At 61.8% G+C, this 47,982-nt stretch carries 43 protein-coding genes, 2 tRNA genes and 2 pseudogenes; 19 read left to right on the top strand and 28 right to left on the bottom strand.

The genetic code is table 11. The features are described from left to right. Positions 1-530: 530 nt before the first annotated feature. Positions 531-1,979: an NADP-dependent phosphogluconate dehydrogenase gene (gene gndA, locus KIH79_RS08125; protein ID WP_219058921.1), complete on the bottom strand. Its 1,449-nt coding sequence runs from the start codon at positions 1,977-1,979 to the stop codon at positions 531-533. 301 nt (positions 1,980-2,280) lie between these two features. On the opposite strand from gndA, the gene KIH79_RS08120 reads away from it, so the two are divergent. Then, on the top strand, positions 2,281-3,348 hold the full coding sequence (locus KIH79_RS08120; RefSeq protein WP_219058920.1) for a bile acid:sodium symporter family protein: 1,068 nt from the start codon (positions 2,281-2,283) through the stop codon (positions 3,346-3,348). Between the two features lie 229 nt (positions 3,349-3,577). On the opposite strand, the gene KIH79_RS08115 is transcribed toward KIH79_RS08120, so the two are convergent. Together KIH79_RS08115 and KIH79_RS08110 are read right to left on the bottom strand one after the other, a co-directional pair. Further along, entirely contained in the window at positions 3,578-4,744 is a 1,167-nt protein-coding gene (locus KIH79_RS08115; protein ID WP_219058924.1) for a pyridoxal phosphate-dependent aminotransferase, read from the bottom strand. Positions 4,745-5,062: 318 nt separating this feature from the next. Continuing rightward, positions 5,063-5,512, bottom strand: a pseudogene (locus KIH79_RS08110) (very short patch repair endonuclease); the annotation flags it as partial. A 186-nt stretch (positions 5,513-5,698) separates the two neighbouring features. Here KIH79_RS08110 and KIH79_RS08105 point away from each other — a divergent pair. Continuing rightward, on the top strand, positions 5,699-6,811 hold the full coding sequence (locus tag KIH79_RS08105; RefSeq protein ID WP_219058918.1) for a Gfo/Idh/MocA family protein: 1,113 nt from the start codon (positions 5,699-5,701) through the stop codon (positions 6,809-6,811). Between the two features lie 82 nt (positions 6,812-6,893). Here KIH79_RS08105 and KIH79_RS08100 read toward each other — a convergent pair whose 3' ends face one another. The 4 genes from KIH79_RS08100 to KIH79_RS08085 form a co-directional block, all read right to left on the bottom strand. Next, entirely contained in the window at positions 6,894-8,282 is a 1,389-nt protein-coding gene (locus KIH79_RS08100) for an FAD-dependent oxidoreductase (protein WP_219058917.1), read from the bottom strand. Positions 8,283-8,570: 288 nt separating this feature from the next. After that, positions 8,571-8,646 (bottom strand) — tRNA-Phe (locus KIH79_RS08095). A gap of 49 nt (positions 8,647-8,695) precedes the next feature. Then, positions 8,696-8,769: transfer RNA gene (locus KIH79_RS08090), tRNA-Asp, on the bottom strand. A 190-nt stretch (positions 8,770-8,959) separates the two neighbouring features. Then, complete coding sequence (locus tag KIH79_RS08085; RefSeq protein ID WP_219058916.1) at positions 8,960-9,859, bottom strand: DUF4190 domain-containing protein; 900 nt, start codon at positions 9,857-9,859, stop codon at positions 8,960-8,962. A gap of 563 nt (positions 9,860-10,422) precedes the next feature. On the opposite strand from KIH79_RS08085, the gene KIH79_RS08080 reads away from it, so the two are divergent. The 3 genes from KIH79_RS08080 to KIH79_RS12890 all read left to right on the top strand — a co-directional run bounded on the left by KIH79_RS08080 (position 10,423) and on the right by KIH79_RS12890 (position 13,198). Then, positions 10,423-11,667: a tyrosine-type recombinase/integrase gene (locus KIH79_RS08080; protein ID WP_094667163.1), complete on the top strand. Its 1,245-nt coding sequence runs from the start codon at positions 10,423-10,425 to the stop codon at positions 11,665-11,667. 317 nt (positions 11,668-11,984) lie between these two features. Further along, positions 11,985-12,464 (top strand): hypothetical protein, encoded by a 480-nt coding sequence (locus KIH79_RS08075; protein ID WP_236023719.1) that lies wholly within the window; start codon positions 11,985-11,987, stop codon positions 12,462-12,464. Beyond that, positions 12,461-13,198 carry a hypothetical protein gene (locus KIH79_RS12890; RefSeq protein WP_223847562.1) on the top strand — a complete coding sequence of 246 codons (738 nt, stop codon included), beginning with the start codon at positions 12,461-12,463 and terminating at the stop codon, positions 13,196-13,198. Before KIH79_RS08075 ends, KIH79_RS12890 begins: the two co-directional genes overlap by 4 nt. A gap of 50 nt (positions 13,199-13,248) precedes the next feature. On the opposite strand, the gene KIH79_RS08065 is transcribed toward KIH79_RS12890, so the two are convergent. The 4 genes from KIH79_RS08065 to KIH79_RS08050 form a co-directional block, all read right to left on the bottom strand. Beyond that, positions 13,249-13,923 carry an ABC transporter ATP-binding protein gene (locus KIH79_RS08065; RefSeq protein WP_219058915.1) on the bottom strand — a complete coding sequence of 225 codons (675 nt, stop codon included), beginning with the start codon at positions 13,921-13,923 and terminating at the stop codon, positions 13,249-13,251. A gap of 14 nt (positions 13,924-13,937) precedes the next feature. After that, a complete protein-coding gene (locus KIH79_RS08060) occupies positions 13,938-15,008 on the bottom strand; it encodes a hypothetical protein (protein WP_219058914.1) in 1,071 nt (356 codons plus the stop codon). Beyond that, positions 15,005-15,892 (bottom strand): FtsX-like permease family protein, encoded by an 888-nt coding sequence (locus KIH79_RS08055; RefSeq protein ID WP_094667166.1) that lies wholly within the window; start codon positions 15,890-15,892, stop codon positions 15,005-15,007. The genes KIH79_RS08060 and KIH79_RS08055 overlap by 4 nt, the downstream gene beginning before the upstream one ends. Positions 15,893-16,081: 189 nt before the next feature. Beyond that, on the bottom strand, positions 16,082-16,459 hold the full coding sequence (locus KIH79_RS08050; RefSeq protein ID WP_094667167.1) for a hypothetical protein: 378 nt from the start codon (positions 16,457-16,459) through the stop codon (positions 16,082-16,084). Between the two features lie 384 nt (positions 16,460-16,843). Between KIH79_RS08050 and KIH79_RS08045 the strand changes: the two genes are divergently transcribed. Further along, positions 16,844-18,121: a tyrosine-type recombinase/integrase gene (locus tag KIH79_RS08045; protein WP_094667168.1), complete on the top strand. Its 1,278-nt coding sequence runs from the start codon at positions 16,844-16,846 to the stop codon at positions 18,119-18,121. A gap of 123 nt (positions 18,122-18,244) precedes the next feature. Here KIH79_RS08045 and KIH79_RS08040 read toward each other — a convergent pair whose 3' ends face one another. The 6 genes from KIH79_RS08040 to KIH79_RS08015 form a co-directional block, all read right to left on the bottom strand. Beyond that, positions 18,245-20,266: a beta-N-acetylhexosaminidase gene (locus tag KIH79_RS08040; RefSeq protein ID WP_219058913.1), complete on the bottom strand. Its 2,022-nt coding sequence runs from the start codon at positions 20,264-20,266 to the stop codon at positions 18,245-18,247. Positions 20,267-20,398: 132 nt separating this feature from the next. After that, positions 20,399-21,271, bottom strand: coding sequence for a carbohydrate ABC transporter permease (locus tag KIH79_RS08035; protein ID WP_109056370.1), 873 nt, complete (start codon positions 21,269-21,271; stop codon positions 20,399-20,401). Positions 21,272-21,273: 2 nt separating this feature from the next. Continuing rightward, on the bottom strand, positions 21,274-22,209 hold the full coding sequence (locus KIH79_RS08030) for a carbohydrate ABC transporter permease (protein WP_170114959.1): 936 nt from the start codon (positions 22,207-22,209) through the stop codon (positions 21,274-21,276). A gap of 10 nt (positions 22,210-22,219) precedes the next feature. Then, the gene (locus KIH79_RS08025) at positions 22,220-23,530 is read right to left on the bottom strand and encodes a sugar ABC transporter substrate-binding protein (protein WP_219058912.1); all 1,311 of its coding nucleotides are present in this window, start codon (positions 23,528-23,530) and stop codon (positions 22,220-22,222) included. A 396-nt stretch (positions 23,531-23,926) separates the two neighbouring features. Then, on the bottom strand, positions 23,927-24,856 hold the full coding sequence (locus tag KIH79_RS08020) for an ROK family protein (protein WP_236023718.1): 930 nt from the start codon (positions 24,854-24,856) through the stop codon (positions 23,927-23,929). A gap of 130 nt (positions 24,857-24,986) precedes the next feature. Then, a complete protein-coding gene (locus KIH79_RS08015; RefSeq protein WP_219058911.1) occupies positions 24,987-26,105 on the bottom strand; it encodes an ROK family protein in 1,119 nt (372 codons plus the stop codon). A gap of 233 nt (positions 26,106-26,338) precedes the next feature. On the opposite strand from KIH79_RS08015, the gene KIH79_RS08010 reads away from it, so the two are divergent. Continuing rightward, the gene (locus tag KIH79_RS08010; protein WP_219058910.1) at positions 26,339-27,664 is read left to right on the top strand and encodes an ABC transporter substrate-binding protein; all 1,326 of its coding nucleotides are present in this window, start codon (positions 26,339-26,341) and stop codon (positions 27,662-27,664) included. Between the two features lie 39 nt (positions 27,665-27,703). On the opposite strand, the gene KIH79_RS13230 is transcribed toward KIH79_RS08010, so the two are convergent. From KIH79_RS13230 to KIH79_RS07975, 7 genes are all read right to left on the bottom strand, one after another. Further along, positions 27,704-28,201, bottom strand: coding sequence for a lasso peptide biosynthesis B2 protein (locus tag KIH79_RS13230; RefSeq protein WP_219058909.1), 498 nt, complete (start codon positions 28,199-28,201; stop codon positions 27,704-27,706). Next, entirely contained in the window at positions 28,198-28,470 is a 273-nt protein-coding gene (locus KIH79_RS08000; RefSeq protein WP_055427646.1) for a PqqD family protein, read from the bottom strand. Before KIH79_RS08000 ends, KIH79_RS13230 begins: the two co-directional genes overlap by 4 nt. Continuing rightward, a complete protein-coding gene (locus KIH79_RS07995; protein WP_219058908.1) occupies positions 28,457-30,046 on the bottom strand; it encodes an asparagine synthase-related protein in 1,590 nt (529 codons plus the stop codon). The genes KIH79_RS08000 and KIH79_RS07995 overlap by 14 nt, the downstream gene beginning before the upstream one ends. A gap of 54 nt (positions 30,047-30,100) precedes the next feature. Continuing rightward, positions 30,101-30,229: a lasso RiPP family leader peptide-containing protein gene (locus KIH79_RS07990; protein ID WP_014484606.1), complete on the bottom strand. Its 129-nt coding sequence runs from the start codon at positions 30,227-30,229 to the stop codon at positions 30,101-30,103. Between the two features lie 172 nt (positions 30,230-30,401). Further along, positions 30,402-31,085 (bottom strand): ATP-binding cassette domain-containing protein, encoded by a 684-nt coding sequence (locus KIH79_RS07985; RefSeq protein ID WP_219058907.1) that lies wholly within the window; start codon positions 31,083-31,085, stop codon positions 30,402-30,404. A 245-nt stretch (positions 31,086-31,330) separates the two neighbouring features. Continuing rightward, positions 31,331-32,038 (bottom strand): response regulator transcription factor, encoded by a 708-nt coding sequence (locus KIH79_RS07980; RefSeq protein ID WP_163194584.1) that lies wholly within the window; start codon positions 32,036-32,038, stop codon positions 31,331-31,333. Between the two features lie 16 nt (positions 32,039-32,054). Next, positions 32,055-33,380 carry a sensor histidine kinase gene (locus tag KIH79_RS07975; protein WP_219058906.1) on the bottom strand — a complete coding sequence of 442 codons (1,326 nt, stop codon included), beginning with the start codon at positions 33,378-33,380 and terminating at the stop codon, positions 32,055-32,057. A 519-nt stretch (positions 33,381-33,899) separates the two neighbouring features. On the opposite strand from KIH79_RS07975, the gene KIH79_RS07970 reads away from it, so the two are divergent. Together KIH79_RS07970 and KIH79_RS07965 are read left to right on the top strand one after the other, a co-directional pair. Next, a complete protein-coding gene (locus KIH79_RS07970; protein WP_214314268.1) occupies positions 33,900-34,517 on the top strand; it encodes a DUF4192 family protein in 618 nt (205 codons plus the stop codon). A gap of 88 nt (positions 34,518-34,605) precedes the next feature. Then, the gene (locus KIH79_RS07965; protein WP_219058905.1) at positions 34,606-36,168 is read left to right on the top strand and encodes a ParB/RepB/Spo0J family partition protein; all 1,563 of its coding nucleotides are present in this window, start codon (positions 34,606-34,608) and stop codon (positions 36,166-36,168) included. Between the two features lie 114 nt (positions 36,169-36,282). Here the strand turns inward: KIH79_RS07965 and KIH79_RS07960 are convergent, their stop codons facing one another. Together KIH79_RS07960 and KIH79_RS07955 are read right to left on the bottom strand one after the other, a co-directional pair. Then, complete coding sequence (locus tag KIH79_RS07960) at positions 36,283-36,615, bottom strand: hypothetical protein (RefSeq protein ID WP_125981157.1); 333 nt, start codon at positions 36,613-36,615, stop codon at positions 36,283-36,285. Between the two features lie 28 nt (positions 36,616-36,643). Further along, entirely contained in the window at positions 36,644-37,150 is a 507-nt protein-coding gene (locus KIH79_RS07955) for a hypothetical protein (protein ID WP_055427652.1), read from the bottom strand. A gap of 288 nt (positions 37,151-37,438) precedes the next feature. On the opposite strand from KIH79_RS07955, the gene KIH79_RS07950 reads away from it, so the two are divergent. Genes KIH79_RS07950 through KIH79_RS07910 form a run of 9 tightly spaced genes read left to right on the top strand, consistent with a single transcriptional unit; the run spans position 37,439 to position 45,845 of the window. After that, a complete protein-coding gene (locus KIH79_RS07950) occupies positions 37,439-37,843 on the top strand; it encodes a MobC family plasmid mobilization relaxosome protein (RefSeq protein WP_055427653.1) in 405 nt (134 codons plus the stop codon). Continuing rightward, on the top strand, positions 37,834-39,285 hold the full coding sequence (locus tag KIH79_RS07945; RefSeq protein WP_219058904.1) for a relaxase/mobilization nuclease domain-containing protein: 1,452 nt from the start codon (positions 37,834-37,836) through the stop codon (positions 39,283-39,285). Before KIH79_RS07950 ends, KIH79_RS07945 begins: the two co-directional genes overlap by 10 nt. Before the next feature lie 51 nt (positions 39,286-39,336). Further along, a complete protein-coding gene (locus KIH79_RS07940) occupies positions 39,337-40,239 on the top strand; it encodes a PcfB family protein (RefSeq protein ID WP_219058903.1) in 903 nt (300 codons plus the stop codon). Positions 40,240-40,278: 39 nt separating this feature from the next. After that, the gene (locus KIH79_RS12885; protein WP_236023717.1) at positions 40,279-41,277 is read left to right on the top strand and encodes a hypothetical protein; all 999 of its coding nucleotides are present in this window, start codon (positions 40,279-40,281) and stop codon (positions 41,275-41,277) included. After that, positions 41,277-42,734, top strand: coding sequence for an antirestriction protein ArdA (locus KIH79_RS07930; protein ID WP_219058902.1), 1,458 nt, complete (start codon positions 41,277-41,279; stop codon positions 42,732-42,734). The genes KIH79_RS12885 and KIH79_RS07930 overlap by 1 nt, the downstream gene beginning before the upstream one ends. A gap of 18 nt (positions 42,735-42,752) precedes the next feature. Continuing rightward, positions 42,753-43,466: a hypothetical protein gene (locus KIH79_RS07925; RefSeq protein WP_219058901.1), complete on the top strand. Its 714-nt coding sequence runs from the start codon at positions 42,753-42,755 to the stop codon at positions 43,464-43,466. After that, a complete protein-coding gene (locus tag KIH79_RS07920; RefSeq protein WP_219058900.1) occupies positions 43,463-43,771 on the top strand; it encodes a hypothetical protein in 309 nt (102 codons plus the stop codon). The genes KIH79_RS07925 and KIH79_RS07920 overlap by 4 nt, the downstream gene beginning before the upstream one ends. Further along, complete coding sequence (locus tag KIH79_RS07915) at positions 43,768-44,181, top strand: hypothetical protein (RefSeq protein WP_219058899.1); 414 nt, start codon at positions 43,768-43,770, stop codon at positions 44,179-44,181. The genes KIH79_RS07920 and KIH79_RS07915 overlap by 4 nt, the downstream gene beginning before the upstream one ends. After that, complete coding sequence (locus tag KIH79_RS07910) at positions 44,178-45,845, top strand: VirD4-like conjugal transfer protein, CD1115 family (RefSeq protein ID WP_219058898.1); 1,668 nt, start codon at positions 44,178-44,180, stop codon at positions 45,843-45,845. Before KIH79_RS07915 ends, KIH79_RS07910 begins: the two co-directional genes overlap by 4 nt. Positions 45,846-45,932: 87 nt before the next feature. Here the strand turns inward: KIH79_RS07910 and KIH79_RS07905 are convergent. Both KIH79_RS07905 and KIH79_RS07900 read right to left on the bottom strand, forming a co-directional pair. Continuing rightward, a pseudogene (locus KIH79_RS07905) lies at positions 45,933-46,789 on the bottom strand (transposase). A gap of 602 nt (positions 46,790-47,391) precedes the next feature. Beyond that, positions 47,392-47,664 carry a hypothetical protein gene (locus tag KIH79_RS07900; RefSeq protein ID WP_152600621.1) on the bottom strand — a complete coding sequence of 91 codons (273 nt, stop codon included), beginning with the start codon at positions 47,662-47,664 and terminating at the stop codon, positions 47,392-47,394. 79 nt (positions 47,665-47,743) lie between these two features. On the opposite strand from KIH79_RS07900, the gene KIH79_RS07895 reads away from it, so the two are divergent. Continuing rightward, positions 47,744-47,982: hypothetical protein (locus tag KIH79_RS07895; protein ID WP_219058897.1), on the top strand; the 239-nt coding region annotated here is incomplete at its 3' end.

Here is a 47,982-nt window from a genome sequence, read left to right as displayed (position 1 = left end):
CAGCCACGGCATCGCCACCGTCATCGACCCGACCACCGGTGAAATCCTCGCCGAACAAACCTTCGACATCACCCGCGACTACCAACGCCGTACACGCACACCAACCGTCAACCATGCCCCAACACACATGTAAACCATGCCCCAAGAGACCCTGTCAACCATGCCCCAAGACATATGTCAACCATGTCCCAAGACAATACAGGGCCCATTTTCGCCTGTTCGCGTACCGTCTATGCCCACGATCGTCGTTTATGTCCACGATGGGGGACTCATCTGGGGTTTGTCCGGGACCCATCTGGGATCCTTCCCCATCTGGGTTGGGCTCCCTTCCGATTCTCCGGGAAAAACAATCCATCGGACCGTCCCCTCGTCCTGAAATCACAAAGTGATTTCAGGACGACCCGGCTCGCCTCCGGCCCTGCAATCAAGGACCTCGCTCCGCTTGGACTCAACGCTGCCTTCGCTCGCCTATCGGCTCGCTCAGGCCGAACCTTGAGGACAGCCCACTGGGCTGTCCTCCCGTAAGGAAATCACAGAGTGATTTCCTTACGACTAGGTTCGGCCCACAACGTATGGAACGTGCCCGGCTCGTCGACGCGCTGGTAGGTGTGGGCGCCGAAGAAGTCGCGCTGGCCCTGGATGAGGGCGGCGGGCAGGCGCTTGGAGCGCAGGCCGTCGAAGTAGGACAGCGAGGAGGAGAACACCGGCACCGGGATGCCGAAGGTGACCGCGCGGGCCACGACGCGGCGCCACGAGCGCTCGGCCGTCTCGATCGCGTCCTTGAAGTACGGGGCGAACAGCAGGGAGACGTCGGCCTCGCCGGACTCAAACGCGTCGGAGATGCGGTTGAGGAACTTCGCGCGGATGATGCAGCCGCCGCGCCAGATGCGGGCCACGGCCGCCAGATCGATGTTCCAGTTGTATTCCTTCGCGGCGGCGGTGATCTCGTTGAAGCCCTGCGCGTAGGCGACGATCTTGGACGCGTACAGCGCCTCGCGGATGTCGTTGATGAACGCCTGACGCTCCTCGAGCGGCATCTCGACCGAACCGTTCGGCCCCTCGAAGTTCTGGCGCTGGGCCTCCTCGCGCAGCTCGCCCTGCGAGGACAGGCCACGGGCGAACACGGCCTCGCCGATGCCGGTGACCGGCACGGCCAGCTCGAGCGCCGTCTGCACGGTCCACGTGCCGGTGCCCTTCATGCCCGCGTGGTCCACGATCACGTCGACGAGCGGTTTGCCGGTCTTCTTGTCGACCTCGTGCAGCACCTCGGAGGTGATCTCGATCAGGTAGGAGTCCAGCTCGGTCTTGTTCCACTCCTCGAACACGTCGCCGATCTCGCCCGGCTCCATGCCGAGGCCGCGGCGCATCAGATCGTAGCTTTCGGCGATCAGCTGCATGTCGGAGTACTCGATGCCGTTGTGCACCATCTTGACGAAGTGGCCGGCGCCGTCCGAACCGATGTGCGTCACGCACGGCTCGCCCTCCGCCTTCGCGGAAATGGACTCGAGGATCGGCTTGAGGGTCTTCCACGACTCCTCGGTGCCGCCGGGCATCATGGACGGACCGAGCAGCGCGCCCTCCTCGCCGCCGGAGACGCCGCAGCCGACGAAGTGCAGGCCGCGGGCGCGGATCGCCTTCTCGCGCTTGATCGTGTCCTTGAAGTAGGAGTTGCCGGCGTCGACGATGATGTCGCCCGGCTCCATGAGATCGGCGAGATCGTTGATCATCTCGTCGGTCGGCGCGCCGGCCTTGACCATGATGATCGCGGTGCGCGGCTTGCTCAGCGAGTCGACGAACTCCTTGAGCGTCTTGGCCGGGAAGAACTGGCCCTCGTCACCGTGCTCGGCGATGAGCTTCTCGGTGCGCGAATAGTGGCGGTTGAACACGGCGACCTTGTTGCCGTGACGGGCGAGGTTGCGCGACAGGCTGGCGCCCATGGCGGCAAGACCGACGACTCCGACGTTTGCTTCAGCGGACATAACATTCCTTCCGAATAATGGCATACATATCCGCTCTTCAGTTTATAACCCCGCCCTCCCCTACGCCACGAGCCGTATCCGATAGCGGAATCGGCACGCAATCGACGCGGCGATCAACGGCAGCGTTTCCAATCGTCGTCAACGGCGTTAACGGTCACAACGTGAGACAGCATTGCTCGTATCCGGACGACGCTTCCTAGCATGTCGGGTAATCCGCAAAGCGGAATCCAAGCATCCGGCCCGGGCAGCAACCGCTCCGGATCAGACAAGCAGACAACACAAGCAAGAGAGAAGCATTCCCGTGGAAAACGTGAAGAAATTCGCCGATTGGCTGACCAAGTGGTTCACGCTGATCGTGATCGTGTGGGCCATCTTCAACTATTTCGTGCCGCAGACCTCGATCTGGGGCAAGGCGTACACCGGCTACCTGCTGGGCATCGTGCTGTTCGGCATGGGCCTGACGCTGACGCTTGACGACTTCAAGCGCATTCTCACCCAGCCGCTCATGGTGGTCGTCGGCACGGTCGCGCACTTCGTCATCATGCCGCTCATCGCCGTGCTGCTGTGCTGGATCTTCCATCTCGACGGCCCGCTGGCCGTCGGCGTGATCCTCGTCGGCTGCTGCCCGTCCGGCACCTCCTCGAACGTGATGAGCTACCTGTCGCGCGGCGACGTGGCGCTCGACGTGTCCATCGGCATTCTGTCGACCCTGTGCGCGCCGTTCATGATCCCGCTGCTCATGCAGTGGCTCGCCTCGCAGTACGTGGCCGTGCCGGTCGCCTCGCTGTTCCTCAACGCCGTCAAGGTCGTGCTCTTCCCGATCGCGCTCGGCGTGATCTGCCACATGATCTTCGGCAAGAAGATAGAAAAGGTGACGGTCGCGCTGCCGATCGTCTCCCAGGTCGCCATCCTGCTCATCATCGGCGTGGTCGTCGCCGCCAACGGCCCGAAGCTGTTCGTGGCCTCCTCGCTCATGGCCATCCCGGTCGTCATCCTGCACAACCTGTGCGGCTACGCGCTGGGCTTCGGCTTCTCCAAGCTCATGTACAAGGTGTATCCGAAGGGCTTCCGCTACGCGCAGCAGAAGGCCATCACCTTCGAGGTGGGCATGCAGGACTCCGCTCTGGGCGCGACCCTGGCACTGACCTCCTTCGCGTCCAACCCGATCGCGGCCGTGCCGTCCACGTTCTTCTCCGTGTGGCACAACATCTCCGGCTCCATCCTCTCCAGCTGGTGGCGCAACCACGATGACCGCCACGAGATCCACTGGGATTCCGACAACGGCGAGAAGGGTTCCGCCAAGAACGCGGACGCGTCCAGCGAGCACGCGTTCGATGCCGACAAGAAGGCCAAGGCCGCGGCCAAGTGATCTGATCCGCCGCATCGGCTTGCGCGTCTGCCAGTCGATTGATGGCCGGCGGACGACATACGTATAAGGCCGTAACCGAGACTGCATCCGTGCAGGATTCGGTTACGGCCTTTTGCGTGCCTCGTCACGAGCCGGAACCATGGTCCGATCACGCGGCTTGGCCGAACACAACGATGCGTGGCGGAAAAGGCTCGCTGGGCGGAGCCTTTTCCGCCACGCACTCCCATCGTCACAGCGTCTTGACGAACTCGCCCAGCCGGCGCAGGCCCTCGGCGAGCGCCTCGCGCGACGCGGCGTACGACAGGCGCACGTGCGTGTCGGCCGTGGCCGGCCCAAAGTCGCGTCCCGGCGTCAATGCCACGTGCGCTTCGTTCAGCGCACGTTCGCAGAACGTCCACGCGTCCAATCCGGTCGAGGAGACGTTGAAGTACGCGTAGAACGCGCCGTTCGGCTCCACTTCGAGCGGCAGACCGATCGCGCGCAGCCCGTCGACCACGATGCGCCGGCGCGCGAGCAGTTCCTGCCGCCGCTCCTCGCACACGGCAAGGCTTTCGGGCGTGAAGCACGCGACGGCCGCGTGCTGGGTGGGCGTGTGCGCACACAGATAGAAGTTGGTGGCCAGATCGTCCACCGCCTCGATCGTGTATTCGGGAATCACCGCCCAGCCGAGCCTCCAGCCGGTCATGCCGAAGAACTTGGAGAAACTGTTGCATACGATCGCGTCCGGGTCGGCAAGCAGCACCGAGCGCACTTCGCTGCCGTCCGCCTCGCGGTCGGCCAGATCGAGGTACGTTTCGTCGACGATGCGCCACGCGCCGCGTTCGCGCGCCAGATCGCACACGGCCTTGAGCGTGTCGAACTCGATCGTCGTGCCGGTCGGGTTCGACGGCGACGTGATCATCACGGCCTTGGTGCGCTCGCTCCACGCGCCGTCGACCAGTTCGGGAGTCAGGTGGAAGCGGGTCGCCGCGCTGGTCGGCACGTCCACGACGGCGCCGCCGAACGAGCGCACCAGTTCGCGGTTGCACGGATACGACGGATCGGCGATGATCACCTCGTCGCCCGGGTCGACGGTGAGCGCGGTCGCCAGCAGCAGCGCGGCCGAGCCGCCCGACGTGATCACGATGCGCTTCGGGTCGACGTCGACGCCGTGCTTGGTACGGTAGAAGTCGGCGATCGCGCGGCGCAGCTCGGGCAGGCCGAACGCGGCGGTGTACGGCAGCGGACGGCCGTCGTACTGTTCGCGCATTGCCTCGCGCACGGCCGGCGGCGCGCCGAAATCAGGCTCGCCCAGACTCAGCTTGACCACGTCGATGCCGTTCGCGATCATGTTGTCGGCCTTTTCGCCGAACACCATCGCGCGGAACGGCTGGGCTTCGCGGGCGCGCAGCGACATTCTCGCCGTCATGCGCGCGGCCGTCGTCATATCAGTCATGCTCATCATCTTCCTCTCGCCATCGTTCTGGCCGTCGCGAACGCGGCGCACGTCAGTACCGTCGGTGACCGTCACCGGCACCACCCTCGACGCAACCGTTCGCAGTGTCCTTGTCCGATCCCGATTCTACCGCCGGCAGTCCGTCCGCTCCCCCGCCGTTCCATCGTTGCGGCTTGACTCAGCATCGTCGTCGGCATCGTTCCCAGCAACATCCCCCGCACTGGTCGCCTCCGCGCCGTCATCGACTGTGTCAACTTCGTCCGCACCGGCATCGGCACGCGCGTCCTCCGTCCCTCCGACGATCTCGCGGTACAGCCGCTCAAGCCGCGCCTCGCGCGTCGCCTTGGCCAGTTCGCACTCCCACACGACGATCACCCGCCATCCTGCCGCACGCAGTTCGGCATGCTGCCGGATGTCGCGGTCGTGGTTGCGCGCCAGCTTCGCGCTCCAGAACTCGACGTTCGACTTCGGCATGGAATGTTTCGCACAGCCGTCGTGCATGTGCCAGAAGCAGCCATTGACGAATACGACTGCATGGTATTTCGGCAGCACCACGTCCGGATGCCCCGGATAGCGCCTGTCGTTCTTGCGGAAGCGCAGTCCGCGGCGGAACAGGTAGCTGCGCACGAGCACCTCGATCTTCGTGTTCTTGGACCGGATGCGCGACATGGTGTAGCTGCGGGTGCCGCGCGCGTACTTTTCCTGCCGAACCGGCTTTCCTGCGACCATGTGACACCATTATCGGCATGGCGGAGACGCCCCACGCCGGTGCGGTGCCCATCCCGCAGCAAGCTCCGCCGCGGAATTTAGAATGAGAGGGTTGTCGCACCGATATGCGACGGCCCGTCGGCGATCCGTCGACGATCCGTCGACGACCGTCGGGGAACGATCAAGAAACGATCAAGGAGGAACATGATGGGCAGGCTCAACGGAAGGCGCGCCGAAGCGCGGGAACAGGGTCTGAAGGTGAACGTGGCGATTCTCGGCGCGGGCCGGATCGCCATCCACATGGCCGAAACGCTCACGAACATGGCGGCGGACGAACGATACGCCGATCTGATCGCCCCGTATGCGGTCGCCGCGCGAGATGCCGACCGCGCGGCCGCGTTCGCCGCGCAACACGGGTTCCCCGTCTCGTACGGCTCGTACGAGGAGCTGCTGGCCGATCCGAACGTGGATCTGGTGTACATCGCCACACCCCACAGTCTGCACGCCGAGCAGGGCATCGCGTGCCTTGAGGCCGGCAAGAACATTCTGGTCGAGAAATCGTTCACGGCGAACGCCGCGCAGGCGCGCGACCTGCTCGCCGCGGCCGATCGCACCGGCCTGCTGTGCACGGAGGCGATCTGGACGCGCTACATGCCGTCGCGCGCGATGATCGACGGGATCGTCGCGTCCGGCCGCATCGGCGAAGTGCGCGCGATCAACGCGAACCTGTGTTATCCGGTGAGCGGCAAGGCGCGCATGACCGATCCGGCACTGGCCGGCGGCGCGCTGCTCGACGTCGGCGTGTATCCGCTCAACTTCATCGACATGGTGATGGGCGGCCACGGCGAGACGCCGATTACCCGCATCGACACGTCGATGATGCCGTATGAAACCGGCGTGGACGCGCAGAATGCGACGACGCTGTACTATGCCGGCGGCGCGAACGGCGGCGACGGTGCGAACGGCGAGGCTGCGTCCGTCACGTCCAACACGCCCGGCGTCATGGCCACGGCCGTCTCGTCGATGCTGTGCGCGTCGGACCGCGACGGCGTGATCTGGGGCACGGACGGCTACATCGTGTGCCGCAATATCAACAACGTCGAGGCGATTGACGTGTATGGCGCGGACCATGCGCTCGCCGAGCACATCGACGTGCCGGCGCAACTGACCGGCTACGAGTACGAGGTCGCCGCGGCCGCGAACGCGATTCTGGACGGCCGCGGCGAATGCGCGGAGATGCCCCACGCGGACACGCTGCGCATCATGGAGCTCATGGACGCGCTGCGCGCCCGCTGGGGCCTGCGCTACCCGTTCGAGTGAGTCCGCGACCCCGCCCGCGCGGCAACGGGCGTTTCGCGACGCGGCACGTCACTGCATTACCGCGTCAGGCTCTTCCGTCGTGTCAGCTTTCGGCCACCGCCTGAATCGCGACCGCGCCGACGAAGTTGACCGGCTGGCTGAAGTTCGGCTGGAAGAACAGGTCCGCGCCGGCCAGATCGTCGATCGTGAACCCGGCCTGAATCGCCACGGACACGACGTTCGCGGCCTGCGAGATGTCGTGCTTGGACAGGAACTGCGCGCCGAGGATGCGCCGCGTGTTCGGATCCCACACGAGCGTGGCCGTCACCGGCGTGGTGGTGAGCATGAAGTCCGGGCGGTAGTCCTGCACGAGCGTGGTGGAGCGCGCGGTCAGGCCGCGGCGTTCCGCGCCGCCCAGCGTGAGTCCGGTCGCGGACATGGCCAGATCGTACAGCTGCACTGCGCTGGTCGCCTGTGTGCCAAGGTAGCGCTTGGTCGGCGCGACGATGTTCTCGCCGACGAGCAGGCCCTGGCGCACGGCGTTCGTGGCGAGCGGAATGTAGTCGTCCTTGCCGGTCGGATTGTAGTGCACGGTCGCGCTGTCGCCGGCCGCGAACACGTCGTTGAGCACCGTGCCGTCCGACAGCGAGGCGCGCATGTAGTCGTCCACGATGATCGCGCCGTTGCCGATCGTGGCGAGCTGGTCGGCGAACAGCGCGGTGTTCGGGCGGAATCCCGCGCCGAGGATCGCCACGTCGGCCGTGTACTCGCCCCGCTCGGTGACGACGGTCACGCCGGAACCGTCCACGCTGTCCGAACCGACGGCCGGGCGGAACGCGACGACCTTCTGCCCGAGCGCAAGCGTCACGCCGTGATCGGCGAACGCCTGCTCGACCTGATCGCTGATCGCGGCGTCGAAGTTGTTCGCGAGCACGCGCGGCAGGGCGTCGACCAGCGTGGTCGTGACGCCGATGTCGCTGAACTGTTCGGCCAGTTCCGCGCCGATGTAGCCGGCGCCGATCACGACCGCGCTTTTCGCGCTCTTGGCGCGCTCCTTGATCGCGAGCGCATGTCCCCAGTTCTTGCACAGCATGACCGTGCCGTTTTCGAGCGCCGAGTCGAGACCGTCGATCGGCGGGATCACGGGTGCGGAACCGGTGGTGACGACCAGTTTGTCGAACGTGTAGTCCGTGGTTTCGCCGGTTTCGAGATCTTTGGCGGTGAGCGTCTTGCCGGTGACGTCGACGCCCAGCACATCGTGGCGCATGTGCATGGTCGCGCCGGCTTCGGCGAGCGCGGCGGGCGACGAGTAGAACATGCGCTTGGGATCGGAGACGTGGTCGCCGACCCACAGCGCGATGCCGCACGAGAGGAACGACAGCGAATCGTTGCGCTCGAAGACGTGCACGGTCCAGTCGGGATGATGCTGGAGGATGGACGTGGCGGCGAACGTGCCGGCATGCGTGCAGCCGACGATGGCGACGGTGGTCATGGGAAGCGCTCCTTTGCTTCGGTTCAGGCGGTTGAGGCGACATTGTCAATCCACCATTGTGCCATTGATCCGCGGATGGCCATGCACGCGGCGAGTTTACGGCGCTTCGGCGTGTCACCACGGCGCACCGAAGCGGCAGTACTCCCCGCCTTGCCCCTTTGCTATTAAATGTGCAGAGTAAATGCAGACTGTGATGGGTTAATGATGGGTTGCGGTGTTTATGATGGGTTACACCAGAATGCAAGAAACCCCGCAGGCCTTGGAATCCTTGGCCTGCGGGGTTATCCGTGGTGGCTCCGAGCGGCATCGATCCGCTGACCTAACGATTTTCAGTCGTTCGCTCTACCAACTGAGCTACAGAGCCAGAGAACAGTTGAAAAAGCCCGGAAAACCGGGCAGATTCACCATTCCAGCGACCCCGGCCGGACTTGAACCGGTGACCTCCGCCGTGACAGGGCGGCGCTCTAACCAACTGAGCTACGGGGCCGTGTTGTTCTCGCTTGCGTGAGGCAACGAGTAGATATATTACATGATCTCAGCCTCCGCGCAAATTACGGCGTGTCGCGCTATTTTCCAACGGTTTGAGCACTTACAGCCGTACAAGCCCGGCCGGAATCATCAGTCAATTCTCCCCATCCCCATTCGTCCGTTCATCGTCGCGCCCGCATCCGGCACGATCAGCACGTCCACGCCGCAGCAGGCACGTCAATCAGTTCGATCGCATCCCCGCCGCTCGCACCGAACGACGCACGATGATCGCCAACGTTCCCATTCTCAAGGTCAGGACGTTTGCCGTACTTGCGCAGGTAGTCTTCCATGTAATCGTCCAGATCGTCCCACGCGTAGCACCGACCGTCCAGCTCGGCCGCACAGTCGGTCGTCACGTCGCCGTAGCCACCGTTGTCATCGGCATAGCCGTAGCCGTCGCGGTCGTAGTTGGTGACGGCGTAATCCATGACCTGACCGAACGCGATCACCGCGATCACGATGACGATCGTCAGCAGCATGGTGTTGATCGCGCCGACCACGGTACCGGCGATGGCCAGCCCGCGGCCTTTTTCGCGGCTCCTGTTGATCTGCACGAGCGCGATGATCGACAGTACGAGACCGACTGGCGGGAACGGAAACGCCAGCACGAACCCGACGATGCTCAGAATGTTCCAGCGCTCGTACGACGGTTCGTCATACGCCGGATACCAGCCTTGCGCCGGTTGAGTATACGGCGACTGCTCATATTGCGGCGACTGGCCGTATGACTGCCCGTATTGTTGCCCGTATTGCGGTGTCTGGCTATACGCCTGACCATATGCCGGCTGCCCGAACGACTGACGTCCGTATTGCGATTGCGTATTCTGCGACTGACTGTATTGCCGCGGACCATAGGGCTGCCGTTCATGCGACGACATTCCCGGCTGCTGCCCGAACGATTGCGCTCCATATGCCGGCTGCTGCCCGAACGACTGAGGTGACTGGGATAGCGCCGGCGTCTGCGCATAGCCGTTCGAAGAGCCATTATTGTCGGAGCTGTCGGTTCCATTGCCGTACGGCGTCTGCGGCGATGCATTGTTCTCACTCATGGTTTCAGCTTAGACTCCCGTAGCCCCCACGTTTCTTAACCCACCAAGTTCTTATAGCCCCAATTCCTGCCACAACCCTCATTGCGTTTGAATCAAATACAGGTACCAAACGGGTACCAAAACGCGGGCCAGATGCCTGTGCCCGAGAAACGAAGAAGCGCCAAAACCTGAGGTTTCGGCGCTTCTTGTTTAGTACCCCCAGAGAGGGGGATACGGCCCAGCGTCGTACAGGTCCATCTCCACCACTCCGGGGGCAAATAAATTTACCTTCATTACTTACAAAATCAATCATAGCAACGGTTCCCGCTTTCTTCCAATAGACACGCAAGCAGTGTTGCTCCTTATCGTCATCTTCATGCGGCTGATGGTCGAAACGACCTGTGACGAGTGATCGAATCAGCCTAAACCTCAATGATTGCAAGGCCTAAGGCACTAGAGGTGCATTTTTAGGTGCAATGGCTCACTGAGAGCGTATTCGGCCACTTGGTGGCATTTTTGGTGGCATTTTTCCGAGGCCGTTATGCCATGCCATCGATCTTGGATTCAGCACAAGGAGCATCATCATGTCCGCAAGGACGAAGAAGGACAGTATGGGGCCGTCGCCGGGACGGCGGAGCAGGTTCGGCACCGTGACGCCGCGCTACGATACCGCAGGCAATCTCGTCGCCTGGCAGGTGCGGTACCCGGACCCGAAACGACCGGGCAAGAAGGTCCAGCGTCAGTTCAAGCCGGACATGGAGCACGAGGCGCACCAGTGGCTCGAAGAGGAACGGCATCTGGTGGAACTGGATCGCAAGAACATCCAGGAATGGGTCCATCCGTCAGAACGCCGCCGCAGGAAGCGCGCGAACCTGATCTCGTTCGAGGATTACGTGACCCGGTGGGCGGAAGGATACCGGCTGCCGAACGGCGAGAGGATAGCCGGCGGCACGCGCCGGAACCTGTATCTCGACATCGCGCACTTCATGCCGGGCTTCAAGGGCAAGCTCCTGACCGAGATCACGCCGAAGGACATCAAACGCTGGTACGACGCGCCGCACCCTGAGGGGCAATGGGCGTTCCGCCGCTCATGCATGCGCCTGAAGGCGGCGTTCGCCAGCGCCACGAAGATGAGTATGGACGGCTCCCCGCCGCTGATCCGCGACAACCCGTTCATCCTGCCCATACCACCCGCGCCACGATCCGCCAGGGAGGACGTTCCACCGGTCACGCCGCTGGAACTCAAGCTGATCGCGGAGAACATGCCCGACTACACGAGACTGGCGGTGATACTCGCCACGCTCGTCGGAGGCCTCCGTTGCGGCGAGCTGTGCGGCCTGCAGATCAAGGACATCGACCTGAAGGCCAAACGCCTGACCGTGCGACATTCCGTCAACAGGGGCTATGCGGATCGCGGTTCGACACGCATCGCCAGGACCAAGACCGACTCCAGCCGGCGCACCGTGCCCATCCCCGACGGGCTCGTGCCCCTGATTCACGACCACCTGCTCAGGCACTGCGAATGGACGGACCCGGAAGCCATGGTCTTCCGCCCCAGACGAGCCTCGGTGATGAGCCAGACCACTTTGGAGGCCCAGTTCCGCAAAGCCAGGGAGAAAGCCGGCCGCCCCGACCTGACCTTCCAATCCCTGAGGGCGAGTCACGCGACACTGCTCATGCTCAAGGGCGGCACCCTGCGGGAAGTCATGGACGAACTCGGTCACGTCAGCGAGAAGGTCGCCATCAAGCACTACCAGCGCATCGTCGCCCGACACCGCAACCAGATCGTCAACCAACTCGCCGAAGACTTCATCAAAGCAGCGCAATGACCACATGCAGACGAATACGGATTGAGACGCCCTGTTGCCCTGTGTATACAGAACTATTCCCAATCTGGAATAGTTCTGTATACAATAGGAATATGGCTATCAGAACGAATCGGACGCTGCTCACACGGCGGGAAGCCGCCCGTAGACTCGGAGTGAGCGAGCGACGGGTCAGCGCGCTTCGCGCTGCTGGCCGGCTTGAATCTCTTTCCGTGGGAGGCGGCTCGCTGATTACGGAGGATTCCGTACGTCGCCAAGCACAGTGGCAGGGTGCGGATGGGCGTCCTTATTCACCAGACATGGCGTTCGGGGCGCTATACATGCTCAGCGGGCTCGACGCGCCATGGCTGGGCCGACAGCAGCGATACCGGCTCAGGGGATACCTGAGGCAGATGGATGCGGAGAATCTGACCCGTCTCGCGCGCAGGCGTGCGACGACGGTCGAATACTGGTGCAGGGACTCCAACCTCGACAAGGTCGAAACCCTCATCCGTCCCTCCGCCGCCACCGGAGCATTGGCCGCCTCGTTCCAATTGACCGCCACAGACGTGGTGGAAGGCTACGTCACCGCCGATGCTCTGAACGACGCCATTCGGCAATGCCGGTTGAAGCAAGGCGCGACTCCGGTCCGGGTACGGCTCCACGTCGCCGACGATCTTCCCGCCGGCGAGGGGCCGATGCCTCTCGGCGTATGCGCGGCCGACCTGGCTGAATCCAACGACCCGAGAGAACGCCGCGCCGGCATGGAAACCCTTCAACAGCTGATCGACGAATATCATCGCAAGGAGCACCAGGCATGATTCCGACAATCCGCATCCCCAACACGGGCCATCCGTGGAATACCGTGTACGCGGTAGCCGCGGCGAACATCCCGGAATCATGGCTGCTTACGGGCGGGCTCATGGTCCAGCTGCACGCCATCATGGGCGGATTGACAGCACGACCCACCACCGACGCCGACCTGCTCGCCGACCTCATGGCGGATCGACGCGGCATCGCCAGACTGCGCGGCATTCTCACCTCTCGCGGGTTCGAGACGCAGCCGGGCACGCTGACCGGATACACGACCCGCATGATCGCGCCGAACGGCGACGTCGTGGACCTGCTGGTCGCCGATCACCTTCCCAAGTTCCTTGGGGCTGACGCGACCATCGCCGGCACACCGGTGCTATCCATGCCGGGCGGCGCGCAGGCAGTGGAACGCAGCATGCAGGTCCAACTCATCGATGACAAGGACGGCGCCGAAGTCGTGGTTCGCATCCCGGACCTGCTCGGCGCGCTGATACTCAAGAGCGCGGCCTACAGCGCCGACCACGCCGGCTACGGTGACCGTCACCTCTATGATGCAGCCATGCTCGCATCCCTCATCCCGGATCCCGATGCGGAGCTCGCACGCTTGCACAGCGGCACCGACCGCAAACGCATCAGACTCCTGCACGACAAGCTCATCGAGGATTCCCCGTACTGGGACAACCTCGATGAATCACACCGTCAAGACGGGCTCGACACTATTGAAACGCTCTCCACATGGTAATTGTCGGCAATTCCTTTTCTTGCAGATCCAGTTGTACCTTGCGAAAACCTTCAGATGAACGCGCCGTCTCGCATGGTGAGGGTGGTGTCGCATTGGGCTGCGACTCGTGGGTCGTGGGTGGCGAGGACGAGTGTGGCGCCTTGTTTGCATTGCGCGAGGAGCATGGTCATGATGGTGTCGGCGGTGTGCGTGTCGAGTGCCGCGGTGGGTTCGTCGGCGATGATGATGGCGGGGTGCATCACGGTCGCCCTGGCGATGGCGATGCGTTGCCTTTCGCCGCCGGACAGTTGCCCGGGCATGCGTCGCGCCTTGCTGGCGAGGCCGACCTGTTCCAGTGCGGCCGTGGCGCGTTGCCGGCGTTCGGCGCGTCCGATCCTGGGTTTCGCGTATTCCATGGGGATGGCGACGTTGGCCCATGCCGGTTCGTCTTCGAGGATCGCGTAGTCCTGCGGGATGAAGCCGAACATGCGGTTGCGCCATGCGGACCGGTCCTTGTCGTTTTCCGGCGCCGGGCGTCCTTGCAGGAGCAGGGAGCCGGAGGTGGGTTTCATGGACAGTCCGATCATGCGCAGCAGGGTGGATTTGCCGCATCCGGACGGTCCCATGATGGCGATCGACTCCCCGGCCGAGGCGTGCAGGGATATGTCGTGCACGGCGAGGAGCTGCGCCTGCCCGTCCGTGTATCGTTTGGTCAGGTTTCTGGCGTCTATGGTCGTCTGTGGCATGGTCGGTGCTTCTTTCATTGGATGTGTGTGGTTGCGCGTCGTGCGGCGATCGTCCAGACCAGGGCCGCCATGGCGAGGATGACGGCGATCATCGTCCGGGATGCGGTGGCCACCGGTTCCCCTATCAGCTGGAAGCATGCCAGCACCACGGCGGCGGGCAGCAGCATGATGAGGATGAGTCCGGCGACGCGGATCGCCTCGTCCGCGGCGGTGGCGCCGTAGAGCCGGCGGACGAGCATCGCCGGCCGCTCCCGTGCGAGGGTCACGGACAATGATTGGATGATCACGATGACGGTGAGCGCGAGGAAGGCGGACAGTCCGAGCAGGTACATCAGCGCGCGCACGATGAGATCCCTGTCGCGTTGGGGCTGCTCCGTGTTCAGCCGGTGCGGCACGAGTATCAGGCCGGCGTCGCGGCTTCCCGTGATGAAACCGTCGAGCTGGGTTCGGGATGGGTTGAACATGACCGTTTTGGTCACCGCCTCTTCGAGTTCGATGTCGTTGAGCCGGTTCAGCGAACTCGGGTTGAGTCGGATGACGATGGTCCGGTCCAGGTTGATGCCGGCGGTGTTCGGGTCGAATATGGCCGCCGAGGCCGGCAGCGTGCCGGTTACCCTGACGTCGGTGCCGGCGATATGCACACTGTCGGGCGCCTGCGCCCGGTCCACCCGGTAGCCGATGGACGCGCAGGGCGCGTGGGAGCACAGGCCCAGACGGGGGAACACGTCATCGACGTTGCCCATCAGGACGATGGCCGGTATGCCGTTGGCGAAATCGGGATCGTCGATCTCGACGTTGTTGACGATCGCGGTGTACGCCCTGCCCTGCTCCAGCATGTCCCGCAAACTATCCGTCACCTTGGGGTCCGTCTTGCTCGGGGACTGCAGGAGGTATTGCGGGGAGAACGTGACCGCGTCGACGGCCCGCAGACGAGCCTCGCCGCTGATCACGCTGGATTCGGTCAGCACATCGCTGAGCGTCATCGTGAACACGCTTCCCGCGAAGACGACGAGCAGCGTGATGCCGAGAATCGATCCCCATCGCCTCAATCCCATGCGGACGCCGGTCATCAGTTCATGGATCATCGTTCCACCTCGTCATTCGATCGTATGCCGAGCCATTCAGCCAACGCCGTCACAAGCGCCGTCAGGACCGTGCCGCTGATAAAAGCTGCGGCGAACGCGGCCGCCGGGCCGATGCCGGTCCTGCCCGACACCACGGTGATGAGCACGGCGCTCAACACCGTTCCTGCCAGCACGCCGGCCACGATCGGGACAACGGCCTCACGCACCCGGCCCGCCCACACCTGCCTGCCAGTGGCGCCGAACAGCCGTCTGACATGCAGGTCGGCCTTCCTCGCCGTCTCCATCGTCATGACGCACACGCAGGCGCAGACCAACGCCAGTACCAGAAACAGCAAGGTGATGCCCACGAAGGAATCACCGGCAAGGGACGACCACAACGACTGCGCCTGCGGTTGGGTCACGTCCATGCCGCAGCGCGCGAACAGGTCCGAGATCTCCCGGAGCCGCTGCGGGTCGCTCGTGTTCACATACACGCTGCCGGGAAACAAGGGAACCGCCCCCAACGGGAGCACATACTGCAGGTTGCCGCCGACGTTCGCCCCCGGAACCCTGACGACACCGCCGACGGAAAACCCGGCGGGCAATAGCGGTGCATCCCCATGCTCACGCCATTGCCCGGCCGAGAACGACGACTCGATCACACAGGCCACGCGACTGTTCATGTTCCGGCATTCTTGCGGAAGCGCATCGGCCCATCCGATGGAGGCCCCCGACGACTGGAACACGATCGCCGGCCAACCGTCCCCCACGGAACCCTCCAACAGGGAAATACCGTGACCGGAAAGATACTCGGCCAGATCACGCGTCGCCTCAAGATTCTTTCCGTCGTCGTGCCCGGCATCCGCCGACGCGGTCAGCACCAGTTGCGTCTTCGCGTCGAACATGCCCCATTGCGATCCACGCCAATCAAGAACGCTCCAGTACACAGCCCAGGCAAGAAACGAAGACAACATCCCCAACAGCAACGATATTGCGCAAATGGATGTAGAAAAAAACTTTAGATGACGGGTAATTTTTAGCATTCCGTATCTTTCCAATCACGGTATTTCTAGATGGGTGCAATAAGAAATGCGTCAGAAGTATTCAACACCCCAGTAATAGTGCGTGACGTACTTATCGCCCCACAATACGGAATCCCAGACGGAGTCCGTCCTGCTTCGAACCTGAGTGTCTCCTGAATAGGAAGCGGCTGATGTATACAGTCGTCCGGTATCCAAGCTGGGGCCGGCCTGTCGGGTGAAACGCTGATATCCGCGACGCGCGTGACGCCCGCCATCATTATAGGAAGCCTGAATCTGTACGTAGCCATTCACCTTGATGCCGCCAATGCTGCTTTCCCATGTGCGTCCATAATTCGGACCGCCGGCAAAAGCGGTAGAAGGCAATGCGATGCCAGCGATACCCAGAATTGCCGCAAGGACAATTGCCGTAAATTTCTTTCGAACAATCATGATTACTCCTTTGTTGGAAATTTGGAATGTGTAAAGACATGCGTAAAAAAACTAGATGATAATTACTTTCCTTTCTGCTAGATGCCGAAGTCTTATGGCTTCGTCTTGCAAGATCCAGTCTTCTACCCCAGCGAGATAGAAACAATCAGAGAAGGAGTTATTGACATCTAGAGATGACTCGCAATACGTCAATCGGAGAAGGGGAAAGCTACAACTAGCTGCTTCTATAGCCAACCTAATACTGATTATGTTTGTTTTTGTCATCTCAAGATGACAAAAACAAACAACGGCTCTTTCAGCATATTCACTTACACTGTTCCTTGGTTTCAATCTCCCCACAAGGCGCACGCAGGGTGCGCCTTTTCGCGATCGAGGGAGATCAATATGCCGAAAATCAGGCATTCCCATGGAAACCATCCGCAGAAGCCGCCGCGAAGCAAGTGGGGAACCGTGCTGGCCCGTTATGACAGAACCGGCATGCTAATCGCATGGCAGGTTCGATATCCGAATCCATTAGAACCCGGCAAACGCGTCCAACGCCAGTTCAAGCCGGATCAGGAGCTCGAAGCCCGTAGATGGCTGGAAGCCGAAAAGTACCTTGTCAGCCTCCATCGTAACGGCATCGCCGAATGGGTTCATCCAACAGAACGAAGCCGACGAAAAGCCGTCGTGGAAAAGAGCCAGACACAACGCAATATGTTGTTCCGCGACTATGTGATGCGATGGGCCGAGGAATACCGGCTGCCCGACGGCAATGGCATCGCCGGTGGCACGCGTCGCAATCTTTATCTGGACATTGGCCATTTTCTGCCAAGTCTTGGAGACCTGCCGCTTAACGAGATCACTCCGTCCATCATCAAGGCTTGGTATGATGCGCCTCACCCGGAAGGCCGGTGGGCATTCCGACGCTCATGCATGCGGCTGAAGGCGGTACTTGAGTCAGCCACACGTGGCGGATTGGATGGTTCGGAGCCATTGCTGTCCTTCAATCCCTTCATATTCCATATTCCGCCAGCGCCACAGCCCGCCCGCATCAACGTGCCGCCGGTGACTCCTTCCGAATTGATCCTGCTGGCGAATGCCATGCCCGATTACACCAGACTGTCCGTATTCCTCTCGACTTTAGTGGGTGGTCTGCGATGTGGCGAACTATGTGGGCTGCAGGTGCAAGACATCGATCTGAACAGGCAGATACTTCACGTCCGGCATTCCGTGAATCGCGGTGACGCTGACAGAGGGGATCTCCAATTCGGTAAGACGAAAACGGAATCCAGCATCAGGAACGTACACATCCCGGATACGCTGATTTCTCTTATTCGACAGCACCTTTCTGATTACTGCGATCTGACCCGACCGGATTCGCCGGTGTTCGTGCCCAAACGTGCAAGAATCATGTCCCAGACAACGCTGGACGGCCAGTTCGCCAAAGCCCGGTTGAAAGCAGGACGCCCTGATCTGACATTCCAAGCATTACGAGCCAGCCATGCAACATTACTCATGATTCAGGGTGGAACGTTGCGGGAAGTCATGAATCAATTGGGACACGTCAGTGAGAAGGTTGCCATCCGGTACTACCAGCTCACCGTCGCCTCACATCAGAGTCAAGTGGTTGACGAGCTTGCCGAATCATTTATGAGCGGTATCCAGCGGCGTGAATTCTAGACCAAAGTGATGCACCATCGCGATACGTGACTCACCTTCGTATAGGAAATGCCGTGAGGGATCTGAATCTGGTCCCTCACGGCATTTCGGTATCTGACTGGTCGAAGTCTCACAATCGCAGCATCAGACGGATTGGAAGCGCAGATAGTCCGTTAACTCCCACACCGTATCTTGCAGCCGACGGAGTTCGGAGTCTCGGCTGAGAGTACGCCATTGCGCCGCATACGCCTCCATCCAGATCTCCAATGCTTCGGCAATGTTCGCCGCTTCGTCATGCTGAATCGCCTCACCCGATTGCACAGTGCCAATGACCCCGGTCTCGGACGCGAGTCGGAGGCCAACTCGGTTCAGAAGTCGCTGCCCCTCGATGGCTACGCGAAATGCAGCGGCATCCCCGTTGGTCCAAGGTCCTGAGGTCGCGGCGATTGCGGAGATTCGACGGGCACTGGTCTGTAGAAGGTGATCTGCGGTTTCGCCGAGCGTGACGTGATGTTTCAGATAGCGGAACAGCATCCGTCGGGATTCCGCAAGTGACGGTGCCCGGCTTCCGTCCTGAAGGGCGCGGACCACGTCGTCCGGTCGTTCGTCTTCCGGCAGCAGTCCTGGGATGGTTTGCAGGACCCCGGTGTTGACGCCGCCCCGTCCGTCATCAAGTTCCAGCCATGTGATCAGATGGTTCCATTCGAAGCTGGCCGCATGACTGGCATGGGTGAGGATATCAAGCAGTTCGCCGCTGGCGTCGCGGTATTCGAGTCGGGAGATGCGGCGGAGCATGTCGGCCTCGTCGGGGATGCGTCCGGGGTTCCATGCCTCCTGCGCGCCGATGATCATTCCGGGGATGGCCATGCGCGGGTCGTTGACGTGGCCGAGGTCGCCCCAGTCGGTGACGAGCATGCCCTGCGCGCCGTATTGCGTGCCGTAGCGGGCCATGCGGGTGATGTTGTTCCAGGCGTCGTCGATGCGCGGCAGGAGCGCGTTCCAGCACCATACGGCGGGGCATACGATCTGCGTGGCGCCGGATCGGGCGACGGTGCGGATCTTCTCGTCGGTGACTTGCGGGTCGTACTGCCAGTTGAGCAGGGTGACGGTTTCGGGAAGTCTATTCAGGATTTCGGGGTGTTCGAGGGCGATGTCGCCCCACATCATCGGCTGCTTGCCTTGGGTTTCGAGGTGGCGGCACAGGCGGGTGACGTAGTCGGCGTACATGGCGGCGACCCCGACCTTCTCAGCGAGGGTTTTGGAGCGGCCTTTGCCGAGGTCGAAGGTCTCGTCGGCGCAGATGTTGAATTTGTCCGAGCGGAACAATTGCAGGTAGTCGTCGATGAGCTTCGTGGACAGGGTGAAGGCGCGGTCGTCGCTGATGTTCAACGTGTGGTGGCGCATGCGGTCGATGAACCCGAACGGCTCGTCGGCGCTCTCGGGGAATTCGCCGAGGTCGCGCAGGCTTTGCGTGCGCAGGGCCATGTAGAGGTGGCCGAACGTGGAGACGGACGGCACGAGCTCCAGCCCGCGTTCGGCGCAGTAGTCGTCGAATTCGAGGATGTCGCGCGGGGCGAGAGGGCTGGCGCCGCGCCAGGTCTCGCTCATCCCGTCGAAGCGGAAGGTGTGTTCGACGTAGAGCTGGAGCTGGTTGTACTTGTAGAGGCAGAGTTTGTCGGCCCAGGTCTTGAGCCAGTCGAGGGTGGGGACGCGCCCGCGGGTGACGTCGAGATAGTAGCCGCGCGTTTCGAAGGCGGGCTGGTCCTCGATGTGCAGGCAGGGCAGGGCGGCGCCGCATTGGCGGATGAGCTGGCGCAGGGTCTGCACGCCGTTGCGCACGCCCTCGAAGTCCGCGCCCGTGACGGTCACGCCGTCCTTGGCGATGTCGAGCGTGTACGCGCCGGACGGACGCGCATGGAGATCGTCCGGCGTCGTCAATGTGATGAATCCAGGCCAACGGTCACCCGTGGCGATGTCCCATTCCAATCCCGTAACCGCACGAATGTCGTCGGCAAGTTGTGTTGCGAGTACCTGCCGTTCGTCTCCGAACGCACGTGGCTCGTTGACTCGGCCGCACATCGGCAGCAGTGAGACGCCCGCCTTGTGTTGTACGGTCTGCGGCTTGGGAATGATGGTCCATCCCTTCAGGGTTGCTTGATCGCTCATGGAAGTCCTTTCTCAGTGGTTCACCTTTGATTGCGGTATATTGCGTTTTGGGTTCCGAGATGACGCGCGGCGCCGGAACCACTCGCGGAAATGGTCCCGGCGCCGCACGCATTGTTCATCGCTCCGTTTGTGTTATTTGACGGCTCCAGTGGTGACGCCCTTCATGATGTTGCGTTGAATGATCATGAAGAAGATCACGACGGGCAGGGAGAAGATGACGGATGCGGCCATCTGTCCGCCGAAGTCGGTGCCCATGGTGGGCGTGGAGAACGAGGAGAGCCATACGGGCAGCGTGTACTTGGACTGGTCCTTCATGAACGTGTAGGCGGTCATGTAGTCGTTCCAGGCGTTGATGAACGCGAACACGGACGTGGACACGATGCCGGGCGCGGCCAGGGGGAAGGTGATCTTCCACAGGATCTGCCAGTCGTTGGCTCCCTCGACGGCCGCGGACTCGAAGATGTCCTTCGGGATGTTCAGGAAGAAGCCGCGCATGTTCCAGATCGCGAACGGCAGGACCATGGCGATGTACGCGAGGATCAGGCCGCTGTACTTGTTGAGCAGGCCGAACTGGTTGAAGATGATGAACTGCGGGATGATGCCGCCCGAGGTCATCTGGATGGCCAGCACGAACACCATGATCGCCTTGCGGCCGCGGAACCGGTAGAGGGTCAGGGCCGCGCACGCGAAGAACGCGAGGACGATCGACAGGACGATCGACACGGCGGTCACGATCACGCTGTTCTTCAGGTTCGTCAGAAACGAGGTCTGGGTGACGGCCACCATGAAGTTGTCGATCGACAGCTTCGCGGGCCAGAACACGGGAGTGGCGGTCATGATCTGGTTGCGCGGCTTGATCGACGTGACGAACATCCAGTAGACCGGGAAGATCCACACGATGCAGAACGCGACGGCCAATACGATCGTGCCGATGCGGCGCAGCTCGGCCGATGCGCTGCGCTTGGCGCGCGGCGCGATGCCGTGGTTTGCGGTTGCCCTATTCATGGTCACAGGTCCTCCCCGGATTTGAGCAGGTAGCGGATGTACACGCTCGTCAGGGCGAGCAGGATGAGCGTGACCAGCACGCTCGCGGCGGCGCCGGTGCCGATGTCGAACGACACGAACGCCTTCTTGTAGGTGAAGATGCCGATCGTCGCGGTCGTCTCGCGGGGTCCTCCCTGGGAGACGAGCCAGATCTGGTTGAACACGTTGAAGTCCCAGATCACCGACAGCATCGTGATGACCATCAGGCTCGGCTTGATCAGCGGCACGGTGATCTGCCAGTAGCAGCGCAGCTTCGAACAGCCGTCCAATTGGGCCGCCTCAAGGCAGGACTTGTCCACCTGCGTGGTCGCCGCGTACAGGTTGATCGCGATGTACGGGACGGCCTGCCAGACGACCAGCAGCCAGATCTCCAGGAACGCGAGCCACGTGTTGTCGGTCCACGACAGGTTCGTCACGTCGCCGAACAGCCGGGTCTGGGTCAGCAGCCAGTTGACCACGCCGTACCCCGGCTGGAACAGCCACTTCCACACCACCGACGAGGCGACGTTCGGCATGGCCCATGCGAAGATCAGCACGAACGTGACCAGCCAGCGCATCACCGGCCCCAGCTTGGTCATCAGCTGGGCCACGCCCATGCCGATCAGCACGCTGCCGGCCACGAGGGCGGCCGCGAACCCGAACGTGCGGGCCAGCGACTTGTAGAACTCCGGGTCGGCCAGCACGTTCTCGTACTGGTCGAACCCGACGATGTTGAACGAGCCCGTGAACAGGGTCTTCTGGTTGAAGTCCGTGAACGACGTGAAGACCAGGAAGACCAACGGCACCACGACCAGCGCGACGATGATCACGCCGGCGGGCGTCAGCAGCCACAGGGGCGTCAGATTGCGACGCCGCTTCACCACGGGGACGGCGGCAGCCGTCGATTGCGCATTGCTCATCACGCTTCCCCTACTTCTTCGCGTACAGGGAGTCCGCATGCTCGTCGAACGACTTGGCCGCGGCCTTGGCCGTGGTCGCGCCGGTGGCGATGTCGCCGAAGCAGTTCAGGGAGCTGTCGTTCTCGATGGTCAGCCATTGCGGGGACGCCGGTGTGGCCTTGGTGTCCTTCGCCGATTCGAAGAAGCCGGTCAGGTAGGACGGGAAGTCCGCGGACTTCATGACCTCGTCGAGGCCTTCGACGTAGTTGGGCATCCATCCGTCCTTGGCGAACACGTAGTCCTTCTGGATCTCGGGGCTCGCGGCGATCTTGATCCACTTGAGCGCCAGCTCCTGACGCTTGCTCTTCTGCGCAACGCCCCACACCGAACCGGCCATCATCGCCGGCTGGAGCTTGCCGCTGGCGCCGGGCATGGGGAACGATCCCAGATCGTCGGTCGTGAGGTCGGGGTTGTACTGCTGGATGGTGCGGATGCCGGCGCTGTTGTTCAGGATCGCACCGGTCTTGCCTTCGGCCAGCAGCTGGCTGAAGTCGGGGTTGCCGGTGTCCAGCGAGCGGGATGCCTCGGAGGACCACTTGTGCTGGAATTCCAGCCATTGGTCGATGCCCTTGAGTGACTTGTCGCTCGACAGGGTGCTCTTCCAGGTTCCGTCCGACTGCTGTTCGGCGAAGTCGCCGCCGGCATCCCAGATCCACCGTGCCGCCGACTTCCAGTCACGCCCCGGCATATAGAACGGGGAGAAGTCCTTGTCGGTGTTCGCGTCCCGGAGCTTCTGGAGATCGGTCTCAAGCTCCTCGTACGTGCTCGGAGGATTGTCGATTCCGGCCGCGGACCACATCTTCTTGTTGTAGATCACGGCGCCGGCGGCTCCCAGCGCGGGGATGCCATACAGTCTGCCGTCGATGGTGGCGGGCTCCTCAAGGCCGGACAGCCAGGTGTGCCCCTGCCTCATGTCGTCGGCCTTGTCCGTCAGATCCAAAAGGCCGCCGCTCACGGCGAACCCTGCGACCTGCGTGTTGCCCAGATCGATCACGTCCGGCGGCGTGTCCGTGAACAGCGCGGTCGTCACCTTCGTATTGATATCGGCCCACACCTGGGTCTGCACATCGACCTTGACGCCCGTCTCCTTGGTGAACCGCTCGTTGATCGCCTTGATGGTGTCCTCGCTCTGGTCGCCCTGCATGATCCACACCGTCAGCTTGCCACCTGCGGACGCATCCTGCTGCGAGCCGCCGGACGGGGCTCCCATCGAGCATCCCGACAGGGTGAGCGCCGACGCGGCCGCCAAGGCGATGGCCGCTGAAATCCTCTTCGTTCTCATGATGGTTTCCTTTTCCTGGAATGCCTGCCCGACGCCGTCGTTCGGAGGAATGGCGCGACGTGCCGCTGCGCACGACGGTCCCGGGTCCGTATCCGCCCGCGCTGCCATGCGCGGGCGATGCCGCTACGGACGCCGTTGCCGACGTCCGTAGCGATACCGAGGAACATGACGCCACACCACTTCTGGGCATCGCGCCGCAGCAAGACCGGATATTTTGTTAGCAAGCCTTGCGTAATTCCTGTAGTTGGTTTCAACCTCCTTGAAAGCCAAGGATATGACGCCTTAACCTTTTTTGCAAGTCAGTCGAACAAAATAATGGATGTGGTGCACCCCGTCTGTCGGAGTTTAAGGAATCTGGTTTCGGCGCGCCGATGGTCCGTCGGCACCGGGGTCTGGTCAGCAGGCGATGAGGGACGCTCCGAGCGCGCCAATCGGAATCGACGCATCGGCGAGCCGCAGGCGTTCCGTCAGCCGCAGACCCGCGATGAATCCGCTGGAGGCCTCCCTGTTGCACAGTTCCCCGCGCAGCGCATCAAGCAACGGGAACCCGGCGCGGGAAACACCGCCTCCGATGACGATGACCGAAGGATCCGCGGCCTGGGCGACGATCTGCACGACGTCGGCGAGGGCATGCAGCGCGATGCCGAGAACCCGTTCCGCTTCGTCATCGCCGCCGTCGGCCTTCGCGAGGATGTCGGGCAGCGGAGGATCCGCAACGGGCCACATGCGCCGCAGACCCCCTCCCGAGCATGCGGCCTCCAGACATCCGCGCTGACCGCATTTGCACGCCATGCGGTTGGGGTCCACCGGCAGGTGGCCGATCTCCCCGAGGGCGCCAGTGTCGCCGCGTTCGACGAGACCGGCGCGAACGAAGCCGGCCGCCAGCCCCGTCCCCAGGTTGACGAACGCCATCCTGCCGTGCCTGAGCCGGTCGGGCAGCGTCCCATAGGCCCCCAGCGCCGCGGCGTTCACATCGTTGTCCACCCACACGGGAAGCCCCAGCATGCCGGATGCACGGCCTCCCAGCTCCAGGTTCTCAATTCCGAGATTGACCACATTCTCCACACGCCCGGTGTCGCGGTGCACCAGTCCGGGGATGCCGATGCCCACGGATCTCACCTCATCGAACCGCATTCCGGCCACCTGCCGCACGATGGCGACCACATCCTCCACGACCTCGTCGCCGCCTTTCCGGGCTGCCCTGCGCGCGGATGCGAGAACCGTGCCGGCCGCATCGGTCAGCACCGCCTCGATCTTCGTTCCTCCGACATCCACGCCGACGCGCAGGTTCTCTGTTTCCGGCATACCACTGGCATTCATCGTCATGACGATCTCCGTTCCCGAGGGCGGACTCCTGTTTCGTCCGCCCGCCATTATGTTCGGAATCCTTACATATTGGATCCGGGAAGCGATGATACACCACGCCACGCGCGCCCGGCGGCGGGGCGCACGTCCGTCAGGACGAGGCGGCCGCCGCGGACAGCCCGCGCCTGCCCACGATCTCGCGCAGCACGGAGACCGCCTGCCCGCGCAGGGTGGCGTCATCGCCGAGCTCGCACCGGCGCACCCGCATCTTGCTCTGATAGTCGTTCCGGGACAGGGCGTTGACGGTTTCGCTGCATGCGCCGAGCAGCGTCTCTCCGACGATATCGGGAGGCCCATAGACGGCGATGTCATGCAGGTTCAGCAGGCTCGCCGGCATCGCCAGCGCGCCGCCGAGCCTCGCGCCGGCCGCGGCCAAAATGTCCGCACGTCGATTCGGATCCCTGCGAATGCGGTCGCGCAACGCGATGGCGGAGACATAGGTCTCCAGACAGCCGCGCTTGCCGCAGGTGCACGCCGGGCCGGCAGGGTCGATCACGACATGGCCGATCTCGCCGGCCGCATGGTCGTCGCCCTCCACGAACTCGTCGTTGAGCAGCACCGAGGCGCCGACGCCCCGGGTGGTCTGCACGAGCAGGCAGTTGGGATTGCCATGGCCGAGGAACCGGTCGGCCAGCAGGGCCGCATTGGCGTCGTTGTCCACGCGAACGGGCAGAGAGAACTCGCCTTCGAGCAGGTCGCGAAGTTCCACGTTGTCCCAGCCGAGATTGGAACTGGAAATCACTCTCCCCGAACCGGAGACCACGCCGGGTACGGCGACGCCGATGCCCACGAGCCCCGAACCGGCAAGCCGGATCATCTGCCCCGCAAGTGAAAGCACGTCGTCAAGATCGACCCGATCCCCGTCATCAAGCACCCGCTCGCGCCGCTCGACGATCCTGGCCCGCAGGTCCATCACGGCACCGGTCATCACGTACGGACGCGACAGGTCGATGCACACCAGACGAAGCACGTCCGTGTCGATGGCCAGCAGGGTGCCCGGCTTGCCGCGGCCGTCGCGCCTTCCCGAACCAAGCTCCCGCAGCAGGCCGTCGTCGATCATCTCGCCGGTCACATCCGTGGCGGTGGCGCGCGAGAGCCCCGTCTCCTTGCATAGGTCGGCGCGCGACAGCTGCCGGTCGGGGAACAGCAGCCGGAACAACAGTCTGCGGTTGTTGGCCCTTGCGTCGCTGGGATTGGATTTAGCGTACATGGGAGCCCTCCTCGGGTGAGACGATTGCGGAAATGCGGAATCACATTATCGGGACGGACATCCCGGCGTCATCCTCGAACGGCTTTCAGGATAACACCCATCAGGGGACTGACAATATGGAAACCCCGCAACTTTGACAAGTTTCCCATCTCTGTGCATAATCATGTTCGACATCCAAACAAAATAGTTGCGGCATATGGCCAAAGACGGTCAGGCACGGAAAGAAGACCATCATGAACAACACCACTCGCGCAGCCGTAGCCACGGCCGCCATCGGAGCGCTGCTCATCCCTCTCGCGGGATGCGGCAACACGGCCGCAAGCTCGGGCAAGACCGAACTGACGGTATGGTCGTGGGACACGAGCATCGACCGGGCCGCCGAGGCCTTCATGAAGGCCAACCCCGACATCACGGTGAAGGTGAGCAACGTCGGCAGCACCGAGGAGACCTACACCGCGCTCAACAACGCGGCACAGGCCGGCAACGGACTGCCCGACGTCACCCTGATCGAGTACCTCGCCATCCCGCAGTTCGTGCACTCCGGCACGCTCATGGACCTGAGCAAGGTCTACGACACCGCCAAGCTCAAGGACACGTTCACCCCTGGCACTTGGAGCTCCGTGAACATCAACGGCGGCCTGTACGCGATGCCCGCCGACTCGGGCCCGATGGCCTACTTCTACAACAAGGACGTGTTCTACCAGGCCGGCGTCAACGAACCGCCGACCACGTGGGACGAGTTCTACGAGGACGCGAAGAAGATCCGCGCCACCGGCTCCTACATCACCTCCGACTCCGGCGACGCGGGCCTGTTCAACGCGATGATGTGGGCCATGGGCGGCCACGCCTACACGCTCGACGGCGAGAAGCTGACCATCGACATCACCGGCGACAAGGGCGCCCAGCGGTTCATGGACCTCTGGCAGAAGATGCGCGACGAGGACCTCATCGACGTCCACACGAAGACCTGGACCGACGACTGGATGAAGTCCCTCGGCGACAGCTCCGTCGCCAGCCTCATCAGCGGCGCGTGGATGGCCAACAACCTCCTGCAGGGCGTGCCGCAGGCCACCGGCAAGTTCCGCGTCGCCCTCCTGCCCACCGTTGACGGCACGCCCATCAACGGCGAATACGGCGGCAGCGGCCTGGCCATCGCCAAGGACGTCGCGGACGGCAAGCTCGAGGCGGCCAAGAAGTTCGTCGAATACGTCACCACCAACGACGAGGGCATCGACGCCCGCGTGTCCAACGGCAGCTTCCCCGCCACCACCAAGACCCTCAACCAGGAGGACTTCCTCGCCAAGATCACGCTCAGGAACGCCGACGGCAGCGACAACGAGTTCTTCGGCGGCCAGAAGTACAACGAGGTCTTCTCCCAGGCCGCCAAGGACGTCACCGGCAAGTGGGAGTTCCTGCCCTTCGAGCCCTACGCCCGCTCCATCTACACGGACGATATGGGACCGTTCTTCTCCGGCAAGACCGATCTGAAGACGGCCGCCGCCAAGTGGCAGAAGGCCATGAAGGACTACGCCGAAGATCAAGGTTTCATCGTCCGCTGAGATTTCTGGACTTCAAGAAACGGATGATGTCACTGACACTTATCTCGTTCGTTCGATATTCCTCCCGTAATTTAATGGAGGAATATCATAATTGGGCGTTCCGGTCGCATGATTCGCTTCTTTCCGTATGGCACTAGTTCTGGTGATGGTGTACTGTTTGACGGAATCAGGTTCGCCGATGGGTGTGCCGTTGACTTCGACCCAGGCGTGTGCGCGAAAGGGACGATCGGTGAATCCGGTGCACCATGTGACGGATCGGTGAGATATGCGGCATGCCGCCGCCGTGGAGAGCGACCGAAGCAGACAACCCTGCTGGCTGCGGCATCTGCGGCTTACCGCACATACGGCGTTGCGGTAACGCTTCGCCATGTCGGCATCGGCTGGCGGATACCGTTCGGACCACGTTTCAAGCCGACGGCAAAACTCTCCGATTCGTTGTCGTTCCATCCGTCTTCCGATAATGATGGCAATCAGCGCCACCAGGCGGTCGTGAAAGTTGACTCGTGTGATTGCTTCCGGCTGCAGAGGGATGCTCATAAACGCACGTGCTTCCCCATATCGGCGAGAAATCGTTCCGTATCCCGGACGATGATTTGTCTGTCAGCCCGATATTCTTCGGCGATTTCATTCGTGCAATCCTCAACGGTTTTGCCGTGCATCAGACCGTCGAGGATGATTCGGCCTATTTCGTTGATCTGCAGGTATTCGCCGGTGTCGTTGACGAATACGATTGCCCCTCCCTCTTTGGGATACAGGGATATCTGGTCCTTCAGGCTGGTGTTCGCCATCGTGTCATCGGTTTGCATGTCTTAGCCACCTTTCCACTGCCGCGACTCGTTGCATTTCGAACAGAAACGTGATGTCAGGCATCGGCATGGAAGCTCGACGCCGTATGGCTGGCATATCGATCAATCCTTCTTCGTCCAGCTCTCCACCGGTGATTGAGTTGAGCAGCGAGTCCTTCGAGCGTTGCCAGGCCAGATACAGTGAATATGAGTGATCGCCTTTGACGGGACGCCGGAATATCGTTTCGGGGACTATGCCTTTGAGTGCCCGGTACAATACGGCTTTGTGTAGATTTCCTTCGGTGCGTGCACTGATTGGGGCACATAGCGCATAGTCCGCGATCCCATGGTCCAGGTAAGGGGAGCGGAACGTTATGTCGTCAGAGGCGAACGTCCGATTAACCTGATTGAGCATTCGTGCCTGCATTGACAGAGAATAGAGCGCCTGATGACGGCTTCGGTCGGGGCTCAATGGCCGAATTTCGGCGTGTTTGAATTGTGATTCAATGGCGCTATATAGGATATCCCTGGCTTTTGTGGTCAGGAATTCGGGAATGAGTATGACATCGTGCCATCCACAAGGCGAGGAGCGATGGTTATGACCTTGTTCCGCGTCCAGGAACGATGACCGTAATTCCTCATACAGATCGGTGTTATCGGTCAGATCGAGAATTGCCTGATGGGGTGGGATTCGGTAATCGGCGCTGTATTGTCTTCGGATGTCTCGTAGTCGCAGTGGGTGTTCCCGCAGGCAGCTCCAAGATGAGGATGGCATAGATGCGAACAGCTCGTCTCCTCCGAAACCTGTGACATGGATACGGCTTGTGCCTGCCTCCATTTCGGAGATTCGGCTGAGATAGCCTTCGATATCGCTCCAGTAGATCGGTTCTTCAGGTATCTCGTTGTTGGGGTATTCGGCTGCGGGTTCGAATGATCTGTTTCCATCCACGACTCGGCCGACTTTGATGAGTGGCATCCGAACGTCCTCGGAGATTCGCTCGGCCCATTGGGAATCCTGATTCATTGGATCGTCGGGTGTTTCATGATACAGGGGCATACGAACCCCCTCGCTGGCGAAGATGTATGTGATGGCGGCGGAATCCACTCCTCCGGACACATCGGCGGATAGTGGTGCCTCATTGCGCCACTCATCCGCGATCGTCAGGAAACTGCTCCTTAGCGATGCCAGAATTGCGCCGTTTGAAACATGTTTTATGGGTGAAGGTTCCGCTCTCGTATATCGCGGCCTATTGGATTTGTCGAGGTGCAGTATGGTTGCGACAGGTATGGAATGTACGTTCCTCCATGGGGATTTGTCCCCTCGTAGGCTGTCAGGGAGCGAAGGCAGCAGATCCATGACAATGCGTTCTAGGTCAAGATCGGCGTTCGTGATACTTGCAAGTCGGGAGGCGCTGTCCGACAGGAGCACTTCATCTTCGGCGACGATCCAGAACATGCGATCGCCACTCAGCAGAGGAACTTGGACACATGTTCCCTCGTCATTGATGCTGATGGAGGCGGGAAGCTTCGAACAGTCCGTCGGCTTCCCGCCGCGGACAATCACGGTACAGTTTGGGTTCTTATACGTAAACGGCATCACGTTTCCCTATCCTGATACAGCTAGGGATCATCAATATATGCAGGGTTTCGGTCAGTTCGATCCCCAAGGGAACGGGGCCTTGGCACCGCCAACATCGACATAGTTGCCGAACCATACGCCATTGGTTGCTTCCTTGAATGATGCGATGACCTCAACGGCAGGAGGCACATAATCCTTCATCTTCGTTCTCCTCGTGTTCTGGATATGGAACCGGATTGCATGCCGGTGCATGCCATTCCAGTTAACATGATTTGGATAGTACATCCAAGAATGTGTTTGGTGTTTGTCATCTTCGGATGACAAACACCAAACACATGGATCTATGGGGAATCGGACGATCTGCTGGCGTTTTTCAGCCTTCCTTCCAGAGTTGGCCGCGGGAACCCTCTTTTACCACGGTGCCTTTATCCAGTACCACAACATCATCGGTAATCGGCTTCAGCTTGCCGTCCGGGTCGGATGCGATGAGCACCGCAACGCCACGATTCGCCTGCTTCCGTATCTGCTCGCAGAGCCAATTCGCGCCCGATCGATCGAGTGCCTGGAGCGGTTCATCTACAATCAGGGCTTTGGGATTGGGAAGCAGAGCTATGGCGAATCGCATTTTGAGGACATCTATTGGAGCGAGATTGTGGAGCTTGACGGTGAGAAGATTCTGCAGTTCGGTCATGTGAATGATCCCGTCAAGAAGCGGACCAGGCGTTCCGGCCCAGAGCGCCTTCCAACGAAGATAGGTTCCGGCCGAGTAATATGGGGACAGTGAAATGGCTTCGGGCATTGCATTCACAACGTTTTTTGGTATACGGGATGTGCCATAGGGTTTGCCGCAGACTGATATGCACCCGGAATCCGGGATATCCAGCCCCAACAGCATTCGGAGAACAGTTGTTTTGCCGGCGTCATGTGGCCCCATCAGAACGGTGACTCGACCTGCATAGGCGGTAAATGAGATCCCATGCAATTCGCGACCGGCATGATTGAATGAGACGTTCTCAAACGCGATGATGGGTGAAGCCGAATCGGGCAGCTGGCACATCGTTTTCCTTTCTTCGATTGACCCGAGCCGTAATAATCGAAGTCCCCCCCCCTAACGGTTTTTGAATACTGCCCTATCTTAGGGGATGGTAAAAAGTGACGTGATATATGCTGGGTTTGTTCCGTTCGCTTGAGCGGCGGACATAAACAGTTAACCAGTTCGCTCTTTTCTCCAATAAAAGGATTGTGGTGTTTGTCATCTGAAGATGACAAACACCACAATCCTTGAGATGAATATCATGATTTTTATGCTGGTTTGCCGCCTGCTATTTGGTCCAGCCCCGATTGATACCAGGCTATGGCGATTTGGACTCGGTCCCGCATGTGCATTCTGGCCAATATACGGCTTACCGTGCGTCGCACCGATGTCGTTTCGATGAATAGGCGCTCCGCGATTTCCTGATTGGACAAGCCGGCCGCCACGAGTTCCGCAACTTCACGTTCCCGCTTGGAAAGTCCATCGAATAGGCTTCGCAGCAACTTGATGCGGGTGTTGTCCGATATGGGCCGAACCCCGCGATTGAGCACCTCACCGGTGATTCTCGGTGTCAATACCGCATCTCCGTTATGCACGGCGTGTACGGCGTCACGTAGCTGTTTCGGGGTCGCGTCCTTGAGCAGGAATCCGGATGCCCCACGCGCCAATCCGTCGAAGGCGTAATCGTCCTCATCGTATGTGGTCAAAATCAGTATCCGGATTTGGGGAAATTGCTCCTTGATGATGCCTGTTGCCTCTATGCCGTCCATGACGGGCATGCGTACATCCATCAGAATCACGTCAGGCAGGTGCTGCGGTGATTGCCGTAGGAACTCGATTGCTTGGGCGCCGTCCACGGCCTGTGAGCTGACGATGATGTTTGGATCGTTGCTCAGCATCATCATGAAACCGGTGCGTGCCCCTCGCATGTCATCGACCAACATGACCTTGATGGTGTCGTCTCTTGCATCCTTCATGGTTCTTCCGTTTCTTTCAGGGGATTAGTGCTTTGACCGCCCAGCCATTGCCGTATGGCCCATAGGACAGGGTTCCGCCCATTTTCGCCAGGCGTTGGGAGAGTCGCTGCAGTCCGGTTCCACCAGTCGGCTTCCTGTTTTGACCGGATGCCCTGCCGGCGGTGTCGTGTCCGGAGACATGCCCATCATTGCGGATCGTGATTGCCGTTCCGCCATCACGGTAATGGTTCCATGAAACGGCAATACGGGTTAGTCCCATACCGTGCCGAAGAGCATTGGTCAGTGCCTCGCGAGTGACGGCGAAGCATAAATCCGAACGGCGGGGATCCTCGACGCGTCTTCCCGTTTCGGTGAACACGACGATGATTCCGGTTGAGCGTATGTGTTCCAGTACGGGTCTGATATCGTCCCAATCCCGTAAACGCAGGATGTCATCCTGATTCACTGGTTCAAGACCGACCTGTTCCAAAGACGGCTGCGATTCTTCCTCATTGAAGACCTTTAGTATACGGCGCGTATCGGTCAGACTGTCCTTCGCAATCGATGTGATCTCTGCTAAGACATCAGCCAGTTGCGAAGCGGAATAGCCGCCATTCCTTATACAGTCCTCACCTCCCTGCGATAACGCGATAATCGAGGTCAATCCATGACCGACACTGTCATGCAGCTCGTTGGCCATGCGAAGGCGCCGTTCCGTACGATTCTTTTCCTCCGCCAGCATTGCGGTCTTTCGCCGTGCCTCGGACAGCAGCCTATTCGACGTTCGCCGTTCCCACGCTATGGACAACAGTGAGGATGCGATGCCGGCCAAAGCGACGGAGTACAGTAACGCCAAATATTGAGGCTGCAGATAGGAGGGATAGATGTATTGCATTGCGATCATGCAGATCATGGCCAGATCGCACATGGCCTGAACATACAAAGGAAGCCGAATGCACAGATAAAGCACCAAGATAAGCGCGACCTGCGTGTATGAGTGCAGACCAACGCCGAACAGGACGCCCAGAGAGAGCTCAATGAATTCCAAGGCCAGCGACGCCACGGGGCTTCTGGACCTTAACGTCACGTTTATGGCTCCCAAAACTAGCAGTATAAGGAAGTACCATATTCCCGCTCCCTCGTTGAGGAACCGGATAAACGAATATCCTGTGCCGATTGCCATCCGCTCTTTCACATAATCGCGGATCAGCACGCCCATCGTGCCAACGATGCAGATCAGAGTCGTCGTGAAACGAAGCAGGCGTTCCCCTTTGAGCTGACGAAGCCATAGGATCAATCGATCCCGCGGGGTGACGGCCAGCGTTTGTCTCCCATCTGATGACTTACCCCGGCGTGAGCCCATAATGAGATGGTTCCTCGCAACCTGCACCTTACGCCTTCTTCGTTGTCCGAGAATACAGCTTTCCCATTATCTACGATTTGAGGCTCGCATGTCCATGACTGGGCTCCTGTTTGACATCTACGGATGACAGTAACTTATCGCGGACTTCCCTCTCCGCTTGCGGAGAGAATGCTCCAGGCGGGGCTGTTCGACATACTCTCCGCAATCGGCGCGGGAACGCGGCCCCGGGCCATGCGCTGCGCGCATGACCGTGTTGTCTGGCCGCTCGCATGCTCGCGGCGGTGGGCCGCGCGGAATCTGACGAGGGGTTTGCGGCCACCACCAGCATGCCATGCGCTCCGTCTGCGTTCCCTGCGCCGTGTCCCGCGCCGCTCCCGTGCCTGCGCTGCGACGGCGGACCAGCATGCCGTCTTCGCTACGGCCCGGATCGTCACGGTCCACGCCTCCGGTCTCTCCGCCTGCGCGCATGGCAGGCGGGTGGTGTCCGAAATGGAAACCACACGGAAAGGACCGATGGACATGAACGACATGGTGGACACCCGCACGGCGGGAACCGGACTGGCGAAGCGCGTACGCGACGGGTTCCTTCAGGACCGGCGTGAACTTGGGCCGGCGGAAGCGGCCGACAAGTGGTTCGCGCCCCTGATGGACAGGTGGAACGGCCTGCTGTCGCGCGACGAGGGCGGTTTCTCCCATGAGGAGCGCGTCACGCTGGCGGTGCTGATGACCGAGTGCCTGAGCATGCGGGACGCGCTGATACTCGCATCTTTGCGCGAAATGGGCGGCGGTGAACTGCACATGCTGTACGCCCAGCCGCATTCGATGGAGTCGGCGGCCGTGGTCATGCGCGAACTGTCACGGGCGTTCAAGGACGCCGCCTATCAGCCGGACACGCGACGCGGGGAACGCGCGACGGCGTTGCTGGAATCGGTGACGGCCGACGCCCCGGACGGATACAAGGCACAGCCGATGGCGTCGTGCGCGTACCTGCTGTGGATGGCCGACCGTTCGACCGCCGCCGCGGTGCGCGCGCTCAAGGCCTTGGCCTTGGACGACGACTGCTCGCTGGCATCCCTCGTGCTCGCGGCCAGCGAACACGGCATCCGCCCCGCGTGGACGGAACGCCGCCGCCACTGAGCGTTGGCCGTGGATTCATCTGGTGGGGGCTTCCGATTCCGGAAGTCCCCACCGATCCCCAATCATCCGTTTTTTCAAGGAGACAATCATGGAAATCGCAATCATCGAACGTCCCGTAGCGACCGACGAAGACATGGAGGAATCGAACATCGTCATGCTGGACGTGGGACTTATCGACCCGAACCCCGCGAACCCGCGCCGCGACGTGGGCGATGTGTCGGAACTCGCGGATTCGATACGCGCGCAGGGCATCCGGCAGAACCTGCTCGTCACTCCCACGCCGCAGGGACGCTACCTGCTCGTCATCGGGCATCGCCGCCTCGCCGCCGCCAAACTCGCCGGATTGAGCCGGGTGCCCGCCGTGGTGGCCGATTTGTCGGAACGGGAGCAACGCGAGCTCATGCTCGTGGAGAACAGCCAGCGCGCCGACCTGACCGTCATCGAGGAGGCCGACGGCTATCAGGGGCTTCTCGATTTGGGCGTGGGTGTGGACGAGGCGGCACAACGCACCGGCCGTTCCACGTCATTGGTGCGCCGACGCCTGAAGATAGCCGCCATCGGCGAGAACGCGCGAAGCAAGGCCGGAACAGCCCAGCTGAGCATCGACGACTGGGAGACCATCGCCGACTTCGACCGGCATCCAGACCTTCAGGAACGGCTCGCCGAGGCGGCAGGCGGCAAGAACTGGAACATGGCCGTCAAGCATGCCCGGCAGGAGCGAACATGGCGCGAATGGCTCGACACGGCGCGAGCCGAGCTGAAACGCATGGGCATCGATGCGGCCGACGAACAGCCGAACACGGACAACTGGTATGACTCGCCAAAGGGATTGCGTCGCACCACGATGCTGACCACGGGCGACATCGCCAAGGCCATCGACGCATGGCGCGACTCCCATGACGGAGCCACGCCCGTCGTGGGGGTGCGGGCCGAAGGCGCGTCATGGGCGCGCGGCATCGCCCTGTACGAAACCGTGGACGAGGAGGCTGAGACCGCGGCCCGCGAGGCGCGTGAGGCGCGTTGGCGCGAGGAACGGGAACGCGAGGAACGCGAGACAGCACCGGCCAAAGAGTTCGCGCGGGCAAGCCGTGATTTGCGCATCGCGTTCGTGACGCATCTCATGGAACTGAAATCCCAGCCGAAGGGCATCGGCAAAGCCGTCGCCATGCTGTCCGCAAGATTCGCGCTCGATACGCTCACCGAGGGATTCGACCATTGGAATAGCAACGCCGAGGAAATCTGGGAGCAAATCACCGGCATCGGCACGGCGGGCGGCGGCGACGCCGATGATGCAAAGCCGGAGGACGAGGCCGAAGACCCGTTACGCGAGTCCGTCACCGCGATGATTGCCGGCGACCCGCAACGGGCCGCGTTCGGACTGCTCTACGCCTTGGCCGAAGAGCGCGTCAGTTGGGAAACGTGGCGTGACGCGGCGACCATCGCGGAACACGCCGCACCGTTGTACGAGGCGTTGGAAACATTCGGCTACCGCACCTCGGACACGGAAGTCGAAGCCCTCAACGGCTCTCTCGTACCAATCGATGACGACGACAATGGCAGGGATACCGGCATAGGGCAGGACAGCGAACCGGGCGACGATGGGGCATCGCAAGCCGACGACGCATCCGGCGAGCCGGACGACGCCGAATAAGCGACGGACGGGGCGGAACCGGAATACGGGTTCCGCCCCGTCCGGGCGCGAATGGCGAAACGTGACGGCGCATGCGCGCCCGCGCCTTCGGAGCCAAGCGGCGGCGGGTGACGTTCAGCCGTGGCGGGAGGAGCGTCGTCGGAGCCGCGCGTCGCACCAATCCATGAGCATGCTCGCAAGCACGGCTGTGAGAAACGCGGCGACGATCAACGCGAACGAGCCGTCCAATGCCGGAGCGTCCGAGCCGGCGAGGAAATGCATGAGCAGGAACGCCAGCATGAGCAATCCCGACAGCATGGCGAATGCCGTGAACACGGAGTTCGCGAGGAACACCACGAGCCGCAACGGGTGCGCGAGCAGGGCAAGGCACGAGGCCACGCCACGCATCAGCATGCGTATCACGCCCGTCGCCAGCGACAGGCCAAGCATCACCAGCAGCATCGGCATCGCCGCCACCTCCCGTATGTAGCCAATGTCATCCAGCGTAGCCGCCAGGACGCGGGAAACCGAATCGCAATCCCTCCGGGTCCAATCCAATCGAACCGGATTCTCCGGCATCACCGGCATCGGCCGCATTCGCCGTTGCGGCGTTGTCTTCCGTCAGGGCAATCTCCGGCGTATCGACGGCGGATGCCGGTCGGCCGTCGGATTCGAGGGACAAATCCTCGCCATCATGGATTTCGCCGTGACTATCGGCGGGATTGGCCTGCCCGTAGTCGGGCGTGACGGCATGGAACGCCATGCCCGTCTCCCTTGGCTCCATCCTGAGCGTGCGCACGAGCTGGGCACGAGGCATGTGATGGTCGTCGCAGAACGATTGGGCGGCGTCACGGAATCGTTCCGCGGCCCAGCGCATATCGTCCAGCAGGATACCCAAACGCGACAGTTCGCCGCGTTTGCGCCGAAGCGCCTCCAACTCGGCATCCAATGCGTTGTCGGCGATGGCGCGCATCGCCCGGTTGCGTTCCCTCGGCTTCGCCATGACGGTCTCCTCACGGTGATTGTTCTTCACTGCCCCGCATCGTAGAACGACGCCGGCAATGATGCCGGCGGACACGAAACGGAACCGGCGTCGGCATGCGAAACGTGACCTGAAGTCCGCCGCGCATGGCGTGGCGCCAAGGCGAAACTGACCGGTGCGCAACCATCCCCTCCCCGGAGGGGCGGTTGGTGTGTAGCAAGCATCGCCGGTGTACGTACACCGGCGCGGCCCCGCGAGGCTCGGGGCCGATCGCGGGACACCCGTGGAACCCGATATGAGGAGGCGCCGATGGGTTGGAAAGGCAACCGTTCCAGGACGATCCGCAAGGCGGTCACGTTCAGCGAGGAGGAATGGCGGTGGGTGGCGGACTCGCTCAAAGTGGAGAACCGTCAGCGCATCCAGGCCGGGCTCAGGCCCGTGGGATGGATGGCGTTCGCCCGCAACAGGATCAGATGCGCCCACCGCGTCAACATCACCGTGCCCGCGAACCTGCATGACGTGAGCGCCCAACTGGCGAGGATCGGCAACAACGTCAACCAGATCGCCCGTCACGCGAACACCACGCGGGAGACGGACCTGGCCATGCTCTCGCGCGTGTTCGACGAGCTGCGCCAGGCGGAACGGCTGGTCGCGGGCCTGCGCATCCGGGTGGAGACCGACGTTGACCCCAAAGGGGTGCCCGAATGGCTGTAGTCAAGATCGGCAAGATCAAAAGCACGCTTGCCCGCAGCATCGCCTACGTGACGAACCCGGCCAAGACCGACGGCTACCGGTGGGCCTCGACCACCGTCGGCGATGACATCACGGACGCCGAGTCCATCGCCCGAGGCTTCGAATGTGCGTTGGACGCCACGAAAGGCGGCTCACGCCGGCAGGGGGCCGTGTTGGCGCTGCACGTGATCCAATCGTTCGATCCCACCGACCAGGTCACGCCCCGATTGGCGCATCTGATCGGGGAACGGTTCGTCCGGGAGATCACCGGAGGCACGCACGACTACGTGATTGCCACCCACACCGACAGATCCCACATGCACAACCACATCCTCATCTGCCCGGCAGACCGGATCACGGGCAAGGCCCTGCGTCTGAGGAAAGGAACCCTGGGCGAATGGCGGAAGATCAGCGACCGGCTATGCCGCGAATACGGGCTGCACACCCTCATGCCGGAACGGTCCGGGCGCGTGGCCCCGTCGATCGGGGAACTCCATCTGAGCGCCAGAGGCGGCAACATCAAGGACCGGTTGCGCACCAGCATCGACACGGCCTGCATGAACGCCCATGACTTCGCGGGCTTCCGCCGCGAACTCGCGACGCTCGGCGTCAACGCGACCGTGCGCGGCGGACGCATCACCTACACGCCATGCGGGCAGACCCGCGGAATCCGAGACCGGCGACTGGGCGTGGCATACAACATGCTCGCCATCATGGGCAAGATCCACCGGCGCACGCTCAGCGAGATCACCTTCCACGAGGCCATGATCGCCCGTCGGACGGATACGGCGGTGACCGTTCGGGTGCCCGGCACGCACGGACGCCTGCGCCTGTCCATACCGTGCGACCGGCTCGTGCGTGACGGAAGGATCTGGCACGCCTACCTGTCCGACGACGTCAGACAGGTGCTCACCGACGAGAACGGCGGCTATGCACGTTCAACGGACTGCGAGGGCCTGTACGCATGGTTCGCGCGGCCCACGCTGCGACTGGAGGACTACTGCCGTCAACGGTTCGACGGCCGGGACCTGACCGGCGTGAACGGGCGCGCGCTGCGTCAGGCAATCGCCTGCGACCGGCTCGCCGACAGCCTGCGCGAGCTCAAGGTGCTCGCCCAGGTCATCGACGAAGGCGACGGCCGGCTGGCGACGCTCGGCCGACTCACCGACTCCGTCGAACTCAACGCGAAGCACATGCGCGCCCTGATCGCGCTCATCGCCGACAACCATGATCAGGGAGCCGACGCCACGGGACTGGAGGCCCAGCTCGCCATCGAGGAGCAGGAGACCCGTGGCCTGGCCTCCGACGCCCTCGCCCTGCGCCGGCTCATCGCCCGCACCACGCCAACCTACGAACGCTCCGACGGCGCACGGCGCGCGCAACGCCGCGATGGCGGGCATCGTGTCCGCCGCAGGAACCGGTGAGCCGGCGGAAGCTGGAACGCAACGAACCACGACGGATGACGGGAGAATCCTATGGCGGCCGAGGACCAGGCGCAGGAACTCATGATGCGCGTCAGCGAACAAGGCACACGCGTCATCATCGACGTGACCAAATACGGGCTCGACAAGGCGCTGCACCTGCTCGGCATCGGCGTGCATGCCACCGGCGAGACATTACGGCGCATCAGGACCACCGGCAAGGTGGACGGCAAAACCCTGCACCGCACCGGCGAGCCGATCAACGTGCAGGAAGTCACCGGACGATACGCCCGACAGCTCGAACACGACCTGAAAAAGGCCGGCATCACCTTCCACATCGAGCACGACCGCGACACCGGCCGCACCTTCCTCCACTTCCAAGGCAAGGACGCCGACGAGGTCAACCACGTCGTCTCACGCATCGTCGAACGCCTCAACCGGGAACTCGCCCAACAGGAGACCGCCACGATTCCCGAACCCGGTGACACCGACCACGCACAGCCGCCCACGGAGACGACGCCGATGCCGGAACGGGAGGAGCCGAACCCGTTCCTCGAACCATCCGACGACGCGCTGCGCCTCGCCTTCGACGCCGAATCGCCATCGAACGGCCGATTCGACTTCCGCACGGTGCCCTGGGACCGTGACGCCGCAATCATCACCGACCAGCTCGACCGGCTCCACATACCCCACCACACGCAACGGGTCGCCGACGACACGGTGCGCTTCACCTACCCGGCCGGCCAGGCCAGACGCATCGCCGACGCGATCGAATCCCTGACCGCACGCTCGCGGGGCCTGGACTGGAACCGCATGGACATCCCCGCCCCGGACGGCGGCGTGCGACGCCCCAAAACCAAGCAGCAGACCCTGAACGACATCCGCACGCGGGCCGGCAAACGCATCGAAGGCCAACGCCGCACGGCGCCCTCGAAGCAACGCACCCGCACCCGGTGAGCGGATGCGCGACGACCATGACCGGAAAGGAGCACCGCCATGCCCGAGCTTTCAGCCAACGCGCGTTGGCTCATGGACAACCTCATCGACAACGACCGGCAGGCCCTGGCGGACATCGCACGACGCGGCGAGCAATACGCGGCCGCCGGCATGCCGCAGGACAATCGGCTGGGCCAGGTCGCCCGCATGGTCGTCGATGACGCGATCCGACGCCACAACCAGGCATGGCCCGACGCCGCGCTCAGTTTCCCCTCGCCGGACCTCGACCAGGCCTCCGACGAGATCGCCCAACGCATCCGCACGCAGGCCACACGATCATGGAACACGCCCGACGCCATGCAGACGCCGACGCTATGGCAGCCCGAACAGCCCGGAAACGCGCAGGCTCCGGTCCCGAAGCCGAGGCGGAACGAAACGGCCGTCGGCCGGCCCGGCGACGCGCAGCCGACGCAACCCGCGGCCGGTGGAAGAACAAGGGAGATCTGGCCGCGCGTGAACTTCCCCAACAGCTACGTGCACCTGTACCGGATGACCTCCAAGGACGGGCGCACGTTCGACAAGATGCGCGTGGCGATACCGCAAGGCACCAGCATCCGCGGCGTGGACCTGACCGGATGGCAGCTCGACCGCTTCCTGACCGACCATGCGAGGGACGCCAAACTGAACGGGCGCGACGTGACCGTCAGCTTCAAACCCGGAGAACCCGTGGAACTGTGGCGCGGCAAAGGCGAACAACGCGAGACCATGCGCATCGACGACGCATGGCAGCTGTGCCGCGCCGTCAAAGCGCAACGCATGGCCTATGCGAGGCAACGCGCCGAAAACAAACCGGTCACCGCCACCACCGGCACCCGAACCGGCGAGGAACCGCCAGCAGCCCCCGGTCCGGAAAACCCCGAACAGGCGGCCGAGCAATCACTGCCGGCCGGCAAGAGCCGGACGCTCGACGCCATCAAGGACAGGGCCGAACGCCGCGCGCAAACACCATCCACCGCGCAGACAAGAACGCAGACGCAAACACAGACAAGGAGCCGATGATGGCTGAAGACGACCTGACGATCAACGTATGGGTAGGCAACCTCGGCCGATACAACGAGGGCACGCTCATCGGCGGATGGCTGCGCCTGCCCACGGACGAGCAGCGGATCGACCGGTTCCTCACCGAACAGGTAGGACTGACGCTCGACGCGCAGCAAGCCAATGAGATCGGACGCCAAGGAGGCGTCACCTATGAGGAATACGGCATCTTCGACCACGAATACACGGGCTTGCTCGCCGCACTCGACTATCGGCCCGGCGAATACGAAGACCTCCACGACCTCAACACGCTCGCACAAGCCGCCCGGATCTTCGCGCAAGACCAGCCCGAAGCATTGGAGGCGGTACGGCTGGCGGCCGACATGAACGGCGTGCACGACCCGATCGGACTGGCGAACCTGCTCGTCCAATCCGAGGACATCGAATACATGACCTACGACCCGCCGCAAGGCATCACACAGGAGAATACGCCCGACCTGGACGAGATGTACGGCTGGCATTGCGTCAACCAAAGCACCGAACTCGCGAAACTCCTTGACGGGCCATACGGCATGTACTTCGACGTGGCGAAATACGGGCGCGACGCCGCCATCAACGACAACGTCACCCTCGCCGACCACGGGTTCCTGCTCGACGCCACCATCCCCGACACCAAACGGTATTCCGGCACGGAACTCAAGCAGATCATCGACGCCTACACCGACGACGAGCCCGGTCTCGACGCCACGACGCAGTCGACCCCCGACGCAATGCGGATGATCGAACGCTGGGGAGACACGCACGACAACGTGATGCGATCGGACGACGCCACACGCATCACCGAACGCATCATGCAGGCCAACGACACCGATGACGAAACCCTGCGCCAACAGGTCCAAAGCCTCGTCAAACCGGTGGTCGACCAGCTGGACGGCGACATGCCCTCAGGCTCGGCCACGTTCGCCCGACTCGTCGCCGAACACGCAGCAGAACACGCCAATCCCGACCAGATGCCAACACGGGAACCGTTCCGGCTCGAATCGCTGCTCGAACCCGGCGAACGCATCATGGAATACACGCTCGCCGGCACGACGACGAACTGGGGAGCACCCGTCTACCAGTGCATCATGCCCGCCGATTCCACCGACATCAGCGCCGGATTGGAAGACACCCTCCAACGCATCATCGCCGACCGGACCGGACACGGCGACGCCGCCGCGATACTCGCCGAAACCATGGGCGCCAGACCCGCCGGCGAACTCGACCCCGCCGACGGCATCACCCCGATCGATCAGGGATACGCGCTGCCCGCGCCCATCACCTCCTTCAACCCCAAGCCGGCGAAAGAGGAAGAACCGAACACGTCGAAAGGCAAGGACACGGTGCTCGACGGCATACGCCAACGGGCCAGCCAGCGCGCCGACGACCCCACAGCCCATCCATCCACGCCGGACCGGACGAAGACCCGCAACCGATAAGCCGCCGAGGAGACCAGCATGACCACCATGGACACCGCCTACCGGCAACTGCAGGACGAACTCAAACGCCTCGGCTACGAGCTGCGCATGGAAGGCTTCGGCATCCTCCAGCCCCAAGGCTCCTACGGGGACATCGAACCACCGTACCGGCTCGTCACCCTGCGCGAGATCCCCATCGAACCGTTGCCCGAATGGTCGGCCGACGTGCACCCGCACGACATCACCTACCGGTTCGACGCCACGCGATACCAGCACGACTGCGAACAACGGGACATCGTTGACGTGCGCGACTACGAAACATGGACGCGCACCGTATGCGACGAACAACACGTGCAGGGGCGCGTGCTCATTGACATGGACAAAACGGCGGAGGAACGCATCGCCGACCTCGCCACCGCAATCCACTACATCCGATCCGCGAACCCCGCATGCCGCTCCTACCCGGTGGACCGCAAGACCCGACGCAACGAACTGCCCGACCGCACCCGCATCAGCCAGCCGATCGACGACTACCGGGACCCGTGGAGCATCCGTGTCATGGCTGCACGGGAGCAGGCCCTCGACACGCTCGCCTCCAAACACGTCCGGGTGGCCAAGGCCCGCGCCGAATCCGACGCGCTCACCGGCGGCGGCCGCGACGCCCGCGCCATCGGACGCGATGCCATCAACGCCGTCCAAGGCAAAGCCCCGAACATCGGCAAACCCATCAGGAAACGCAGGACAAGCCGATGAGCGACGCCCTACATCCGCAGGCCTATGCGCGCGGCATCCTCACCGATGACGCCAGATTCCACACCGACGGCGACGGCAGAACGACGGCAGTCATGACCGTGAACGTCGGCACCATGGACGCGCCGCTCATCATCCGCGTGCACGCGGCCGGAGACCATGCGGCATATCTGCGCGAACAGGGCGCGCTGCAGGGACGACGGCTCATCGTCCACGGCATCATCCACGAAGAGGAAAACGCCGACGAAGCGTACATCCTGGCCGACGAGATGGCCCTGCATACCAGCGTCAAGGACGCGCTCCCGTGAACATGGCGCGAACAATCACCATCATCGACGATCCAACCACACGCGGGAACCCGGTCATCTACGATGTGGGAACACCAGTGGGGCGCATCCTTGCCGCGATGTGCGACGGAGACGACACCATCGAGAACCGCCAAGGCCTCACGCGCATCACCAGCGCCGCCGACGCGGGAAACAGACAGCCGACACTCGGGCGCGATGAGCTTTTACCGGCGGACGCCGCCGTCATGCATCCGACGACTGACGATCCGCCATGGACCAAGGAACAGACGCTCACGAACATCCGCGTCCGCGCCGAACACCGCATCAACAGTCGGATTCCGCAATCGGCCGAAGCATCCGTCGGAGATGACATACGAAGAACCATGACGCAGCACCGCGTCAGCGTGGGAGGAGACAGGGGAAACCAATGAAACGACTGCAAGCCATACTGCCCGCGGCCATGGGACTGTTCACGCTGTTCTGGCTGGGCGACAAGATCGGCTACCAGATACGCACAGACCTGGATGAAGGTACGAGAGTGATCGACCTGATGAACAGGTTCTGGCTCGACCTGTACCATCCATTCCACCTGTCCACGAACCATACCGACCTGCTGTGCGGGCTCGCCGCAATGGGCGTCGGCCTGCTGATTTGGGCATACAAGTACACGGCACGCCTGAACCTGCGCAGCGGCGAGGAACACGGCTCCGCCCACTGGGGTACCCCGAAGGACATCAAACCGTTCATCGACCCCGTGGAATCCCGCAACATCCGATTCACCGCGACCGAACGGCTCTCCATAGACACGCGACGCACCCTGCGCAATCTCAACGCGCTCCTGCTCGGCTCATCAGGCTCCGGCAAAACCCGCTACTACGTCAAACCCAACCTATTGTCCGTGGATATGAACTGGGCCGTCACCGATCCCAAAGGCGAACTCAAACGCGACACGGAACACGCCATGCGCGATCGCGGATACCGGGTCAACACGCTCGACCTCATTCACCTCGACCGGTCCGACCGGTTCAATCCCATGCGCTACATCGATCCCGAAGAACCCCAATCCGCAATCCTGCGTCTGACCGACAACCTCGTCACCAACGCCACCGGTGACCGCAAAACCGGAGACAGCTTCTGGCAGGATGCCGAAAAGGCACTTCTATGCGCCCTCATCGCATGGACCTACTACACCGAAAACAACCCCACCCTCAACCAAGTCACCGACACGCTCGACCGAATGGGAGCCAGCGAACAGGACGAAGACAAGGAATACATCATCGACGCGCTCTTCGCCGAAACCCAAACCGAAATCCACCGCATGCGCGAACACCCCGACGACTACGATGCAGAAACCCGGAACATGCTCGACGGGCTCGCGTTCGCATGCGCCCAATACAACACGTTCCTCAAAGGCGCCGGCGAAACCAAGAAAAGCATCATCATCACCACCGGCGTCCACCTCGCACCACTCCAAGTGCGCGAGGTACGCCGAATCCTCGACGGCGACGACATCCGGCTCGAAACCCTCGACCAAGGCAAACGCATCATCTATCTCGAACTACCCGACACCAACGCCACGTTCTCCTTCATCGCCAGCGTCTTCTACCAATGCCTCTTCGAAACGCTTGTACGCAAAGCCGACGCCAAACCTGACGGCGTGCTCGACCGCGACGTGCATTGCATGCTCGACGAATTCGCCAACATCGGCAAAATCCCCAACTTCGTAAGGCTCATCGCCACCATACGAAGCCGACGCATCAGCTGCAGCATCATCCTCCAGACCGTCAGCCAAGGCAAGAGCCTCTATCGGGATGACTGGGAGACCATCGCCGGCAACTGCGACAGCCAGCTCTTCCTCGGCGGCAACGAACCCAGCACCACCAAATACATCAGCGACCGGCTCGGAGACCAGACCATCGATGTCATTGAAACCAGCGAAACCAAAGGTCTCAACGGCAGCTGGACACGCAGCACCCGCAAAAACGCTCGTAAACTCCTCACTCCGGACGAACTCGGACGCATCCCCACCAGCCGGTGCGTCTACCTGCTCAGAGGCATACCACCGTTCCTCAGTGAGAAGTTATGTCATCTATAGATGACAAATACGATAATGCTATCGCATTGTGCGGCGCTGCCAAGGTCGTGAGGGACGGTCCCGTTAAGTGTGTAACTAGTGGTTTGGTTATATGTTCTCGCTGGCGGACCAGCGGTCGGCGAAGGTGACGGTGAACGTGTTCAACGCGGGCTTCCACGTGTCGTCCATCGTACCCGCCTTGCCGGTCGGGGCCAGCGACTTGACGGTCAGGTACAGGCACCTCAACGCGGCACGTTCGTCGGAGAAGTGACCTCGCGCCCTGACCGCTCGACGGAACCGCGCGTTGAGACTCTCGATCGCGTTCGTCGAACAGATCGTCTGATGGATTTCCACATCGTAGTTGAGAAACGGAACGAACCGATCCCACGTGTTAAGCCGCAGGCCGCCCATAGCCGGGTATTTGGACGCCCACTTGTCGAGCATCTCGTCGCGAGCCTGTTCCGCGGCTGCTTCGTTGACGACGGTGTAGATGGGTTTCGGGTCGCGTTTGAGTATGTCCCAGTCCTTTCTGGACACATAGTGGAACGTATTGCGCAGCAGGTGAAGGCGGCTGACGGTCTCTCTGGAGACCGAGGTGCCGTAGCTCTCCTGGAAGTGCGCGCTGATCTTTCCGGCGGTCAGGCACCTAGCATAGGTGCGACCGAGTCCACGTCGTTGAGCCGGCGATACCGTTTTTTGACGATGACGGGGTCGAACGAGCCGTCCCGGTCGTGAGGCACCTTGATGGTGACTGGTCCGGCCGCCTCCGTCGTCACGGTCTTGGCGGTTGTCCCGTTGCGCGTGTTCGCGGCCCTGCCATCGGCGCTTTTCTCGTGCTTTTCGTGTCCGAGGTGCTCGGTCATCTGCTCGTCGAGGGCGGTCTCCAGCACGGTCTTGGTGAATTGCCTCAGCAGACCGTCGCGGCCGGTCAAGTCAAGCCCCTGCTCCTTGGTCTGCCGGATTATCTCTAGCGCGAGCTCGCGCTAGATCGGGGATGCCTTTGGATCACTGGGTTTCGCTGGTTTCTCCGTGGCTTCCTTGCTGAGGGCCGTCTTCACATTGCCATGGCTTCCATTGTCTCAGTCGACATGCTCATTACAGACCCTTTCCCGCCAGCCACGCAGCCGGCGATCAAAGCCGGCTACACACTTTCCGAAACAGTCTCTCCCCACCGGCCAGTACATCTACCTGCTCAGAGGCGTACCACCGTTCCTCAGACGGAAAAAGATAATTGGCAATAGGCGATTCCGAAAATACTTGAGTGTTGTCATCTCGGAATGACAGTTAGTAATTTGATCCTTGTGGATCCATTTTCAATTTGAGAAGCTGACAATACAACTGGAACGAGGAAATTGTAAATGCAATTTCTGAGACTCTTGCCGATGTCTTGTAGCAAGAAAATGGCAACCATGCAATAGTGAGATCATATAAGGATTTTATGATGAAAAAGTTTGTAAAAACGGTACGATTGCCGCCGTTAGTTGTTGCTTATAGCGGCATAGAATAATGCTCGTATATACTTCACGGAAATGTATATAATTTGCCCAAAAAATAATATTTGCCCATACTATTCAAGGGAGACAATGATGTCTAGGTATGAAAATAATGCTCGCGGTACGTCTTGCAATAAGGGAAATCGGCAGATGGCAAGTGTGGCAGTCGCTTTTGCGGCAGTGTTCGTCACTCCTTTTGTTATTCCGCTGGTTGCTTCTCTGATGGCGGTATTGGGAATTGGGAGTGCGGCAGCTACCGCCATTGTCGCTGTAGCTTGGCTTGGATCGGCTGCGGTGGGAATGATTTTCCCTGCAGCTGCGCCGCTCACTTCCACCATCCAGTCCATGATTGGCACCTTGGGGACTTCGGGCGCTGCGGCATGGTGATTCATTGATTGGATATTATGGCCCTGCGGAGGAGGAGGTATGACGGGATTCTTGAAGCTATTTCTCACTAAGACGCGTTGCGTCCTTGGGATTTCCTTAGCAGCATTTCTGGTTGGCGTATTTTTAGCCAAGTTACGTCCGTATCCTTTGAGCAGGGCCATAATTCCGAAGATATATCTTCATGAACTACTATGGAACAATACTAAGGTATGGCTAATACTATTATTTGGAGGATTTCTATTCTCCATTCCTACAACTATTGTATTAGTTATTAATTA

The organism is Bifidobacterium miconis (assembly GCF_019331735.1).
Taxonomy (GTDB): domain Bacteria; phylum Actinomycetota; class Actinomycetes; order Actinomycetales; family Bifidobacteriaceae; genus Bifidobacterium; species Bifidobacterium miconis.
The sequence above is the reverse complement of the archived record's forward strand: the minus strand, read 5'-3'. Positions and strand labels throughout refer to the sequence as shown.

Excerpts from the sequence above, each read along its gene's own strand:
- gndA (WP_219058921.1), bottom strand. The coding sequence starts at position 1,979 with ATGTCCGCTGAAGCAAACGTCGGAGTCGTCGGTCTTGCCGCCATGGGC.
- KIH79_RS08115 (WP_219058924.1), bottom strand. The coding sequence starts at position 4,744 with ATGTCGCTGCGCGCCCGCGAAGCCCAGCCGTTCCGCGCGATGGTGTTC.
- KIH79_RS08105 (WP_219058918.1), top strand. The coding sequence starts at position 5,699 with ATGGGCAGGCTCAACGGAAGGCGCGCCGAAGCGCGGGAACAGGGTCTG.
- KIH79_RS08100 (WP_219058917.1), bottom strand. The coding sequence starts at position 8,282 with ATGACCACCGTCGCCATCGTCGGCTGCACGCATGCCGGCACGTTCGCC.
- KIH79_RS08085 (WP_219058916.1), bottom strand. The coding sequence starts at position 9,859 with ATGAGTGAGAACAATGCATCGCCGCAGACGCCGTACGGCAATGGAACC.
- KIH79_RS08080 (WP_094667163.1), top strand. The coding sequence starts at position 10,423 with ATGTCCGCAAGGACGAAGAAGGACAGTATGGGGCCGTCGCCGGGACGG.
- KIH79_RS08075 (WP_236023719.1), top strand. The coding sequence starts at position 11,985 with ATGCTCAGCGGGCTCGACGCGCCATGGCTGGGCCGACAGCAGCGATAC.
- KIH79_RS12890 (WP_223847562.1), top strand. The coding sequence starts at position 12,461 with ATGATTCCGACAATCCGCATCCCCAACACGGGCCATCCGTGGAATACC.
- KIH79_RS08065 (WP_219058915.1), bottom strand. The coding sequence starts at position 13,923 with ATGCCACAGACGACCATAGACGCCAGAAACCTGACCAAACGATACACG.
- KIH79_RS08060 (WP_219058914.1), bottom strand. The coding sequence starts at position 15,008 with ATGATCCATGAACTGATGACCGGCGTCCGCATGGGATTGAGGCGATGG.
- KIH79_RS08055 (WP_094667166.1), bottom strand. The coding sequence starts at position 15,892 with ATGTTCGACGCGAAGACGCAACTGGTGCTGACCGCGTCGGCGGATGCC.
- KIH79_RS08050 (WP_094667167.1), bottom strand. The coding sequence starts at position 16,459 with ATGATTGTTCGAAAGAAATTTACGGCAATTGTCCTTGCGGCAATTCTG.
- KIH79_RS08045 (WP_094667168.1), top strand. The coding sequence starts at position 16,844 with ATGCCGAAAATCAGGCATTCCCATGGAAACCATCCGCAGAAGCCGCCG.
- KIH79_RS08040 (WP_219058913.1), bottom strand. The coding sequence starts at position 20,266 with ATGAGCGATCAAGCAACCCTGAAGGGATGGACCATCATTCCCAAGCCG.
- KIH79_RS08035 (WP_109056370.1), bottom strand. The coding sequence starts at position 21,271 with ATGAATAGGGCAACCGCAAACCACGGCATCGCGCCGCGCGCCAAGCGC.
- KIH79_RS08030 (WP_170114959.1), bottom strand. The coding sequence starts at position 22,209 with ATGAGCAATGCGCAATCGACGGCTGCCGCCGTCCCCGTGGTGAAGCGG.
- KIH79_RS08025 (WP_219058912.1), bottom strand. The coding sequence starts at position 23,530 with ATGAGAACGAAGAGGATTTCAGCGGCCATCGCCTTGGCGGCCGCGTCG.
- KIH79_RS08020 (WP_236023718.1), bottom strand. The coding sequence starts at position 24,856 with ATGACGATGAATGCCAGTGGTATGCCGGAAACAGAGAACCTGCGCGTC.
- KIH79_RS08015 (WP_219058911.1), bottom strand. The coding sequence starts at position 26,105 with ATGTACGCTAAATCCAATCCCAGCGACGCAAGGGCCAACAACCGCAGA.
- KIH79_RS08010 (WP_219058910.1), top strand. The coding sequence starts at position 26,339 with ATGAACAACACCACTCGCGCAGCCGTAGCCACGGCCGCCATCGGAGCG.
- KIH79_RS13230 (WP_219058909.1), bottom strand. The coding sequence starts at position 28,201 with ATGAGCATCCCTCTGCAGCCGGAAGCAATCACACGAGTCAACTTTCAC.
- KIH79_RS08000 (WP_055427646.1), bottom strand. The coding sequence starts at position 28,470 with ATGCAAACCGATGACACGATGGCGAACACCAGCCTGAAGGACCAGATA.
- KIH79_RS07995 (WP_219058908.1), bottom strand. The coding sequence starts at position 30,046 with ATGCCGTTTACGTATAAGAACCCAAACTGTACCGTGATTGTCCGCGGC.
- KIH79_RS07990 (WP_014484606.1), bottom strand. The coding sequence starts at position 30,229 with ATGAAGGATTATGTGCCTCCTGCCGTTGAGGTCATCGCATCATTCAAG.
- KIH79_RS07985 (WP_219058907.1), bottom strand. The coding sequence starts at position 31,085 with ATGTGCCAGCTGCCCGATTCGGCTTCACCCATCATCGCGTTTGAGAAC.
- KIH79_RS07980 (WP_163194584.1), bottom strand. The coding sequence starts at position 32,038 with ATGAAGGATGCAAGAGACGACACCATCAAGGTCATGTTGGTCGATGAC.
- KIH79_RS07975 (WP_219058906.1), bottom strand. The coding sequence starts at position 33,380 with ATGGGCTCACGCCGGGGTAAGTCATCAGATGGGAGACAAACGCTGGCC.
- KIH79_RS07970 (WP_214314268.1), top strand. The coding sequence starts at position 33,900 with ATGAACGACATGGTGGACACCCGCACGGCGGGAACCGGACTGGCGAAG.
- KIH79_RS07965 (WP_219058905.1), top strand. The coding sequence starts at position 34,606 with ATGGAAATCGCAATCATCGAACGTCCCGTAGCGACCGACGAAGACATG.
- KIH79_RS07960 (WP_125981157.1), bottom strand. The coding sequence starts at position 36,615 with ATGCCGATGCTGCTGGTGATGCTTGGCCTGTCGCTGGCGACGGGCGTG.
- KIH79_RS07955 (WP_055427652.1), bottom strand. The coding sequence starts at position 37,150 with ATGGCGAAGCCGAGGGAACGCAACCGGGCGATGCGCGCCATCGCCGAC.
- KIH79_RS07950 (WP_055427653.1), top strand. The coding sequence starts at position 37,439 with ATGGGTTGGAAAGGCAACCGTTCCAGGACGATCCGCAAGGCGGTCACG.
- KIH79_RS07945 (WP_219058904.1), top strand. The coding sequence starts at position 37,834 with ATGGCTGTAGTCAAGATCGGCAAGATCAAAAGCACGCTTGCCCGCAGC.
- KIH79_RS07940 (WP_219058903.1), top strand. The coding sequence starts at position 39,337 with ATGGCGGCCGAGGACCAGGCGCAGGAACTCATGATGCGCGTCAGCGAA.
- KIH79_RS12885 (WP_236023717.1), top strand. The coding sequence starts at position 40,279 with ATGCCCGAGCTTTCAGCCAACGCGCGTTGGCTCATGGACAACCTCATC.
- KIH79_RS07930 (WP_219058902.1), top strand. The coding sequence starts at position 41,277 with ATGGCTGAAGACGACCTGACGATCAACGTATGGGTAGGCAACCTCGGC.
- KIH79_RS07925 (WP_219058901.1), top strand. The coding sequence starts at position 42,753 with ATGACCACCATGGACACCGCCTACCGGCAACTGCAGGACGAACTCAAA.
- KIH79_RS07920 (WP_219058900.1), top strand. The coding sequence starts at position 43,463 with ATGAGCGACGCCCTACATCCGCAGGCCTATGCGCGCGGCATCCTCACC.
- KIH79_RS07910 (WP_219058898.1), top strand. The coding sequence starts at position 44,178 with ATGAAACGACTGCAAGCCATACTGCCCGCGGCCATGGGACTGTTCACG.
- KIH79_RS07900 (WP_152600621.1), bottom strand. The coding sequence starts at position 47,664 with ATGGACTGGATGGTGGAAGTGAGCGGCGCAGCTGCAGGGAAAATCATT.